The sequence below is a fragment of the Streptomyces sp. NPDC049887 genome (assembly GCF_040656535.1).
Lineage (GTDB): Bacteria > Actinomycetota > Actinomycetes > Streptomycetales > Streptomycetaceae > Streptomyces.
In genome coordinates this window covers 57,672-113,702 of sequence record NZ_JBFAMM010000024.1, presented here as the reverse complement: position 1 = coordinate 113,702, position 56,031 = coordinate 57,672, and the positions used below count along the sequence as shown (strand labels likewise).

Genomic DNA, 56,031 nt, shown 5'->3' with positions numbered 1-56,031 from the left:
CTCTACGTCTCGCTGGTCACCGTGTCGACCCTGGGCCTCGGCGACATCGCGCCCACGGAGGCGTGGCTGCGGATCGTCGCCCCACTCGAAGCCCTCGTCGGCTTCGCTCTCCTCACCGCCACGGTCTCCTGGATCCTGGAGATCTATCCCGCGCTGACCCGCCGGCGGGCCCTGGCCCTGCGGCTGTCCCAACTGCAGCGCAACGACCCGTCAGCGGCCCAGCTGGACTCCGGCCTGGGAGCGGCGATCCTGGACGGCCTCGCGGCGCACGTGGCGGGCATCTCCGTGGATCTGTTCCAGTACGCGGAGTCGTACTACTTCCACGAAGGCCACGACCGGACCTCCCTGGCCGCGAGCATCCCGTACGCCGCCGAACTCGCGGAGCGCGCGCACGGCGCCCGGAACGCGGAGGTACGTCTCGCGGCGGCCCTGCTCACCACCGCGCTGGGAGATCTTGCGGCGGTCCTCGACGAGCGTTTCCTGCACAGCGGCGGCACGACCCGTGACGTCTTCCGGGCGTACGCGGCGGACCACGGCAGAACCGGCCCTCGAAGGCGGGGAGCCGAAGGCTGACACCCACCCGCCCGACCGCCACCGCCGGCCCGGGGAGTCCGCGCCGGAATCAGGACGCCCCGGCTGGTGACCCCGCGCCTCGTTCGCGTTAGTCTCTCACTATTGATAGTGACTAACGCTTGGGGGCGGGCATGTCCAGTGTGGTGATCACCGGGGCCGGGCCGACGGGCCTGGCCCTGGCCTGCGGGCTCGCGGCCGCCGGTGTCCCGGTCCGGATCGTGGAGCAGCGCGACGCGCCGGCGACCACCTCGCGGGCACTCGGACTCCAGCCGCGCGGAGCCGAGGTGCTGGACCGGCTCGGCGCCCTGGCCGACCTGCCGGAGCGGTCCGTACGCATCGCCCGGGTGGTCACCCACGTCGACGGCAGGCCCATGGCCGACCTGCGGGTCGGCCGGCCCACGAAGCTGGTCACCAGACCCGGTCTGCTGATGTCCCAGACGGAGGTCGAAGCGGCCCTGCGGAAGCGGCTGACCGCGCTGGGGATCGAGGTCGAGTGGGGGAAGGAACTGCTCTCCGCCGCCCAGGACGACTCCGGGGTGACGCTGTCGTTCCCGGGGGAACGGATCCGGTCGTCATGGCTGGTCGGATGCGACGGCGCCCACAGCCGGGTGCGCAGGGCCGCGCAGATCGGTTTCCCCGGCGTCTCCGTGATCGAGAACTTCCTGCTGGCCGACGTGCAGGCCGATCTGCCCGTACCGCCCGACACGGTGTCCGTGTGGCTCCGGGCGGACAGCATGCTCGGCGCCTTCCCCCTGCCAGGCGACCGAGTCTGGCGCCTCATAGCCCCGGCGCGCCGGGACGACGCGAGCCCGAAGGACCAGGACGTCGTCGGTGAACTCACCGGGCTGCTCCGCCATCACACCGGCCTCGACCCGTCGGTCGTCGGCAGGGTGCTGTGGTCCTCCAGGTTCCGCATCCATCGCCGTCTCGCCTCCACCTACCGGCGCGGCCGGGTCCTGCTCGCCGGCGACGCCGCCCACATCCACAGCCCTTTCGGCGGGCAGGGGATGAACACCGGGCTCGGGGACGCGGAGAACCTCGCCTGGAAACTCGCTCTGGTCGCCGAGGGCTCGGCCCCGGAATCGCTGCTGGACACCTACGAAGCCGAGCGAAGGCCGCTCGCCCGGGAGGTACTCGCATCGACGAGTTCCCTCACCCGCCTGGTCGTCGGCGACACCCCGCTCGCCCGGGCCGCACGCGACCGCCTCTTCGTCCCGCTGATGAACCGCCCGCTGGTGCAGAGGCTCGTCTGGGAGCAGTCGTCGCAACTGAGGATCCACTACCGGAACGGCCCGCTCGGGACCCGGCTCACGGAGCGACGGCTGCTCGGCGCTCCGCGAGCCGGCGACAGGGTGCCCGATGTTCCCTGCACGCGCCCCGACGGGTCCTCCACACGGCTCCACGCCGAACTCGGAGCCCGCTGGGCCCTGCTGGTCCCGGTGCACGGGGACGCCGGGGCGTACGCGGCGGTGGCCGGGCGGCACGTCGGAACGGCGGTCCCGCTCACCGCCGCGGTGCCCTCCACGGCACGGCGCCGTCACGTCATGCTGGTGAGGCCCGACGGCCACCTGGCCTGGCGCGGCAACTCCCCGGCCGCACTCGACGCCTGGTTCGGCGCCACGCTCGGTACCACGACGAACCACACCCCGGAGAAGCAGGACACATGAACCGTCCGGCGACGCCGCCCACGGGTCTGCGCGCACGCAAGAAGGCACGGACCCGCAGCGCCCTTCAGGAGGAGGCCCTGCGCCTGTTCCTGAGCCAGGGGTACGAGAACACCACGGTCGACCAGATCGCCGACGCAGCCGGCGTCTCGAGCATGACGTTCTTCCGTCACTTCCCCACCAAGGAGTCGGTCGTCGAATCCGACGACTACGACCCACTCATCGTCCGGCTCATCCAGCTGCGGCCGGCCCGGGAGCACCCTCTCGACGCTCTCCGCCACGCCCTCGCCGAAGGGCTCGCCACCGTCTACGCCGGCGACCAGGACACCCTGTTCGTGCGCACCCGTCTCATCCTGCGGACTCCGGCCCTGCGTGCCCGCCTCTGGGAGAACCAGCACGCCACGGAGCGGATGCTCACCGCCGCTCTCGCGGCCCGTTCCGGGCAGGAGCCGGACCTCCCGCTCCGGGTCCTCGCCTCGGCCGCACTCGCGGCGCTCACCACCGCCCTGGACGTCTGGGTGGAGGGGGACGGTGAAGCTCATCTGCCCACCCTCGTCGACGAGGCCTTCCTGGCGCTTCGTCCGTAGGACCCGCGGCCCGGGGCCGAGCGGCGCCAGTGCACGCTCAGGTCCGTCCCGGCTCGTGGGCGACGTTCCTCGACGCGTGGCGAGCACGTGACGTCCCGGTCGGGGGGTGCGGGCCGGCCGCCCGGACGATCGCCGACTCCACCGCGGCGACGCGGTCGGCGAGCAGGCCGAGGGCTTCGACTGCGCGGGCGAGCGGGTCCGCCTCCGGTCCCCCCAGTGCCTGGCGCCGTACCCAGCCGGAAGTGATCTCCGCCCATCGGTCCTTCTGCTCCGGGTCGAGGGTGCCGCGCAGCTCTGCGAGCCTCAGCAGATTGGCCTCCGCGGCCGTCGTCAGGGTCTGGGCCTCGCCGGCGTAGTGGTCGTCGATGACCGAGGCCAGCTCCGCGTCGTTCATCAGGGGCACGATGCGCTGGGCGATCTTGTTCATGTTGCGGTACGAGCCCTGGAGCCGGAACGGCGGCGCGGTACGGGTCTCGTCCGTCTGGGCGGCCGACGCGATGTACGCCGCGTTCACCGCGAGCACGGTCTCCCGGGCGGTCAGCAGATGCCGCAGAACGGCGAGGATCCGGTCGAGTTCGGCCGGCGGGTAGGGGTGGGTCGGCCGGCTGCCCCGGGCTGTGGGGTCGTCACCGGCCAGCCGTACCAGTAGTTCCAGGTCCGCGCGGTCCCGGCCGGCGAGCGGGGCGAGGACGGCGTTGGAGGTCAGCGCGTTCTCGATGAAGCTGAGCGCGAAGGCGTCCTCCTTGCCGGTCAGCACGTCCCCGAGATTCCAGACGTCCGCCCGGTTGGCGAGCATGTCGGGGATCGGGAAGCGCTGCCCGGACTCGGTGTAGGGGTTGCCGGCCATGCAGACGGCGAATCGCTTGCCGCGCAGGTCGTGGCCGTTCAGCGTGCGGGTGGCGTCGCACAGCGGGATGAACTTCTGCAGCAGCTCGGCCGACGTGTGCTGGATGTCGTCGAGGTACAGCAGGACGTTGTTGCCCGCGGACAGGGCGAACTCGATCTTCTCCACCTCGCGCCGGGCGGTGGCGTTCGGCGCATCGGCCGGATCGAGGGACGTCGTCGTGGTGCCCAGCGCGGGACCGTCGACCTTGACCAGGAGCAGGCCCAGGCGGTCGGCGACGTACTCGATGAGCGTCGTCTTGCCGTAGCCGGGCGGGGAGACGAGGAGCAGGAGCCCGTTGTTGTCGGTCCGTCTGTCGTCCCCGGCCTCGCCGAGCTGCTTGGCGAGGTTGTCCCCCACGAGGGGGAGGTAGACGTCGTCGACCAGCCGGTTGCGCACGAAGGCGGACATGACCCTGGGCCGGTGGTCGTCCAGTCGCAGCCGGGTGCGCTCCGCGGCCACGAGGGCGGTACACCGTCTCCGGTACTCGCGGAATCCGGGCACCACGCGGTCGGCGAAGTCCGCGGTGCGGGCGAGGAACTCGTCCACGCGGACCGGGAGCCCGCCCCGGGTGATCCGCGCGTGCGTGCCGAGCAGGCCCGTGACCTCACCGGTCAGCGGGGCGTCGACGTCGTGTCGCGGGAGGTTGGGGCAGAGTTCGATCGCCACGGCTTCGGCGAGGTCCCCCGGGTCGACGTCCGCATCGCGGGCACCGGCGTACGAGGCGAGCCATCCCTCGACGAGCCGGTGCGCGACGGCGGGGTCCCCGGCCGCGAGACGGGTGCGCACGTCCTCGTCGTACGGCGACGAGCCGACCGCGTGACGGAACGTCTCGAGGAGGGCGCGCGCCGACGAGCCGGTGACGAAGGACTCCCCGGTGGCGAGTTCCTCGACCAGGTACGCGGCGGCCCTCGTCCCGCAGCACGCTCGCAGGCCCGGTGTGCCCGCGGCGAAGGCGGCGATCGCGTCCGCCAGTTCGGCCCGCAGCGCGTCCAGCGCCGGGGTGGTGCCGAAGACCTCCCGCGCCCGTACCAGGGATGCCGCCTGACGGAGCCACGCCTCGCGTGCCGACGGTGTCGTTCCGTACGTCCAGAACATCTGGGCCGCGGCACGGTCGGCGGCCGGGTGACGCAGCAGACCCGCCTCGTCGTGCAGCTTCAGCACGACCGCCAGGATCGCGGCCGCGTCGTGGTCGTGGATGCCTCGCTCGTAGCCCTCGTCGTAGGCGGCTTCGGCCGCCCGGCGGGCGAGTGCGGCCAGATCGGATCCGGCGAGCGCGCCGGGACCGTGCTCGGCCAGCAGCCTCGCGGCCAGGTGCTCCGCCCGGTAGACCTGGTCGTTCTCGGACGGGAGGATCTGGCCCCAGTACGGGCGGGTGGCCTGGAATTCCGGGGCGGTGACGGGCGAACGGTAGTCGGTACCGGTCAGGACGAGGGCCATGCCCTCCCCGTGCGGGACGAGGGTGAGTTCGGGGACCTGCCTGCCGACGGCGAAGCGGTGACGCCCCAGTCTGACGGTCGCGCCGTCGTCCCCGAACAGCTCGGTGCGGTCGCGCAGCGCCCGGCCCGCCTCCTGCCGCGCGGCCTTCAGCCGGCCTTCCAGTTCCTCCGCGCGCACGGGGTCGCCGAGCTCGCGCAGTTCCTCGGAGGTGCGGCGCACCTTGGCCGCCAGGGGGTCGGAGGCGAAGTAGGCGTTGACGGCGTCCGGACCGTCGAGGGACGCCACTCGGCGCGCGATCGTCTCCAGGACCCGCGCTGCCGACTCCGCGAGCCGTTCCGCACGCCGGGCGCGGGCCTCCTGGATCGTCTGCCTGCGCGCGGAGAACGCCTCGTAGAGCTCGGTCCGTTTGGCGGCGATGTCATCGAGCAGGTCGTCGTGGTCGGCGAAGCGCGACTCCAGGTTCTCCACATGGAGCAGCAGCCGGGACAGCTGCTCGTCGCAGCCCTCCGGGGAGTCGGCGGCGGCCAGCGCGCCGGTGACCGACTGTCCGAGGAGGGCGAACTCGGCGGTGAACTCGGCCCGGCCCTCGCGTTCGCGCAGCTCCCGGCAGCGGCCGGCCAGAACGGCACGGGCGCGGTTGACACCGCCGAGGACCTCGGTGATCCGCTCCAGGACGGAGGTGCGCACGGTGGCGTCACCCACCTCGAGACCCGTCACCACCTCCGTGAGGGATTGCAGTCCCAGGGCCCGCTCGTCCAGCCGAGCGGCGACGGGCCCGGCGTCGGCGGCCGTGGCGATGGCCTCGGCGTCGGCGCTGAGACTCCCGATCTCCGCTCGGTAGCCGTCGAAGGAGTCCTCACGCTGGAGGAAGGTGACGGTCCGCCGGGCGGCTGCGGCGATGTCGGCCTCGAGGTCCTGGGAGAGCGCCTCGATGCGCTCGGTATCCGCGTACCGCATCTCCTTCAGTGTCAGCAGGCGCCCGTGGGCCCGGCGCAGTTCGGTGATGCGCGCGATCCATTCCTCGGCACTCGCCGGGGCCTCGCCGCGAACGCGCCGGACCAGGCCGGCGATGCGCACGGCGGATTCGGCGAGCGCGTCGGCCGCGTGACGCCTCAGCTCCTGAACGGTCCTGAACTCGTCCAGTACCTGCTCCGCGGTGGCCCGGATCTCGTCGAGCGGGGTCCGCAGATCGCCGGTCTCGGCGGCGCCCAGCCAGTGGTGGGTGTCGGCGGCCCGGGCGCAGGAGGCGACGAGGGCGTCGTACATCTCGGCCGTGGCCGATGCCTCGGTGGCCTGCCGCGCGATGGCCAGGCAGTCGGACAGGCCGCGGACGAGGTCGGCGTTGCCGATCCTGGCGAGCGGTCCGGATCCGGCCGGGGCGGCGGCGAGGGGGTCGGAGACGTACGGGCTCCGCCAGACCTGAACGAGGTGCGCACGGGTGGGCTCGTCCGCGTCGGGTGTGCGCAGGACGACGAGTGTGCCGTCGTCCAGCAGGGCGTACCCCCGGCAGGTCAGGGGGTTGGCGACCTCCTTGCGGAGCAGGTTGTAGGGAAGGAGCAGACTCCCGCCCTCCGTACGGGAATGGAACGCGTACAGCACGTCCTCCCCGTTCGGTGAGCGCACGGCACGCTCGAAGGTCATGTCCTGCGCCGTGGGCATGTCGAACGTCTTCACGGCGCCCGTGGAGAGGCAGTACCCGCCGGGGAAGACGATGCCCTGGTCGTCGGGGAGCCGGCGGCAGGAGTGACCGACGCCGTCCAGCCTGACCACCGTCCTGGTGAGCGTGTTGAACACCAGATAGCGGTCCGCTTCCTCCTTGTAGGGGCGCACGCGCAGCAGGATCAGGGCGCCCACCCGCGCGTAGGCGACGTCCGAGTCCGCGAGCGACTGCAGGGGTTCGTCGACCGGCTCGCTGTGGATGCCGGCCCCGGACTCGGTGTCGTTATCGGTCTTGACGGTGAGACTGCCGCCGACCGTCGTGACGAAGACGTCACCGCCGATGGAGATGTGCGGGTGCCGTCCCGGCACGTGGTCGTCACGGGTGGTCTCCACCCAGGTCAGGTCATGGGCGGGCGGCGTGACGTTGTCGCGCTCCCCGCGGGCGTCCAGGAACCGGGCCCGCCGGTCCGCAGTGAGTGTCCAGCGCAGGACCCGGACGTCCTCGGCCTTCTCGCCGGTCCGGAAGACGGCCAGCAGCGTGCCGTCGACCACTCGCAGCCGGTGCAGCCGGGCACCCTGGTAGTAGCGGCACAGCGCGGCGAACTCGCGTGCGAAGTCCGCGTCGTCGAGGAGGCCCGGAGCGGCACCCGCCTCCAACGGGGCCAGGTCGTGGTCGTACAGCGAGAAGACGTCGCCGACCGTGGTGCGGGGGGTCAACGCCGCGGGCGTGTCGTGGCCGAGGAGCAGTCTGCCGCCGACCGCGACGAGGTCGCGGGCCACGCAGGGCGCTTCGGTACCGATGCGTTCGGTGCCGGTCAGAGTGAGCTCGTCCGCCCCGAACTCCGCGATGCGGGACGAGTTGAGCGCCTCGGCGCGCCGGGCGAGCTCCGTCGCCCGTGCACCGAGCCGGTCGCGCAGCACCTCGTACGTTCCGGCGTCCATGCCGTCCCCGTCGTCCATCCCTTTCACCCTCCCTCGTACGTCCGGTTGAGGCTCCGGAGCCGCTGACCCCCGTCCGGCGGCTCCGGAGCCCTTGACCGCTTCCCTCAGCGGTCAGCTCTTCGCGGTGCCGTTCAGCGCGGTGAGCGGCGTGTCGGCGAGGCCGAGTTCACCGGCCCGCTCCAGCAGTTGCCCCAGCTGCGTGGCGGGCGCCCCGCCCGTCTTCATGAGCCGTGTCAGCAGCGCGGACACGGTCAGGTTCTGCACGTCCGCCGTCGAGACCGACGCCAGCACCTTCGTCAGGTCGTCGGTGAACGACGCGGATCCGTCCAGCCACGATCCGGCCAGGGCCCGCGCGGTCTCGGAGTGGTGGACGAAACCGTCGACGCTCTTGCCGAGGGAGATCGCCGACACCAGCCGGTCGAAGAAGACCGACTCACCGCCGACGATGTTGATGTCGGCGCTCTCCAGGCCGGTGGCGAGCACCGTGGCCTGCGCCTCGGCGACCTGGCGCTGGACGTCGAGCCCGGCGAGACGGATGTCCTTCTCCGCCTCCAGCCGCAGCCGGTACTCCTCGTGTGCACGGGAGGCCTCGTCCAGTGCCGCCATCGCGGCGGCCTTCTCGGTCAGGCCGACGGCCTCGGCCTTGAGCTTCTCGCCGATGGCGGTGGCGTCGGCGAGCGCCTTCTCGCGGGCGCCCTCCGCCTCGGCACGCAACCGGGCGGCGGTGGCCTCGGCCTCGGCGCGGCCGGCCTTCTCGATCGCGCCGGCTTCCTTCTCCCGCACCTGCACGGCTGCCAGGCCCTCGGCGGCCGTCTCGGCCTGGATGCCCTCGGCGAGACGGATCTTGGCGCGGGCGTCCATGTCGGCGGCCTTGTTGCGGGCCTCCGCGAGGGTGAGTTCCTCGGCCGCCCGGTGGACCGCGGCCTGCTCGGCGGCCTCGGCGGCCTTGATGTCCTTGACCAGCTTCTCCTGTGCCTCGGCCTCTGCCGCGATGACCACGGCCTGCCGGTTGCGCTCGGCCTCCTCCACCGCCCGGAGCCGCTTGATGGACTCCTCCTGCTCTGCGACCGTCCGGTCGACCGCGACGCGCTCGCGGATGACCTCGGCGATGTCGCGACGCTCGGCCTCGACCTCCTTCTCGGCGGAGATCCGCGTCAGTTCGGTCTCCCGGTCCCGGGCGATGACCTCCAGCAGCCGGTCCTTCTCGATGCGCTCGTTCTCGACGGCCACGACGCGTTCACGGTTCATCTTGGCGACGGCGACCTCGCGGGCCTGGTTCTCCCGCTGGACGCCGAGCTGCTCCTCGGTCTTCAGGAACGCGCTCTGCGCCCGCAGCCGCTCCTCCTCCACGACCCGTGCCGTCTCGGCCTCCTCGCGGGCCCGCACGGTCTCGATCTCGCGCTTCTGCTTGATCTCCGCGTCGGCCCGTCGGCGCTCGAGCTCCAGGATGGCCTCACGGGCGTCGACGTTCTGCCGCGTGATCTCCTTCTCCTCGTGCCGCTGGTACTCGTTGGTGCGGACGTGCTCGACGGCCGTCAGCTCGGTGATCTTCCGGATGCCCTGGGCGTCGAGGATGTTGGAGGCGTCCAGCTGGGCCAGCGGTGTCTGCTCCAGGTAGTCGATCGCCGCGTCCTCGAGGCTGTAGCCGTTCAGATCCGTCCCGATGACCTGGATGATGCGGTCCCGGAACTCGTCGCGCTTGGTGTAGAGGTCGGTGAAGTCGAGCTGCTTCCCGACCGTCTTGAGCGCCTCTGAGAACTTGGCGTTGAACAGGTCCTGGAGGGTCTCCTTGTCGCTGGCACGCGCCGTGCCGATGGCCTGGGCGACCTTGACGACGTCCTCCACCGTCTTGTTGACCCTGACGAAGAACGAGATCCTGATGTCGGCGCGGATGTTGTCCTTGCAGATGAGCCCGTCCCGGCCGGTCCGGGTGATGTCGATGGTCTTCACCGAGATGTCCATGACCTCGGCCCTGTGCAGCACCGGCAGGACGACCTGCCCGGTGAACGTCACATCCACCTTGCGCATCTTCGACACGATCAGTGCCTTGCCCTGCTCCACCTTGCGGAAGAGCCGGCTGATCGTGAAGAGCATGGCGATGACGATGAGCAGGACAACGGCGATGAGCACGCCGATGCCCACGGTTATGGCATCCATGGGAAATCCCCCGGGTGAGAGACGTGTGCTGAGGAAGAAGGTGCGGCGTCAGCCGCGGGGGTCCAGCGCGTTGTCGTACGGCGAGACCCAGAAGAACCCGCCCGCGTCGTCGTAGGCGTAGAGCAGACCCGTGCTGCCGAGCGCCAGGACGTCGCTGCCGCTCTGCCGGACCTGCACGACCGCAGTGGAGCCGTCCCCGGCGACGACCTCCGCCTGGCCGAAGTCCCCGTCCACCCGCCCCGTGCGGATGGTGCAGGTCAAGCCGATGAAGTCCTGCCGGGACGGACCCGGTTCGTCGGGGAAGAGCTTGGCCAACGGCCGCACGAGCATGCGGGTGACCCACCACGCGAGGACCAGCGAGGCCGCGAGCACGGCGACGCGCGAGAGGTGGAAGGGGAGGCCGGCCAGGCCGGCACGGGCGAGCAGGACCGAGCCGGACAGGCTGCCGAACCAGCCGAGGGCGATCAGGAGCGAGGCCGCCACCGAGACGGGCACGCCGCCCAGTCCCGCTGCGTCGGTGTCCACGTCCGTGTCGAAGCTGTCGGGGTCGGCCGCTCCGGCGAGCACCAGCAACCAGAAGCCGATGACGACCAGAAGTGCCGAGGTGAACAGCACCGCGGGGAAACCGGCGGTGGCTTGCAGGAACTCGGCCATCAGTCATCCCCCTCGTGAACGGACCGGGTGGTCGCTCGCGGCTCCTGAAGCGACAGAAGACCCTGCCTGCTTCCGGCAGCCGGCCGCATGTACTGGGGCCGAATCTCCCTTGGCCCGAAGTGATCCTGACAGTGCGTCCCATCGGTTCGCATTGCCGTACTCCGGCAATCTTTACGCCCCCTTGATGCCGCGCGGCGCACGCTGGTGGCACACAGCCCGGATCTTCGTACGCCGGAGGGTCGCAGCGGCCCCACGCGGAGGACGGGAGGACGCGAAGGGCGGGGATCCGGGAGCACGGCGGCGCGAGTCGTCACCCGCGGTCGATGCGGACCGGCGGCCCGGGGGCCGGGTGCCGTCCGGCGGAGCCCCCTGGACGGACGCTCGACTACCGGTATCCGAGCGTCGTCATCATTCCCGACTCGGAGTGATAGACGTTGTGGCAGTGCAGCATCCACCGACCGGGGTTGTCCGCGTCCAGGTCGCACACCAGCTTGCGGTGCGGCAGCACCACGGAGGTGTCCTTGCGGGCGCCGAGGGAGCCGATGCCGGCCAGGCCGTAGGTGTGGCCGTGCAGATGGACGGGATGCCACATGTCCGTCGCGTTGACGACCACCAGCCGCACCCGCTCGCCGCGTTCGACGCGGTGGATCCGATCCGGCGAGTAGGACCCGTGGTCGATGCCCCAGTCGAACCTCTCCGTACCGCCGGTCAGCGTGATCTTGAGCTGACGGTCGGGCCTGCGACGCTCCAGGGCGACCGACTCGTGAGGGCGCAGCCGTCGGGCCGACACCAGCACGTCCCGGTACAGCTCCGCCGGACGCGCTGACGGCTTCGGCGATGCGGCTCTTCCTGCGCGCAGGACCGCCATCCCCGCTCCGCGCTTGCCCTCGGCGAGCGCGGTGAACGGGAAGACCCCGCCTTTCACGGTGACCAGCGCGTCGTACCGCTCGGCCATGCCCAGGAGCAGTGAGTCCACGGTCTGGTGCTGCACGGGGAAGCCGTCGCTGTGGGTGATCGTGAGCCGATGGCCGCCGAGAGCGACCCGGAACGGCGTCTCGGCCGCCGCGTTGATGATGCGCAGCCGAATCCGTTCTCCGGGCCTGGCCCTGAACTGCGAGGGATCTGCCGAGATCCGGCCGTTGACCAGGTAGTGCGGGTAGTCGATGTCACCCGTGTGACCACCGAGGAGCTCGCTCCCCATCCGCCGGCCGGTGCCGGGGGCCCTGCCGTCGTGCGGCGAGGCGGAGGAGCCCCGGCCGCGCGGCTGCGGGCCACCGTCCCGGGCCGGCCCGTACCCGGCGTCCACACCTCCGCGCGGCGGCGAGGGACGGGAGCTTCCCTCACCCGCACCGTTCTCGTCGCGGTGGTCTTGCCGCACGCCGTGGCCCGGAGCGGGTCGGCCCTTGCGAATCCGGGCGAACACGTCGTCCGGGGACAGGCCGTCGACCCCGTCGATCCAGTCGTCCAGCACGATGACCCACTCACGGTCGTAGGAGAGCGGCTCGTCGGGGTCGTCCACGATCAGCGGTGCGTAGAGACCGCGGTCCAGTTGCAGGCCCAGATGCGGGTGGAACCAGTACGTGCCCGGGTGCGGCACGCGGAAGCGGTAGGTGAACGATCCGCCCGCCCGGATGGGCGGCTGCGTCACGTTCGGCACACCGTCCATGTCGTTGCGCACGGCGATGCCGTGCCAGTGGACCGTGGTGGGGTCCGGCAGATGGTTGTTCAGGGTCAAGCGGAGTGTGTCGCCTGCCGTGACCCGGACCTCACGTCCCGGCAGTTCCTCGTCGTAGGTCCAGGTCCTGACCGTGCGCCCGGCCCCCAGATCGATGGTTCCCGGAGTGGCCGTCAGTGTCAGCCCCCCCGACGGCCGTTCGGCGCCCGTCGCCCGTGGGGACGCGGCCGGGCCGCCGTCCGGATCCCGGGCGGAACGCGTGGGGGCCGGTCCCGGTGCCCCGTCCCGGCGTGCGGGACCGTGTGCGCCGCCCGAGCAGCCGGCGGGCAGTCCGGCTCCCGCAGCCGCGATGCCGACGCGCAGTACGGCACGACGGGACGGGGAGGTCCGGGTCGTCTGTTCCTGCCTGGACATGGCCCTCCGGTCGGTCGAACACGTGCCCAACGCGCCATGGACGGCCCCGGGTGGGGCGCGGCGCGGGAAGCCGGGCGAGCCGGTGCGCGGCCGTCGTCTCACCGCTCCACGCGGTGAGCACAGGGCCTCCTTGCGGCTTGCCGCCCGACGCGAGCGAGCCGGTCCGTGGCCGCTGCTCGGAGGCCGACATCAGCCCGGCTCCGGGAGACGGCGATCTCACCGCTCCTCGGAGGAGCGCCGCCACCCGGGAAGGATTGCATAGTGCAAAGTAATGATCCAGCAGCCTGCGGAGCTCGGGAGACGTGTCGTCCGCCGGGCGGCGGAGCGTCACCTCGACATGGCGGGCGGCCCCCGCCGCAGGGTCGGCACACGACACGGTGCCACCGCCCGCCGTCCGGCTCCCCGACGAGGCACGGGCCGTGCCACGACGTCCCGGCACCGGTTGCCGGTGCACGCCCGCTCCCGTGTGATGGAAGCGAGCCGGACGGGGCACGCGTCAGGCGCTGATCACGGAGATCCGTTCGCTCACCTAGAACGGCCGGGAGAGGAGTCGACGGTGGACGATCGCCAGGCGGCCGGACCGGTGGTGGTCGGTGCGGTCGAGGCACAGGGGCAGGAGCAGGTGGTGCTCCGTGCGGCTGAGGAGGCGGTCCGCGCCGGCACGGGGCTTCGCATCGTGCACGCCGTCGAACCGCCGTTGCCGGCCCGGTCGACCGAAGCCGGCGAGGATGGCGGAACGCATACCGATCGAGCGGAGCGCGTCATCGCCCCACTCACCGAAGCGGTCCACCGGAGGTTCCCGGATCTCGCGGTCGAGCCGGATGTCGCCTCCGGCTCCCCGGCGCCGGCGCTCGTCGACCGGTCGGCCGAGGCATCGATGATCGTCGTGGGTCACCGCGGTACGGGGGGATTCCCGCGACTGCCACTGGGATCCGTGAGTCTGCAGGTGGCCACCCACGCACACTGCCCGGTACTGGTGGTCAGGCCCCGCAGGAGAACCGAACCCGAAGCCGAACGGGTGGTGGTCGGCGTCGACGTCGACGACGTGCAGCCGCACGTGATGGAGTTCGCCCTGCGTGCGGCAGCCGCCCGTGACGCCCCGCTCGACGTCGTTCACGGATCCACTCGGCCCGACCTCCTCGGCACCGGCCCCACCGGTCCCCTTCTCGTCGGCCATGAGACACGACCGAGCGCGGCGAAGGACCTGCTGGAAGAGAGGCTCGGCCCGTACCGGTCCCGCCACCGCGACCTGGACATCCGCACGCACGTCGAGCGGACTCGGCCGGCGCACCTTCTGGTGGACTGCTCGCGCGACGCGACATTGCTGGTCGTGGGCACCCACGGCCGCACCGGCCTGCGGAGACTGATGCTCGGCTCGGTGAGCGGAGAGGTGCTGCACACCGCCCGATGCCCGGTCGTCGTGGTTCCGCCGCCGGCCGGCGGGGAGTGATGTCACCCGGGGCCGGTGTCCGCACTCCGACAGTCCTTTGCATAATGCAACCATGGAGAGCGGGAGACGGCGGGCACGGCCACGGCACAGCTACTCGATCAGCGCAGCACTGTGGGGCTCGGCCGACTACAACGGCCGGCCCCCGAGCTGGCTGGTGGCGGAGGGCATGGCGGTGGGCCTCGTGGGGTCGGCGGTCATCGCCGGGCCGGGGGTGGCGGGAACCCTCCTCGGCTCGACGGTGCTCCAGACGGGCGAGGCGGGGATGCTGGTCGCGCTGGGTCTGGCGGTCTTCCTTCTGTGCCTGCGGGCCGGCAGGGCCTTCGTGGGACCGATCGCCGTCCTCGGTGTGTGCTGGGCGGTCGCCGCACCCAAGGCCACGAACGAAGTGCTGCTGCGCTGGGGCGGCGAGGTCAGCAGCGTCGTCGTGACCTCCGTCGCGCCCGGGACGGGCGGAGTCGCGGAGAGGCACTACTGCGCGGTGCGGCACCTCGACGGCACTCCGGTCCCCGGTCGGATCTGGCGGGGCTGCACGGCGTCGACGCTGCCGGGCGACCGGATCGGGCTCGTCCACGACCCGCACGGCCGGGTGCCGCCGCGCGGAATCACCACTTCAGGTCATGGCGAGGGACCGCTGGCGGAATCGCTGGGCGTCGGCCTGGCGCTGGCGGCGCTCAGCACGGTCGCGGTGGTCCGCTCGTACCACCTGGGCCCGAAGTCTCACGCGCCCTCCTGACGAGAAACCGTGCAGACCGCCAGCCGGCCCGCCGCCGCACGCCGCGACGCGCGGCCCATTCCACTGATTCCGCTGATTCCACTGGTTCCGCCCAGGCGGAGCCGTCACGCTCGCAACCCCCGCCAACCCGAGTCAGTGGTCCGCCCAGCCCAGCGGGTACAGCACGGTGTCCGCGGACGGTACGGTCGGCTCACCGCCCGCCTCGTTGAAGTCGGTGAGCGCGTCGATCAGCGCGGCTCGCTGCGCCGGGGCCATCCGCAGCACGATCCTCTCGATCTCCCTGCGGCGCCTGCTCGTGACGTCCTCGACCAGTGCGCCGCCTTCCGCCGTGAGGCGCAGCACCGTTTCCCGGCGGTTGGCCGGGTTCGTCCGGCGGTCCGCGAGACCGGCGGCGATCAGCCGGTCGATCATGCGCATCGCCGTCGAGGGGTTGACGCCGAGCCGCTCGGCGAGCACCACGAGCTTCGCCGGCCCGTGCATGGACAACACCACCAGCAGACGGAACTGGGGCAGCGTCACCCGGTCCTCGACCGCCGCCAGGGAATGGGCCGATACGGCCACGAGCAGCCTGGACGCCGTCAGTACCGCACGCGTCACCGCGTCGACGTCGTCGACGTGCGGCACTTGCCCTCTCTCGGTCATGGCCCCTTTCTACCCTCTGCGGCCCTCGTGCCGGGGCTCACCCGTTGATCGAAGGCCTCCGGCCGCTCACATCTGCGTCGTGGTGCCGGATCAGCAACATGGCGGCGTCGTCGTGGAGCGGCCCTTCGGCGTGCGAGACCAGATCGGCGCGCAGAGCCTGCAGAGCCGACTCGGAGTCGGGGTCCTTCAGCAGTCCGCCCCGGTCCTCCAGGGGATAGAAGCGTCCCGCTCCGTCGCGCGCCTCCGAGACGCCGTCCGTGTACAGCAGGATCTGGTCGCCCGGAGTGAAGCGCTCCGAGTGGGGCTCGGGCCGGTGGCCCGCGTGCACCCCGAGGCCGAGCGGCAGAGCGGGCAGTGGCGGCTCGGCGAAGCGTACCCGTCCGTCCGGCCTCACGATCATCGGCGCGGGGTGCCCGTAGTTCAGCAGGGTCACCGTCCCTTCGTTCCCGACCTCCGCCAGCACGGCCGTCACGAACTTCTCACCTTGGAGTTCCCTGTCCGCCACCCGCTCCAGCCGGGCGCCGACGCCGGCCAGGTCAGCCTCGTCGTGGGCGGCTTCCCGGAAGGCACCCAGGACCAGCGCCGCCGTCTCGACCGCCTCCAGCCCTTTGCCCTGGACATCCCCCACGATCACGCGCACGCCGGCGGGTGACGCCACCACCTCGTACAGATCGCCGCCGATGCGCGCCTCGGCGACGGCCGAGGTGTAGGAGACCGCCACTCGCAGATGCCCGGCGCTGCGCGGCACCGGCCGCAGCAGCACGCGCTGCGCGACCTCGGCGATCGAACGGACACTGGCGAGTTCGGTTTCCCGTCGTTGCCGCATCACCGCCGCGACCAGACCGGCCACGGTCACGCCCGCCACCGACGCAAGGGCCGTCCAGCCCCGGCGACCGGTGAACATACCGTCGTAGAACCCGAGCCCCAGGCACAGGAGCATCGCCAGACCCCCGATGAGGGCGGTGCGGCGCCAGCCGCCGGCCAGCCCTGCGAACGCCGGGCCCAGGGAGACGAGGGGGAGGAATCCGACCGAGGGGCCCGCCGTCACATCGACGACGGTGACGACGGCCATCACGCCGTACGGGAGGACGGACAGCACCGATGAGCGCTGCGGTGTCACTTCGGGCATGGCTGACCCCGCGGTGTGTGAGGCGGTGCGATCGGGCTACGAGCGGGCGTCCGGCACCACCACGGACCACCGCTTGATTTAGCCTATGCAAAACTTACCCTCCCGAAGCATTTTGGGAGAGTCTCGTTACACAACCGACAGCTGCAAGGGCGGCAGCCGGAACCGGAGGGTGCCTCGTGGATCATTCGAACCCCCCACCACAGCGACCTGCTCCGCCGACGGGCTGGAAGCGGCTGGCCGCCCGGCTCCCCGTACACCTGTTCAGGATCGGGCTCGGCCCCCTGTTCGGCCGGAGGCTCCTGCTCCTCATCCACACGGGAAGGCTGAGCGGCGCCTCGCGCACCGTGGTCCTCGAGGTCGTGGACCACACACGGGCTCCCCGCTCGTGGACCGTGGCGTCCGGGTACGGCCCTTCGGCCCAGTGGTACCGGAACCTCCGGCACACTCCGCAGGCCACCATCCAGGTCGGCCGGCGCTACCACGCGGTCAACGCCCGATTCCTGCCCCCGGAGGACGCTGCCGAGGTGATGGCCAACTACGCCGAGGACCATCCCCGTACGGCCGCCCGGCTGTGCGCGTATCTGGGACTTCCCACGGACGGGACGGCGGCCGGGTACCGCCGCGCAGGGGCACTGATCCCCTTCGTCCGGCTGGAGTGCGCCCCCGCCTGCCACGGCCCACGAGCCGCGACGGGCCGGAGACCGGCGGACGACCCGACTGCCCGATGACGGCGGGCGGGGACATGCCCCCGCCCGCCCTCGCCCGACCGGCCCGGCACGCCCCGCTCACAGGCCCGGGGGATCCCACCCCGCCCTCGGGCGGCAAATCCACCACCCGTCGCGCGCGGCGCGTGGACCCGTCCTTTGCATCGTGCAATTCTTTCGGGCGGCAGCTCTCTGTCGAGGCGCGGAGACCCGCCCGTGAGGCGCGGCGGGGCATCCAGCCGGACGCTCTCGGAGAGCACGCCGCGCCCGGCTCCGGACGATCTCTCCGACTCCTCCCGAGCGAGCAGGAGGAGGTCCGGAGCCGGGCTCCGGCCGCGGACGGTCGCGTCGGCGCAGACACCCTCGACCGCGGCGACCAGGGCCTCCCCGCACTGCGGTACGGCGGCTCAGTCGGCTGACTGCAGCGGTGACTCCGGCCAGCCCAGTAGGCGCGCCCCCAGCACCGCGGTCTGCAGGACGTACCTCTGATCAGGATCGGTCGGGTCGTGCCCGGTCAGCTCCCGGATGCGGGCGATCCGGTAGCCGACGGTGCGGACCCCCACCCCCATGCGTCGCGCCGTGGTGGTGTTCCTGCAGCCTGCCGCGAAGTACGCGGTGAGGGTCTCCAGCAGCGTCTCCGGGCCGCCGCGAGCCTGTGCGAGACCCCCGAGAACGGTGATCACGAGGTCGGAGATGGCGGCGCGATCCCGGCCCAGCACCTGGAACACCAGAAGGTCCGAAGCGTTCACGACCGGGGCGACGAGGCCCAGCTGACCGGCCGTGTCCAGGGCTCGGCGCGCCTCCTGGTACGAGCGGACGATGCCACTCGGTCCCGACCGCGGTCGACTCACGGCGACTCGGCACGGCTCCGTGACCGACTCCCCTGCCTGCGCGGCGAACAACTCGGGCACCTGCGCCGCGGCTCCCGAGGCCACGCAGACGAGCAGCCCGTCCTTGGTGGTGATCAGAACGTGCTCCACCCCGAACCGGGTGGTCAGCCCGTCCTCGACATAACGTGTCGATGCCGCGCCCGCCTCGAAGGCGGTCCGCGCACGGGCGACGGCCACTCTGTGCGGCCCGGCCAGCCGGAGACCGAACCGCTCGGCCCGCTCGGCCAGCTGCCCCAACGGCGTACGGCCCTCGAGCAGGTCGTCGACGAACTCGCGCCGGCCCGCCTCCTCCCTGCGGATGGCGGCCCGGTGCGCGGTCTCGTAGCCCTCACTCAGCGCCACGGCCGAGTCGCCGAGCACACCGAGGACCACGGCCGCTCCGTCGTGGATCCCGGAGGGATCTCCTTCCCGGCCCGAGCCCGCGAGACCGGCCCGAGCGCGGCGGGCGCAGGCGAAGAAGTCGGCGAGCACGACGTGCAGCGAAGTGCCACGTTCGGCCGCGGCGGCCCCCAGCGCCCGCAGGTCCCGAATGTTCGCGTCGGTCAGTCGTCGGGTGCCGCATATCTCGGCAAGCAGCCCCGGAGGCTCTGCCGCAGCGTCACCGCGGGCGCTCTCCGGTGTCGAGGCGGCGGCTCGCTCCGCGGAACGGGAGCCGCGGGGCTCCTCATCCATCGACATACAGACATTTTGCCGAAAGGCGGCAACATGCACAGGCGCAAGACGGCCGTCCTTGTCGCGCACGCGCAGATGCTCGGCGGAGCCGCCGGGTAGGCCCCCCGGTGACGAGGCTCCGGACGGTCGCCCGGGCTCGACGAGCAGCCGAGCCGGCGCTCCCGCTGCGAACGACCGGCCGCGGCCGGGACCTCCGAGCCACGACGCACACGGGAGCAGCGAGGAAGCGAGGCAGCGGAATGAACTGCTACGAGTGCCACTCCAGAGGGCACACGACGCCGGCTGTCGCCGTGTGCCACGAGTGCGGTGTGGCCCTGTGCGGGCGGCACGTGTACCTCGACACCCAGGAAGTGCACAGGGAGGCGGGGCTCGGGAAGACGACCGGGGACGTCCCGGCGCGCTCCGTGATGTGCTCCGTGTGCCGGCAGGCCGAGCAGAGCGTGTGGCCCATGCCTGCTCCGGCACGGGAGCGCGTGACCTGAGGACACCGGTGGTGGCGCTGTCGGCATCGGAGGGGCCGGACGGCCGTCGCGGACCGTCCGACCACCGTGACACCGACTGCGTACCGCCGCGGACCATCCGCTCTCGGACGCCGTCACCGCGGCTGCGGCGTGGCGCGGGCGAGTGTGCGGGCCGTCCCGCACACCGCCGCCTGCGCAGCGCGAACCGCGGCCACGCCCGCCGGGCCGGCCAGGAACCCCCGTCGGCCGGTCGGTACGGAATCGGACCGCGGCGCTTCGGACCGAACCGCGCGCCGGGTCCTCACGACAGGAGGTGCTCCTCATGGACTGGTGGATCTGGGTGGTCATCGGGCTCGCCGTGCTGGCCGCGGCGGCGGTCTCGGTGGTGGCGGTGCAGGCGCGTCGCCGCAGCGGCGACGTCATCGCCGGCGGCACCAGGACGCGCGGTGGAAGGAGAGGCAGGCAGACATGAGCACGTACCTGCGCGCACAGGAGATCCGTGAGGAGCCGGTGGTCACACTCGCGGGTGAGGACATAGCCCAGGTCAAGGACGTCGTCTTCGACCCGATGCGAGGCACCCTCACCTGCTTCACACTCAGTGGCCGCGGACTCCTCGCCGGTCCGCTCAAACGCGCACTGCTGTGGAAGAAGGTGCACGCACTCGGCCCGGACGCGGTGATGGTCCGGGACGGGGACGCCCTGGAGGACGACGACCAGGCCGCGCGGGAGCAGATCGACGCCCCGGGCGGCGGCCGCGTCGTCGGCGCCCGCATGATGACCGAGGACGGCACCGTCCTCGGCACGATCACCGACGTCATCATCGAGACCGGCAAGGCCCCCCGAGTGATCGGGTACGAAGTCGACTCGGCCGCGCAGACGGGACGGACGGTCTTCCTGCCGGTGATCAAGCCAAGTTCCGTGTCGGAGGAATGGATGGTCGTGCCGCCGGGCACGGCCGACTTCACGGCCGGAGACGTCGTCGGCCTGCCGGCCGCCGCCGAGGGCCTTCGGCGCCGGCTCGAACAGGAGACATGATGCTGCTCAGTACCGCTCAAGGACGTACGGTGGTCGCCGTCTCGACCGCTGAGCGACTCGGGACGGTCACCGCTCTCACGCTCGCGCCGTCACCGCCGCACGTCTCGGCCGTCCGTCTCAAGACCCGCGGCCGCCACGGCCACGTCATGGCCTGGAGCAACGTGCACTCCTTCGGCAAGGACGCCTTGACCGTCCGGTCGGCGGAGGCGCTGAAACCCGAGAACGAACTCGGCTCCGAGGAGGAGGCCCACAGCAGTCACGATCCCCTCGGCAAGCCCGTGCTCGTCGAGACCGGCGAACGCATGGGAACCGTCGAGGACCTCGACTTCGACGAGACGGACGGTCGGCTCCGCGCGCTCGTCACCACGGAGGGCGAGATACCGGGCGACCGGCTCATGGGCGTCGGTGGCTACGCCGTCGTCGTCCGGCAGCCCGAATGACCCGGGAACGGGACGCCGGGTCCGTCGGGCACCGGCTCGCCCGCTCGGCCGCCCGCTCCCGGCGTCGCCGACCGACGCCTCACCGGTCCCGTGCCGAGTCCCGCTTCCCTGCCCCCCCGGGGTCGACTCGCCTCCGTACCGCGGGTTGCCCGTCCCTGCGGGGGCCCGGGCTCGGACCGGCCCCCCGCGGCGGTCCGGCCGGCTGTGGCGCGGGAGGCGAGGCCGCGCGCACGGAGGGACCGCCCGGAAGCTCCTCCAGACGCCCCGGCCCCGGCCCCGGTGAGGCAACGTCACTTGGGGGACCACGTCCGCGTGGACAGGTCGGGGCGTACCCCGCGCTGGGTACGGGCGAGCACGACGGCCGTGGACAGCAGGCCCACATGGCTGATCGCCTGCGGGAAGTTGCCGAGGAACGAACCGTCGGAGGGGTCGAGCTGCTCGGGCAGGAGCCCCAAGGGGCCGGCGTAGGAGCAGAGCCGGTCGAAGAGTTCCGTCGCCTCGTCGATGCGCCCCTGGCCGGCCAGGTTGTCGGCCATCCAGAAGCTGCACAGCAGGAAGGCTCCCTCGGGTTCGTCGATGCCGTCCGGTGAGGCCGTGGGCAGGTAGCGGTGGAGCAGACCGCCACCCGCGTCGAGGCGGTCCGCCACCGCCCGGGTGGTGGCGACCATGCGGGGGTGGTCGGCCGGTACGACCCGCCTGAGCGGAAGGGCGAGCAGGGAGGCGTCCAGACCGCCGCCGCCCAGGTGCTCGGTGAGGGCTCCTGCCTCGTCGTCCCATGCCTCGTCCAGGATCCGGGCCGCGAGCCGCCCGGCATCCCGGTTCCAGCCCGCCGCGTCGCCGGGCAGACGCAGCATGCGGGACAGGCGTGCCGCCCGGTCGAGCGCCACCTGGCACATGGCGGCCGAGTACGTGAACGGCCGACCGCGCGTTCGTACCTCCCAGATGCCGTGATCCGGGTGGTTCCACGCGGTGCGGGCCTCCTCGGCGAGGCGTTCGAGCTGTCGCCACAGTCCGGGGTCGAGCACGCCTCCCGTCGCGGCCCACTGGAACGCACAGTCGAGGATCTCGCCGTACACGTCGTGCTGCACCTGACGCGCCGCGGCGTTCCCCCAGCGCACCGGAGCGGATCCGCGATAGCCCTCCAGTGCCGCGTCCTCGACCTCGTGGGGCGGGGCATGCCCGTCCAGGTCGTAGAGGACGAGAGGACGCCCGCTCTCACGGGAGGCGGTCAGTGCCCAGTTCAGGAAGCCTTCGGCCTCCATGGGCAGTCCGATGCGCCGGAGGGCGAAGACCGCGTAGGCGGTGTCCCGGATCCACGCGTACCGGTAGTCCCAGTTCCGCGTCCCGTGAATGCGCTCCGGAAGGGAGGACGTGGGGGCGGCGATGAGCGCCCCGTTCTCCACATGGTCCAGAAGCTTGAGGGTGATCGCGGAGCGCAGTACCAGATCGGGGCGGGGTACGTCCCGCACCACGTGAGCCGCCCACCGCCTCCAGACCCGCGCGGTGTCGTCCAGGCACGGGGCGGGCCGGTCGAGACTTCCGGCGCCGTGGCGGGCCCCGTCGCCCCAGGTCAGGGAGACGGTCAGAGTTTCCCCCGGCCCGAGGGTGATCGTGCCGTCCGTACCGGACACGGGCCGGGAGAGCCGCACGTACACGGCGGGCCGGCCCGGACCTCGGAGGACCCGTGTCGGCCCGTCCGGACCGACCTCGTCGCCCCGGCGAGGGCTGAGGCGGAAACGGAGCTCGACGCTTCCGTGCGTCACGCGCGCATGCCGCAGAAGTTCCGCGCGGCCGGCCCTCGCGTCCTCCTCCAGACGCGCATCCCTCGCGAGCGGGAACGCGTCGGTGATCTCGACCGCCCCCTCCGGCCCCCGCATCTCCGTGACGAGCACACCGGTGCCGGAGACGTACCGCTGGCGGCTCTCGCTCACCCGCGCGGGCGCGAGCAGCAGTTCTCCCCCTCTTCTGTGGTCGAGCAGGGAGGCGAAGAGCGGCACCGAGTCGAAGCGCGGGACGCACATGAAACTCACCGCGCCGTCCCGGCCGACCAGGGCGCAGGTACGGCCGTCGCCGACGAGTCCGTGATCGGCGATCGGCAGGTAGCCCTGGACGCGCCTCAAGGGCCGCCACTCGTCCATGCACGGCACCTACCCAGAATGCGACCGCCAAGCGTGCGGGCCGACGGCGCGAGGAGACGCGGCCCGCAGCCGGACGATGCAGGCCGGAAGGGCCCTGCGTCTCCCGGGGCTGCACGCCGAGCAAGCCCGGACGGTCACGGACCGGGGACCCCTGAGCGTGCCGTGCGGCCCGGCCGGGCGCGAGGGGCACCGGGCCGGACGGCTGCCCGAGCAGTTGCCGCCGCCCCGGTCAGCCGTGCCGGCGCCGCGGCCTCGGCCGAGCCTCTTCGTGGAGGATCCTGCCCGTGAGCGCGCCCCCGTAGAGGACGAAGCCGACGCCGACGAACCAGGATTGGACGACCAGCATCGTTCCCACGGTGCCGTACGCGACGGCGCTCGTCACGATCAGGGGGGAGAAGACGAGGCGGGAGAAAAGGCGGAGACCGAGCAGGCCGACGGTGGTTGCGAGGGCGCCCGGCAGCAGGGCTCTCCACCCGACCCGGCTGCCGAGCAGGACTTTCTGCGAGGCCCACAGGAGCATGAGCGTGGCCAGAACGGCGCCCGCCGTCCCCAGCGGCGTCGTGATGACGTTCTCCTTGCGCAGAGGCGTGTTGGTGAACAGCAGCACGTACGCCACGACCAGGCACAGCCACAGCACGTGTCGTGCCAGCACTGCGGCGTACGAGGTACCGCCTCGTGCCGGTTCCAGCTGCCAGGCCTTCTCGTAGCCGGTCTGCACCGCCGCCGCGAACGTGACGCCGAAGAGCGCGAGAGCGGCCAGGCTGAAGCTCGTCGTCGCCCGCAGAACGCGCCGCGGAGGGGCGAACATCTGCTGGATCTCGGACTGAGCCGCCGTCGACGCGCTCAGGGCCCTGCTGAGCCAGTGCGCGAAACCGGCTGCCTGAGCCGGGTCTGCCGCCGCGAGCACGATCATCAGCGGCACCAGGGTGAGGAAGCCCATCGCGGCGAATCCGAGGGAGCGGTTCATCAGCTCCAGGTCGGAGCCCCGCTCACCCGGCCCGCCCACGACGGACTCGCGGAACCGTCGGCCGAGGCGTCGGGGCAGGGAGGCGTTCGCTCGGCCTTCGGTGGAATCCATGCGACTCGACTACCACGGTCGCCCCGCCGGCCGCCGGATCGACGCGACGCCTCCCGCCGGCAGGACGGGAGTTCCCGCGATCCCCGCGGTCGCGCCTCGGCGTGGTGCTCAGGTCTTCTCGTCAACTCAACCGAGCCGTGGTGCTGTTGTGAGCGGGACCGCCACCGCGGTCGGCCGGGGCGCGTGCGGGGGCCCGTCCACCCGCCCGTCGACCGCCGTCCGTCCGCCCGCACGGAATGCGCCCGTACCCGCTGGTTCCCACGCGGTGACGACCACGGGCACGCGGCGAGGACCACGGGTCCGACGGCCGGTCGGGCAGGTCGACGGCGGCCTGGGCAGGGCCGTTCGAAAGGATCCCCCGCCTTCGGGTGAACGCTGCGGCGGTCAGGCCCGTACTGCTGTCTGCGTGCCGTGCCAGCCGCCTACAACAGCTTCCGGACGACATGAACGAGCAAGTACTCCATGCCGACCGGGAGGCATCATGCGTTCCAACCGACGCGCCGCCGAGTCCACCGTCCCCAGGACCATCGCGGTGATCGTGGCCGTCTGCGCGGTCATCGCCACCGTGCTGTTCATCACGCGGGGAGGTGATGAGGAGGCCTCGGCCTCGCCGACCCCCGCGGGCGCCGCGGCACAGAACGGCTACGGACAGTCCGGCACCGCGGGATACGGGCACTCGTCCGGCGCAGCCCACGGAGCGGACGCGCAGGACGATGCGGCGGAGGACGTCCCGTCCGGGAAGGACGGGCCCCAGCCGGTGACCGAGGTGGACAAGACGTTCCTGGTCAAGGTGCGGCAGGCCGGTCTGTGGGAGATTCCCGCCGGCCGGCTGGCCCAGACGAACGCCTCCAGCGAGGCGGTCAAGCGTGCCGGCCTGCATCTCATGGACGGCCACAGCAAGCTCGACCAGCTGGTACGCGAGGACGCCAAGATCCTGGGCGTCGCGATTCCCGACGAGGCCACGGCCGAACAGCAGGGCTGGGTCAAGCAGATGGAGAACGCCCGGGGAGCCGAGTTCGACCGTCTGTTCGCGAACCTGCTGCGCGCCTCGCACGGAAAGATCTTCGCCACCATCGGCGAGGTCCGGGCCGCCACCCAGAACGACCTCATCCGACGCCACGCGCGGCAGGCCAACCAGACCGTGCTTGACCACCTCGAGGTCCTGGAGGACACCGGCCTGGTCGACAGTGCGACCTTCGCCGACGTGGAGAAGTCCGTCACCCCTCAGTAGTCCGCCCCTCAGTGGACCGGGAAACCGCCCACCCGCCGCGCGAGACCGCAAGGGCCACGCGCGGCGGGTACGGCTGTGCGCCTCCGACGGCCCTGCGGATGCCGGCGCCGCATCCGGAAACGGCCGCTCCGGTCGACCGTCCGGGACGACGCGCAGTTCCGGCCGTCCCACACCTGGAGCTCTCCATTGCACTGTGCAATGATGGGCGGCGAGGAGGGCCCAGCGGCGACGGGCCCACGTCCGGAAGCTGGGCACTGGCACGGTGACGCAGCCGATTCCGGCGCCCGGCCGCGGCTGGCTGCCCTCCTCGCCATCGACCGTGGGCAGTTGCCTCCGCGCGAGCCGACGTGTGGCGCCGGCGCACGCCGTACACCCCGCCGACATGGCTCCTCCGTGCACGCCCGCGCCCCACTTGCTGCGAAGCAGGCCGGGGTCGGCAGCCGGCTCCGTCGCGCTCGCTCACTCTCCCGGGCGGCCGGACCAGCGCGGTTCGACCTCCACCCACTCGGCCTCCCACGCGTCCAGAGTCCGGCGCTCGAGTCGCCGGCCCCGGAGATCGGTCACGGCCACGGCAGCGCTCGCGATCACGGCGAACGCCGAGATCCCCGCCAGCGCCGAGGCGAAGGCCATGTCCGCGTCCGTGGGGGGTTTCCGGGTCGGCCGCCCCTGTTCGTCGACCCAGATCCCGATCACGCTGCCGGCCTCCGTACCGAGCGGCACCTCGACGACACCGCGGTGCGGGTCACTCCCCGGCACGCTCCAGGTCGCCTCCGCCCACACGGCGTCCGGCACGCCGGACCGGGTGTCACCGGCGCCCGCCACCGCCCTGGTCACCGTGGTCGCACTCACCTGTTGCCGCTCCTCGCCCAGAACACGACGGTGCTCGCCGGTCCACGTGGCCCAGGTGGCCGCCACCGCCAGAACGAGCGCCACCAGCACGGCGAAGGCCCTTTCCACCACCAGACGGCTACGGGCCCGGTCCGCAGGGCGGACCAACGGCCTCGTGTCCCTGCCGGCAGCGCACACCAGGTGCCTCCACAGGGTCTCCCCTGCCACCCCGTGGGGCCTGGGCACGGAGAGTTCGTCCACCATGACGGGCCTCCCTCGTGGATCGCCCGGGAGGAGGTGATACCCGCGGGCGTCGCGTCGCTGCTTCCACCATGGCGACGTGCTGCCGTCGCTCGTAGGGGCGACCTTCCCTCCCACCGGGGCCGGTCGACCCAGGACAAACCGTCCGCGGCCGCCGCCACGGCCCGACCGGCGGTTCTCAGGTCACCAGGTGATCGACGACTTCGGCGACGTCGGCAAGACCTTCGACCCGTGCGAGGAACCGCCGCGCTTCGGCCCGTTCCATCCGGCCCCACACGTCCACCGTCCCGTTGCGGACGGTGACCTCGACCGCGGTCCCGGCGCCGGGGAACTCCTCCACGAGGATCCTGGACACGATCTCCTGACGGATTCCCTCGTCGTCCCGCACGAGAGCCGCCAGAAGCGCGTTCCTGCGCACCACACCGACGAGGTGCCCGTCCCTGTCCGTGACAGGCACCCTCTTCAGCCGGGAGAGCGCTGCCAGCCACGCCGCCTCGGCGACGGTGGACTCCGGGAAGACCGTGATGGCGGGAGCGGTCATCAGATCCTCCGCGGTTTCCGCGCGTGCGCTGTCGTTCAGGCGCCGGCGGGCGAGGGCACCCGCCACGCCGGGCCGGTGACCGGTCGCCTCGACCGCCGCCTTGGCCAGCAGGTCCGATTCCGAGACCACACCCATCACCCGGCCCTCCGGGTCGGTCACGGGCAGCGACCCCACTCCGGCGTCGGTGAGTGCACGGGCAACACCCATGAAGACGGAGTCCCCCGGGACTGACGCGGCGGCGACCTCCATGACGTCCCGGACCAGCAGTGGGTCGGCTTCCACATCGGACGCCGACCGTGCCCGGTGGCCCGTGTGGCCGGGCGGGGCCGGTGCTCCGCCGCCCACCGGGCCGCGGGGCTCCCCGGGCCGCGCGGACGCCGCCGCCATCGCGCCGATGTACCGGAGCAGCATGTCCTCCCGCAGGGGTTCGTCGATTCGGCCCGCCCTCCCGGGCACCGCGCGGCGCGCTTCGGCACCGGCGGCAGGGCTCTCGCGATCGGTCATGGCCGGCTCCCTCGTCCGGAGGGTCTCCCCCGCACTCTCATTCTTGCCTTGCGCGGAGCGAGGCGCCCGGGCCGTTCAGCCCTTCCGCCGAGCGTTCGGCGGTTTGCCGCCGCCGCTTCCGAAGGGCATGCCGGGCGTGTCGGGCCCTTCCTCGTATCTCCACACCGGAATGCTTGCATCATGAACACCGCCGTCGCGGTGGCGGCCGCTCTGCTGTCCGCCCTGAGCTTCGGTGTCGGATCGGTACTTCAGCAGCAGGCGGCGCGCGAGGCCCCCGCGTCGGACTCCCTCCGGCTCCGGCTGCTGCTCGAGCTGGCCCGTCGCCCGAAGTGGCTGACGGGGATGGGACTCGTCGTCTCCTCGTACGCACTGCTCGGCCTTGCCCTGGCCGCCGGCCCGCTGGTCCTGGTCCAGCCGCTCGCGGCGACGGACCTCGTCTTCGCCCTGCCGTTCCTCGCCTGGCGACGCGGCATCTCCCTGACGCGTCCGGAGGTCGCGGGAATCGTGTGCACCGCGGGTGGTGTGGCCGTGTTCCTGACGGTCCTGCCGCCGCCTGCCCACGGGACGGTTCCGGACATCGCCGACTGGGTGCCAGTGCTCGCCGCCGTCGGCGGCGCCGTGGTGCTGCTGGCCCCCGCCGGCCTGCGGCGGCGCGGCAGTACGAGGACCGCGATGTTCGCCGTGTGCGCGGCGCTCCTGTTCGCTCTCCTCGACAGCCTGACCAAGAGCACGGCCGACAGGTTCCAGACCCAGGGCGCGGGCGCGTTCCTCGCGTGGGAGCCCTACTCGCTGATCGTCATCGGAGTCCTGGGCCTGACCATGTCGCAGAGCGCGTACCAGTCGGGCTCGCTGGCCATCAGCCTGCCGATCATCGACACCCTCGAGCCGATCAGCGCCGTACTGATCGGAATCGCCGTCTTCGGCGAACGGCTCGCGCAGTCCCCCTCGGGTCTGGCCGTGCAGATGCTGGGAGCGGCCGTGGCCGTGGCGGGCATCCTCCTTCTCGACCGCTCGCCCCTGGCCCGTGCCTGAAAGAGCGTTCCCCGGCCCGTGACGTGCCTCCCGGGGCCGGACGGCCGTTGCCGCCCGCCTCGGCGTCCAGGGACAGGTCCCTGCGGGCCCGAAGGTCCCCGTGCAGGGACGTATGGCCCCTTCTGCCCTGCGGACGCGCTCGGTGACAGTGGACGAGTAGGCGCCGCCCCGCAGAGGGGGCCGGCTCGTCGCCGCGGAAGCAAGCAACCATGACCGACTACGTGTACGACTTCGCCCAGGGCGGCCGTGGCATGGCCGGTCTGCTCGGCAACAAGGGCGCGAATCTCGCGGAGATGACCCGCCTGGGCCTGCCCGTGCCGAGAGGGTTCACCATCACCACAGAGGCCTGCCGGGTCTTCCTGTCCACCGGCGAGCCTCCGCCAGGGCTGGAGCGGCAGGTCGCCGAGCACGTGTCCGCCCTGGAGCGGGCCGCCGGAAAGCGACTCGGTCAGGCTGACGACCCACTGCTCCTCTCGGTCAGGTCCGGAGCCCGGGTCTCGATGCCCGGCATGATGGAGACCGTCCTCGACATCGGGCTCAACGACTACTCGGTGCTCGGACTGGCCAGGTCGTCCGAGAGGGAACGATTCGCTTGGGACTCCTACCGGCGGCTGGTGCAGATGTTCGGTCGGACGGTGATGGGCGTGGACGACTCGCTCTTCGAGGAGACACTCACCCGCATCGAGGAACAGCACCACGTCCCCGACGACAGCCGACTGGACGTCTGCGACCTCATCAGGGCCGTCGAGACGTTCAAGGACCTGATCGCCGAGCGGTCGGGCCGCGTGTTCCCCCAGTCACCCGGCGAACAGCTGAGGCAGGCCGTCCTGGCCGTGTTCGCCTCCTGGGACGGTGAGCGCGCGAGGCTGTACCGGCGCCGCGAGCGCATCCCGGATGACCTGGGTACCGCGGTGACCGTCCAGACCATGGTCTTCGGCAACCTGGGCCGGGACTCGGGGAGCGGTGTGGCCTTCACCCGGGACCCGGCCACGGGCCGCAAGGGGATGTACGGCGACTACCTCCCGGGCGCCCAGGGCGAGGACGTCGTCTCCGGGGTACGCAACGCGGTGCCCCTCCAGGAGCTGGCCGCTCTGGACCCGACGTCGTTCCGGCGGCTTCAGGAGTACCTGACCCGCCTGGAGAGCCACTACCGCGACCTGTGCGACGTGGAGTTCACGATCGAACGGGGCAGGCTCTGGATGCTTCAGACACGCGCCGGCAAACGCACCGCCCGGGCGGCGTTCACCATCGCCTCGGACATGGCCGACGAGGGTCTGATCACGCACCGTCAGGCTCTGTCCCGCGTCGACGGTGAGCAGCTCAACCGCCTCATGTTCCCGCGCTTCGACGCCGCCGGCACGGCCGACGTGATCGCCCGGGGCGTCCCCGCCTCCCCGGGAGCGGCCGTGGGAGCGGTCGTCTTCGACTCGGCCGAGGCCGTGCGCAGGGCGGACGCCGGGGAGAAGGTGGTGCTCGTCCGGAACGAGACCACGGCCGACGACCTGCCCGGCATGATCGCCGCGGAAGCCGTTCTCACCACTCGCGGGGGAAAGACGAGCCACGCGGCGGTGGTGGCGCGGGGCATGGGGAAGGTCTGCGTCTGCGGGGCGGAGGACATGATCGTGGACGTCCGTGCACGCTGCCTCGTCGTCGACGGCCTGACCGTCGGCGAGGGTTCGGTCGTCTCCGTGGACGGCTCCGAGGGGAGCGTCCGCCTCGGAGCCGTCCCCCTGGTCGAGTCCCAGGTCGTGCGGTACTTCGACAGCGGTGCGCCCCCCGACGCCGCCGGGCAGGACCTCGTGCGCCATGTGCACCGGCTCATGCTGCAGGCCGACGCGGTACGGCGCCTGGAGGTCAGGGCGAACGCGGACACCCCCCAGGACGCGGCCCGGGCGCGCCGCTTCGGGGCCGAGGGAATCGGGCTCTGCCGCACCGAGCACATGTTCCTGGGGGACCGCTGCCGGCTCGTCGAGGACCTGATCCTCGCGGAGGGCGACGCGGAACGGGATGCCGCCCTCGCCGCACTCCTGCCCCTGCAGCGTGCGGACTTCACCGGCATCCTGGAGGCCATGGACGGACTGCCGGTGACCATCCGGCTGCTGGACCCGCCCCTGCACGAATTCCTTCCCGACCGCACGGATCTGGCCGTCCGCGTCGCCCGGAGGGACGCGGTCGGGGATTCGCCCGACGAGCACGATTCGGCGCTGCTCGCGGCCGTTTCCCGTATGCACGAGAGGAATCCGATGCTCGGGCTGCGGGGCGTCAGGCTGGGCCTGGTCGTTCCCGGGCTGTTGGCCATGCAGGTGCGTGCGATCGCCGAGGCGGTCGTGGAACGGCTTCGGGCAGGCGGGACTCCACGCGCCGAGATCATGGTTCCGCTGGTGGACACGGTCGAGGAGCTGCGCCTCGTCAGGGAGGAGGCCGAACGAGTCCTGGCCGCCGTCTCCGACGAGGCGGGTGTGGACGTCACATGTCCGGTCGGCACGATGATCGAGCTGCCGAGGGCGGCTCTCACCGCGGGCCGGATCGCCCGGGAGGCCGAATTCTTCTCGTTCGGTACGAACGATCTCACCCAGACGACCTGGGGTTTCTCACGCGACGACGTGGAGGCCGCCTTCTTCTCGGCCTACCTGAGGAAGGGTGTGTTCCCGGCGTCGCCGTTCGAGACCGTCGACCGCGAGGGCGTGGGCCGACTGGTACGGATCGCGGTCGCCGAGGGCCGTGAGGCACGCCCCGGGTTGGAGATCGGTGTGTGCGGCGAGCACGGAGGCGACCCGGCATCGGTGCACTTCTTCCACGAGGTGGGACTGGACTACGTTTCCTGCTCGCCGTTCCGGGTGCCGATCGCACGTCTGGAAGCCGGGAGGGCGGCCGTTTCGCAAGGCACCGCGGACGGCTGACAGCCCGCGGCACCGCGCCGGGGACCGGTACGGCCCCTGGTCAGGGCCGGTGGCACCCGGGATGGGCCGACAGGGACCGCCTCGGGGCCGTCCGGCCCAAGCCCCCCGTGCTCGGTGCGGGCCACCCTGGGGAGGGAGGACCCGGAGCGGGCGACGACGGAACTCCGCGCCGCCGGCACACCGGATGCCGTGCCGGGGAGGTCCGGTGCGGCGCGATGACCCCGACGCCCGACGAGGGGAGGCGGACCCACGATGTCCAGCACGTCCGCACACGGTTCGACCGCCGGACCGTCGCACTCACGCACCGACATGGGCCGCCGGCTCGCGGCCCGGCGCGAGCAACTGGGACTGACCCGGGAGGAGGTGGCGGAGCGCAGTGGGGCGGCCGCCACCTACGTCCAGTACCTGGAGGAGCGGCCCGCGGCGCCCGACACCGCCACGCTGCAGCAGATCGCCGCCGCCCTGGAGACGACGGTGGCCGAACTGGCCGGGGGGACGGCGGACCAGCCGCCCGGGCTGGGCGCGGCCCTGCGGGACGCGGGACTGGCCGAGCTCGACGAAACGGAGTGCCGGTCCCTGATGTCCGGCCATGGCGTCGGGCGGATCGGGGTGCTCACGCCGGAAGGGCCGGCGGTGGTACCGGTGAACTATGTGGTCGACGGCACCGACATCGCCTTCCGTACCGCGCTGGGCAAGGTGCCCGCCTTCGCCGCGGGAAGCGAGGTCGCCTTCGAGGTGGACCGTATCGACGACGCCTTCAGCCGGGGGTGGAGTGTCCTGGCCGTCGGTACGGCGCGCGCCGTCACCGAGGAGGCGGCGGTCCGCCGGCTGACGGAACTGGCTCCGACCTCACCCTGGGCCGGCGGGCAGCGTGATCTGTGGATCGAGCTCACGCCCTCCCGCGTCACCGGGCGCAGGATCGTCGCGGCGGACGGCTGACTCTCGGGGTCCGCGGTGCGGCGGCGACACATCCGCTGTTCCGCCCTGGGGTCGAAGGCGCTTCGCCGGAAGGCGGCTGAGCTTACCCAGGCCGGCGTCCGCCCCGACCCGCCGCGCCGCCCGGTCGCTCGACCTTCTCCGGGTGACCGACGGGACCGCGATGCGGATGAGCGGCCACTCCTCCACGTGCACCGGGCGCAGAGGTGCTTCCCTCGGCACCGCCTCCCTCGCGGCCCGTTCCGCCGCGGCCCGGCCTCCGGGAACCCGTCGACCCCGGTGGGCGCAGCGGGAGTCATGTCCGCACGCTTCCTTCCGCGCCGCCGGGACGGAGCGACCCGTGAGGCCCGAACCCTCACCGACCGGCGCGCAGGGGCCGCTTGAGGGCGGAACGGTACCGTAGGAAGGACCAGGACTTCCCCTGTGTGACGTGGCGGGAGAGCGCATGGGCGAGGACTTCAGCGCGGCGAACCGCGTGCCGCGGCTGCGTCTGGACGAGTTGCTGGACGAGCTCCAGGGCCGTGTCGACGAGGTGCGCGAGACGAGGGACCGCCTGAACGGCCTCCTGGAGGCCGTTCTGTCGGTGGGTCGGGAACTCGATCTCCCCCAGGTGCTGCGGGGGATCGTCGAGGCCGCGGTCTCCCTCGTGGACGCCGAGTACGGAGCGCTCGGGGTCATCGGCGACCAGGGCCGGCTGGCGCAGTTCCTTCCCGTGGGCATCAGCGACCGGCTGCGCGCGCGCATCGGCGACCTGCCCACCGGTCACGGCCTCCTCGGCGAGGTCATCCGGCACCCCGAACCGCTGAGGCTGAACGACATCGCCGCGCACCCGGCGTCGTCGGGCTTCCCCTCCCACCACCCGCCGATGCGGACGTTCCTGGGAGTACCCATCAGGGTGCGCGACGAGGTGTTCGGCAACCTGTACCTGACCGAGAAGCGAGACGGCGCCGAATTCGACGCCGACGACGAAGCCGTCCTGTCCACGCTCGCCGTCGCCGCCGGAATCGCCATCGAGAACGCCCGCCTGTTCGAGGACCTCCGGCTGCGGGGCCAGTGGCTGGAGGCGAGCGCGGAGTGCACGAGTGCCCTTCTCTCCGGGACGCCGCAGACCACGGTGCTCGAGCTGATGATCGAACGGGCTCGTGACATCACGGGTGCGGGCATCGGCATGGTCCACCTGCTCACTTCGGACGGCGAGCTGCGCGGCGTCGTTGCCCTCGGGGACGACGCCGATCGGCACCTGGGGGTGACGCTGCCGTTGGAGGGCACACTCGCTGGCCTCGCCCTGACGGAGGGCGTCCCGGTCAGGAGTCCCGACATGGCCGACGACGCCCGGTTCGCCGTACGGTCCGGGGCGTGGAAGAAGTTCGGTCCCGCTGTCGCCGTGCCGGTGGGGACCAAGGAGAGGAACCGCGGAGTCCTGACGCTCGCGCGACGTGCGGGCCGCCCGCCCTTCTCCGAGGAGGAGACGGCGCCCCTGTCGGGTTTCGCCGGGCAGGCCGCCGTGGCACTCGAACTCGCGGATCACAGGCGGGAGACGGAACAGCTGAGTCTGCTCGCCGATCACGACCGGATCGCCCGGGACCTCCACGACCTGGCGATCCAGCGCCTGTTCGCGACGGGGATGACGCTGCAGAGCACACAGCGCTTCGTCGACCACCCGGTGGCGTCCGAGAGGCTGGGGCGGGCCATCGACGACCTCGACGACACCATCAAGATCATTCGTTCGACGATCTTCGGGCTGCGGCGGCACGAGGGGCCCGGGAGCAGGAGCGGTCTCCGGGCGCGGGCGGCGCGTCTCGTCGAGGAAGAGGCACAGGCGCTCGGCTTCGCACCCGCCTTGCGCACGGAGGGCTTCGTCGACACCGACGTACCGGGCGCCCTCGCGGACGAGGTCGTGGCGGTGCTGGGTGAGGCGCTCACGAACGTCGCACGGCACGCGCGCGCCGACCGCGCGGAGGTCTCGATCGTGGCGGGGTCCGGATCGCTCACGGTGAGTGTCGTCGACGACGGCGTCGGCATCGCGGAGGGCGGACGGCGCAGTGGCCTGCGCAACCTCCGGGAACGGGCGGAAAGGCTGGGTGGGGACCTGACCGTCGCGCCCGCCGCGAACGGCGGAACCCGTCTGGAGTGGCGCGTGCCGTTGCGTGACCGGGGCTGACCGGCGGGACTCGTGGACCGGTCACACCTGGTTCTCGTGCTGTGCCGCGATGACCGCCGCCTGGACCCGGCGTTCGACGCCCAGCTTGGCGAGCAGTCGCGAGATGTGGTTCTTGACTGTCTTCTCGGAGAGGTAGAGCTCCCTGCCGATCTGGCGGTTCGTCAATCCGTGCCCGATCAGGTCCAGGACCGCGCGTTCACGCGGGGACAGCGCGGCGAGCCGCTCGTCCTCGGGGGCCGGGGGTTGGGCCGGGGAGCGCAGCGAGTGCATCAGATGTGCCGTGGTGGTGGGGTCGAGCATCGACTGTCCGGTGGCCACGGTTCGTACGGCGGAGACGAGGTCGGACCCCTTGATCTGCTTCAGGACGTACCCGGCGGCTCCGGCCATGATCGCGTCCAGCAGCGCGTCCTCGTCGTCGAACGACGTCAGCATCAGGCAGGCGAGCTCCGGCATGCGGTTCCGCAGTTCCCGGCAGACGGTGACGCCGTCACCGTCGGGGAGTCGGACGTCCAGCACCGCCACATCCGGCCGCACCGCGGGTCCCCGTGCCAGTGCCTGCTGCGCTGTGCCCGCCTCGCCGACGACCTCGATGTCCGGCTCGGCGTCGAGCAGGTCCCGCAGACCACGCCGGACCACCTCGTGGTCGTCCAGCAGGAACACACGGACGGGTGCCTCGGCCGGGAAGGCCGGTGCCTCGGACATGTCGCCCCCTGACGGTCGGGTCTCCTCGTCGAGGATGCCGCGTGCCGCACCCGGGGCACCAGGGCCGAACGGTCCCGGTCCGCTCCTGCGCCAGTCGTCCCCGGCCGATGATCGGGCCCGCCCTGCTGACCGGCACGAGCGGCGCTCCCGGTCGGATCCACGCGGATGTCCACCATGCCTTCGACGGCGCGGACCGCCTTGGCCGGCGGCGGAACCAGCCGGCGTCCCGGAGTTCCCCGCGAGGGCCCCTTCCTGTGTGGCGGGACTCCCCAGGGGCGGACCCCCGCGGAAGCGGACCGTCTCCCCGCGGACGCGTTCCACGGCACCCCGCACGGGTGACACGGGGTGCCGTCGCACGTGCCCCGGTCCCGCACACCACCTTGACCCCGCCCGGGTGCCGGGCACATGGGCCGACGGCCCCGGAGCAGGGCGGCCCCGCCTGCCCGGCTGCTCCACGCGGTGTGGTCACGAGCCGTGGCGGGTCGTGCGGCGAGCGGCCGAGCGGCCCGGATGCCGCTTCCCCCGGGGCGGGGGCCGGAGGGTGCGTGCGGCCCCGCTCTCCGGTGCGGGGCCGCGGCGCCGGCGGACCTCGGGGTGCCCACGTGTGCGGGCGGGCCCTCGTCGCAGACCGGACGCGGGACGACGCGTCAGCGAAGGCGTAGGTTCTTCCCGTTCATCCGTCATGCTCGGTGCATCACGTCTGATTCGGGGAGACCCGCGCGAAGGACGTTGCCCCGGTACGGGCACGGGGAGTCCTGGCCGGCGCTCCGCTCGCGGTGCTGCCCGACCCCACCGGATCCGCCCCGGCGGGAAGGTGAGCGGCAGCCGGCTCCGGGGCCGGTGGACGCCGCACACGCAGACGCCGCCCGGACGAGGGGACACAGCAGTCATGGAACCGGTCGCCCGCACGGCGGTCATCGGGATCGGCAACGAGTTCCGCCGGGACGACGGGGTCGGCTGGGCCGTCGTCGCCGCGTTGAGGGACCCGGCAGCGCGGCAGCCGCTGTCCCGGGGCACCGTACTGGCGCAGTCCGACGGGGACCCGGGCCGGCTGATCGGCCTCTGGGAGGACACCGCCCTGGCGGTGGTCGTCGACGCCTGCTTCCCCCCGTCGGCGCAGCCCGGGCGGACGCACCGGTGGTCCGGGAACCCCGGCGGCTCCTTCCACCCGGCCGGCCCGGCACGGCACAGCACGCACGGACTCGGCCTCGCCGAGGCGGTCCGGCTCGGGGACGCTCTCGGGCGCGGTCCCGGCCGTCTCGTCGTGTACGCGGTCGAGGGAGCGGACCGTTCGCTGGGCAAGGGACTCACCCCGGCGGTGGCACGCGTGGTGCCGGGTCTGGTCCGACGGATCGAGGCGGACATCCGCCGCCACCGCGAGGCTCCGGGCCACGGCCCGCGGGACGGCTGAGTGCCGGCGGGACGACTCCGAGCCAAGGACACGCCGGACCCATATCGGAGCCGGAGGGACGCGCACCTGACACCCTGTCCACGACCGACAGCACACCCCACGGCCGTGTCCCGACGAATCGTGGCGGAGACGTCTGTGCCTCCCGGGCCGAACGGCCCCCGGACGAGGGCGAACGATGACGGACCCCGAGAACACCGGTGCGGTACCCGGCGCTGCGGCCGAGGCGGTGGTCGACCGCGACGGACTGAGCGAACTCGTCCGCGTCCTGGCGCGCCGCGGCCGCACGGTGATCGGCCCCACCGTCCGCGACGGCGCCATCGTCCTGGACGAGCTGGAGTCGGCCGAGGAGCTGCCCTACGGGTGGGGGGTCGAACTCGAGGCCGGGCAGTACCGGGTCCGCAGGCGTGCCGACGGGGCCGCCTTCGCGCACAGCGCGGGGCCGCAGTCGTGGAAGTCGTTCCTCCATCCGGAGCGCGTGCGCCAGTGGAGCGCCGACCGCGGCCCCGACGGCGGGCTGACCGTGCGCCCGGAGGCACCCGGGAGCGTTGCGTACGCCTTCCTCGGCGTGCGGCCCTGCGATCTGCGGGCCATTCGGATCCTCGACCGGGTGATGGCCGGCGGCCGCTACCGTGACCCCGCCTACCTCTCCCGGCGGACGGGCGCGTTTCTGATCGCGGTCGAGTGCACCGAGCCGGGTGCCACCTGCTTCTGCGTCTCGATGGGCACGGGACCGGCCGCGGACACCGGATACGACCTCGCGCTCACCGAGGTCGTGGACGCCGCCGGCCACCGCTTCCTGTGCCGCAGCGGAAGCCCGGAGGGTGCGGCGGTGCTCGCGGAACTCCCCCGCCGCGACGCCGACGGGCCCACCCGCGCGGCGGCCGCCTCCGCGGTGAGCGAGGCGGCCGAACGCATGGGCCGGTCCATGCCGCCGGTGGACCTGCGCACGCTGATGCGGGACACCCTGGAGGCGGACCGCTGGGACGACGTCACGGCCAGATGCCTGAGCTGCGGCAACTGCACCATGGTCTGCCCCACGTGCTTCTGCACGACCACCGAGGACGTGACCGACCTGACCGGCGACCACGCGGAGCGGTGGCGCCGCTGGGACTCCTGCTACGACCTGGACTTCTCTCTCCTCCACGGCGGCCCGGTCCGGGCCACCCCGCGCAGCCGCTACCGCCAGTGGCTCACCCACAAACTGGGCACGTGGCACGACCAGTTCGACAGCTCCGGCTGCGTCGGCTGCGGCCGGTGCATCGTCTGGTGCCCCACCGGCATCGACCTCACCGAAGAGGCGCATGCCCTCCACCGGGAGGCCACGCGGACGGAGAGCGCACCGTGACCCCGCGGACGAACGGCCCCGCCGGCGAAGGGGCGCTCACCGCCCTGCCCGACGAGCACCGCGGTCGGCTGATGGCCCTCGCCCGCGAAGCGGCCTTCCCGGGCGCCACGCGGATCTTCGAGGAGGGCGAGGAGGCGGACCACTTCTGGATCATCCGCTCGGGCACCGTCGCGCTCGACGTCCAGATTCCCGGGCGCGGTCGGGCCGTCGTCGAGACCATCGGCAGCGGCGCCCTGCTCGGCTGGTCGTGGCTGTGCCCGCCCCGGCGCTGGCACCTCGGCGCCGAGACCCGGGGTCCCGTGCAGGCGTGGGAGTTCGAAGCCGCCGCGGTGCGCGGCCTGTGTGCCGAACGCCCCGAACTGGGGATGGCGTTGATCACCGTCGTCGCCGAGACCATCGGCGAGCGGCTCAGGGCGACCCGCACCCGACTGCTCGACCTGTACGGGCCGCCGGGATCGCCGGGGAACGGGAACGGGCCATGACCCTCACCCCTCTCCCCTACCACGTCGTGGACCGCCGGGACGAGACGCACGACACCGTCACGCTCGTCCTGGAGCCGGCCGGCGAGGGCCTGGAACCTTTCGCCCCGGGCCAGTTCGCGATGCTCTGCGCCTTCGGGGTCGGCGAGGTCCCCGTCTCCGTCTCCCGGACCCCCGACGACCGGCGGTTGACGCACACGGTACGCGCCGTCGGGGCCGTCACCCGAGCCCTGTGCGGCCTGCGGACCGGTGCGTGGGTCGGGGTGCGCGGCCCCTTCGGAACGCGCTGGGACCTGGCGGCCGCCCGTGGGCACGATCTTCTCGTCATCGCCGGCGGCATCGGGCTCGCGCCGTTGCGGCCCCTGGTCGACGCCGTTCTCGCCGACGCCCACGAGTACGGACGGCTGAACGTCCTCGCGGGTGCCCGGAGCCCGCGCGAACTCCTGTACCAGGACGAGTTCCCCGCATGGGGGAGGCACTTCGGCGCCGCGACGGTCGACCGGCCCGACGACGACTGGACCGGCCGGGTCGGAGTCGTCACCACGCTGCTCGGCGAGGCCCGCTTCACGCCGGCGGACACGACCGCCTTCGTCTGCGGCCCCGAGGTCATGATGCGCGTGACCGCCCGCGACCTGGTCCACCGGGGGGTCCGCCCCGACCGCGTCCAGGTCTCCCTCGAACGCAACATGCGCTGCGCCACCGGCCACTGCGGACACTGCCAGCTCGGCCCGCTGCTGCTCTGCCGCGACGGCCCGGTCGTGGGCTACGACCGGGCCGAACCACTGCTCACCGTACGGGAACTGTGACATGAGCGTCCCCACCACGTCCCGACCGCCGTCCCGCCCCCGGCTGGGGGTGTTCAAGTTCGCCTCGTGCGACGGCTGCCAGCTCACCCTCCTCGACTGCGAGGACGAACTGCTCGGCATCGCCGACGCGCTGGAGATCGCCCACTTCCTGGAGGCGTCCGGGGACGTGGCGCCGGGTCCGTACGACCTGTCGCTCGTCGAAGGGTCCGTCAGCACCCCCGAACACGTGGACCGCCTGCGGCGCATCCGCGCCGAGTCCCGCCGCCTCGTCACCATCGGCGCCTGTGCCACGGCCGGCGGCGTCCAGGCACTGCGCAACTACGCGGACGCCGGGGAGTACCTGGCGGCGGTCTACGCCCGGCCCGACTACATCGAGACCCTCGCCACCTCCACACCGATCTCCGCTCACGTACCGGTCGACTTCGAGCTGCGCGGCTGCCCCATCGACCGCGGGCAGCTGGTGGAGGTCATCACGGCCTTCCTCGCCGGGCGGAAGCCCGGCATCCCGAACCACGCCGTCTGCTTCGCCTGCAAGCGGCGCGGCAACGTCTGCGTCACCGTCGCCCACGGCACGCCCTGCCTGGGCCCGGTCACCCACGCCGGGTGCGGCGCCCTGTGCCCTACATACGGACGGGGCTGCTACGGCTGCTTCGGCCCGGCCGGCACGACCAATCTCCCCGCGCTCATCCCCCTGATGCACCGCGACGGGATGGGCGACGAGGACATCGGCAGGCTTCTGCACACGTTCAACGTCACGGCCTTCACCGCCGTGGAGGAGGAAGGACCGGGATGAACGAGCCGGCGACCCGGTCCCAGGTGCTGCGCGTCCCCGCTCTCAGCCGGGTCGAGGGGGAGACCGCACTGCACCTGCGCATCCACGAGGGCACCGTCGAGGAGGCCCGCCTGAACATCTACGAGGCTCCGCGGTTCTTCGAAGCCTTCCTGCGCGGCAGGTCCCACACCGAACCCCCCGACCTCACCTCGCGCATCTGCGGGATCTGCCCCATCGCCTACCAGCTGAGCGCCTGCCGGGCGGTCGAGGACGTCTGCGGCGTCGCGGTCGACGGGCAACTCGCCGCACTGCGCCGCCTGCTGTACTGCGGCGAGTGGATCGAGAGCCAGACGCTGCACATCCATCTGCTGCACGCCCCGGACTTCCTCGGCCACGACGACGTGATCAGCATGTCCCGCTCCCACCTGGCCCATGTCGAGCGCGGACTGCGCCTCAAGCAGACCGGCAACGCCGTCGTCGAACTGCTCGGGGGACGCGCGATCCACCCCGTCAACGTCCGGCTCGGTGGATTCCACCGGACCCCGACCCGCGCCGAACTCCGTCCCCTCGCCGAACGGCTGCGCACCGCCCTCGACGACGCGTTCGACACCCTGCGCTGGGTCGCCGGCTTCGACTTCCCCGACGCGGAGTGCGACGCCGACCTCCTCGCCCTCACCGAGCCGGGCACCTACGCGATCGAGTCCGGGACCCCGGCCGTCCTCCCGTACGACCGTACGCTCCCACCACGCGGCTTCCCGCTGGGCGAGTTCTCCGACCACGTCACCGAGGAACAGGTCCCGCACTCCACGGCCCTCCACTCCCGGCTGGACGGCCGGAGACATCTCACCGGCTCACTCGCCCGCTACGCGCTCAACGGCCACCTGCTCTCCCCGACGGCCCTGGAAGCGGCACGCGAGGCCGGGCTGGGCACCCCCCCGCTGACGTCGGAGACGGAGGGCACCGGGCCGGGCGAGGTCTGCAGGAACCCGTACCGGAGCATCCTCGTCCGCGCCGTGGAGGTCCTGTACGCCGTGGAGGAGGCCCTCCGGATCATCGCGGCGTACGAGCGGCCCGCCCGGCCGTATGTGGAGGTGCCCGCCCGGGCGGGAGTCGGGCACGGCGCGACGGAGGCCCCGCGGGGGCTGCTCTACCACCGCTACGCCCTCGATGGCGAGGGACGCGTCACCGACGCCCGGATCGTGCCGCCGACCGCCCAGAACCAGGGTGCCATCGAAGCGGACCTGCGCAGGCTCGTCCAGGCCGGGCTGGACCGCGGTGAGGACTCCGAGGCCGAGCTCACCCGGCTGTGCGAACGCGCCGTCCGCAATCACGATCCGTGCATCTCGTGCTCGGCGCACTTCCTCGAACTGGACGTCGTACGGACGCCGGGACCCACCTGATCCGCTCGACCGCGCGAGGGCCGAGCGGTTCGGGGCGACGGCCGTTCGCCCCCGGCAGCCCTCGGCGCCACCGCGCATCGCGGCCGACGCGCGTTCACGGCTCGTCGGCCCCGGACGCCGGGAGGTGACCACACCGAGGAGTCCGTCGGGCTCGAGCAGACGTCCGCCGTCGCCCGGCGCCGGGGGCGACGGCAGGACCGGTGCGGCGGGAGGGGCCCATCCGCCTCTCGCGGATCCCGACTGCGCGGTGCGACGGGGTGTCGGGGGGACCATCGGGTCCCGCTACGGGCTGTTCGGCCCCTGCGGGCCGGACGCGGTCCGCGGTTGACTGGTCGTGTCGTAAACGCCAGACCGAGGAGGCCGGATCATGGCTGTACTCGCACGCAAGCAGAGGTTCCCGTTCCCGGATCTGCCGGACTGGTTCGAGGACTTCCCCGCCCGGTTCAGCATGCCGGCCATGGCCGATCTGCACACCATGAGGATCGAGGAGTACACGGAGGACGACAGGTACGTCATCCGCGCGGAACTCCCCGGCATCGAGGTGAAGGACCTGGACGTGACCGTGGAGGACGGCGTCCTCACCATCAAGGCGGAGCGTACCGAGCGCGAGGTGGACAAGCACCGCTGTGAGATCCGGTACGGATCGATCACCCGCGCCCTCGCTCTGCCGAAGAGCGCCGACGAGGGCGACGTCCGCGCCGAGTACACGGACGGCATGCTCACGGTGAGCGTGGGTCTGGGCGAGGAGAAGCCGGAACCCAGGCACATCGAGATCAAGCACGCCGTGTGAACCGTGGACACCGCCGGTGTCGTCCGGCCGGGCCGCAGCGGCCCGCGCCGTACGGCGACCCGCACCGGAGCCCGGTGCACCGGCGTTCCAGCGCTCTGCCCGGACCCGGGCAGAGCATCCCTTCGCAGCCTCCGCGCGTCCCGCGGATCGCAGCCCCGAGAAAGACCCACCGGGAGAGGCGATGACGAAGCACAGCAAGGTCGGGGGCCTGATGACCGGGGAGGTCGTCTCCGTCGTGCCGTCAACACCGTTCAAGGAGGTCGCCAAGCGGCTCGCGGAGCACGACATCAGCGGTCTGCCGGTCCTCGACGAGGACGACCGGGTGGTGGGGGTGGTGTCCGAGACCGACCTCCTGGTGCGCCAGGCCCTGGCCGCGGAGGCGGTGTGCGCACCGCGGCGGTCCGGACCGTCGATCGGCGCACCGGGCCGCGACGAGGGGGACGCGATCACGGCAGGCCGGCTGATGTCGGCACCGGCGGTCACCGTCCACGCGGACGAGACCGTCGCAGCGGCCGCCCGCACCATGCTGCGGCGCTGTGTCGACCGACTGCCGGTGGTCGACGACGAGGACCGGCTCGTCGGCATCGTCACTCGGCGCGATCTCCTTCTCGTCTTCCTCCGTCCGGATCCGGAGATCCGCCGCCGAGTGGTCGAGGAGGTGCTGGTGGACACGATGGGTCTGGCACCGGACGCGGTCGACGTCCATGTCGTCGACGGACGGGTCACCCTGGAGGGCACGTTGGAGACGCCGGCCCAGATCCTCGTCCTGAAGAAGCTCACGGAGCAGATGGACGGAGTGGTCTCCGTGTCCGACCGCCTCACGCCCTCTGGCGGCGCCTCCCACTGAGCCGGGGCGCAGGCGAGAGGTCCGGTGCGTCGGGCCCCGGAGGCGCACGGCGTCCGGCGGCCGGGTCCGCCGGGCGTTGGCGGAAAACCGGCCGTGCGGTCGCCGGGCGCGGAGAGGACGGGCCGGTACGGAGGTCTCCGTGGCACGGAACGCACCGCCGATCACACGATGGCCACCGACCGCCCCGCGCACATGGCCACGCGGACCGTCGACGTCGACGTGCCCGAGCTGCCTCCGGCCAGGGCCAGGGCCCTGGAAGCGGTGGCCTCCCACTGCGCGGTCAGGAACACACTCGAGCACCCTACCGCGATCACGGTCCGGCTCCGGGACGACGGCACGACCCGCCTCAGCCGGGCGTCATGTACGGGCGCCGGAACGGCGGCCTCGGTCCGGCTCCCTCGGGGTGGATCGCCGCCAGCACCTGTTCGACCGCCGTGGCGAGGGATCCGCCCGTGTCCACCCGCACCGCCTCGGGCCACGGATCCGCCGCCCTCGCCATCGCCTGCGCGACGTCGGCGTCGGCGTCGGACGGGCCCGGGCGCCGCACGGTCAGTCTGCGGTCGGCGACCTCCTTCGGCGCGGAGCAGACCAGCGGAACCGGATCGGCGCTGCACAGGCGTGCCGCGTCGGTGGCGCTGTCGCGCAACTCGCGCGACGTCCAGGTGGCGTCGACGACGACCGACTCACCGGCGGACAGCAGTGCCGTGGCCCGTGCGACCAGTTCGCCGTAGGTCCGCCGCGTCCACGCCGGGGAGTAGATGCCTCCGCCGTACTCCGCTCCCGCCGGCGCCTCCGGCGGCCTGCCGGAGAGCTCTTTGCGGACCCGGTCGCTGCTGAGCAGAGTGAGACCCAGCCGGTCCGCGAGCGCGGCGGACAGGGTGGACTTGCCGGTGCCGGGGAGCCCGCCGACCATGATCATGCGCACCGCTGAGGTGCGCAGGTGCCCGACGGTGATCCCGGCCAGTCGTGCCGCCTGCGAACGGGCCTCGGGTGCTCCCTGGCCTGCGCGGATGACGGCCACCTTCTCCCTGACGAAGGCCCGGTAGGCGACGTAGTGGTGCCACAGGGACGTGGGGGCCGGGTCGCCGGCGTACTCGCTGTAGCAGGAAAGAAAGTACGCCGCTGCGTCCGGGGCACCGAGGCGCTCCAGGTCCATGGCGAGGAATGCGGCGTCGTCGAGGCCGTCGACGTGGCGCAGGGTGTCGTCGAACTCGAGACAGTCCAGCAGCCTCGGTCCGTCGTCCAGGCAGAAGACGTCCTCGGCCAGCAGATCCCCGTGCCCGTCCACCACCCGGCACTCTCGGATGCGGCGGTCGAACAGGCCCTCACGTCCTGCGAGGTAGCGCCGCACCCGTCCCTCGGTCTCCTCCAGGCTGTGCATCGGGGCGATGCCCTCTCCCTTTTCGCGCACCTGGGCGAAGCTGGATTCCCAGCGCGCGAGGAGGGCGTCCCTGGTGCCGTCCCGCGAGATGTCCGTGCTGCGGGACGAACGGGCGTGGCAGGTCGCCAGCAGCCGCGCCACCTGGCGCACCTGCTGCGTGACGGGGGCCCCGACGGCCACGAGGTGGGAGAGCCGGCGGGAGTCGGGCATCCGTCGCATCACGACGACCGGTTCCGGCGTCAGGCACCCCGGCCCACGGAAGTCGCCCACTCCCTCGTACACGTCCGGGGAGAAGCGCCGGTTCAGCTCGACCTCCCGGGCGCACGCCCGCTGACGAGCGGCGGCGCTGCTGAAGTCGAGGAACCCCATGTCGACGGGTTTCTTGGCCTTGTACGCCCGGTCTCCGACGAAGACCACGACCGCCGTATGGGTCTCGGCGACGGCCGGGTGGAGGCCCATGCCGTCGCCTGGCGGTGTCGCGGGGTTTCTCGCCGCGGCAGTGCCCGTGTGCGGAAGAGTCACGTCCGTCTCCCCGTCCTTCGCCCCGAGTGGTGGGCACTTCCAGCATCCTCGCCGCACGGCCTGCCGCCCATGGGCTTCCCGGGCCCACCCCAGGACCGAGTGGCCCTTCCGGCCGTCCGTCACCCACCGGGGGCGGGACGGGCCGCTACCGTGCGGCACCACCGCGCGGGCACCCGCGTGGGCGAGGACGGCATGCTCCGGTCGCTCCGGGGAAGCCGGGAGGGGACCCCGACGAGAGGAGCGCGTCATGATGGCTGCCGGAATCGTCGCCGTGTGCGCGGTGGTGCTTGTTCTGGCCTTTGTTCTGCCGCGCCTGTCCAGGCACCCGCAGAACGGCACACAGCGAGTGCTGGGCACGGGTGCCCGTGCGGGCGGGAAGGCCCCCGGATTCCTGGGACGCATGTTCAGCAAGTCGTTCCACAGCAGTTCGCGGGCTGTCGGGCGGTCCGGATCGGCTGGGCGCCGGGCGAGGAGCCGACTGCCGTTCTGATGTCGCACAGGTGACGGACTCGCCCAGGGTCCCGGGGCCCGAGCCCGGGGCATGCCCGGCTCCCCGGCCCGGCGCATGAACGCTGGGGCCTTGGCGACCTCGGCCACGATCGCACCGGACGCGGCGAGCTGCGCGGACGACCCGCCCACGCAGCTCGCCGAACCACTTCCCGCTGCGGGCACCGGCCTGTCTTCTCCGGTCGGACCTCCCGCAGCGTCACCACGTCACATTCTCACCGTCAGTCGGGCGGCGTGAGGAGCCCGTCGATGAGGTAGACGGTGGCGTTGGCTGTGGCGATGTTGCCGCAGACGATGTCCGCCGTGCCGTTGACCTTGAAGGAGGTACCGGACCCGGAGGTGGTGAGCTGCGAGCCTTCCAGCGTCTTGAACGAGCCGTTCGGCAGCTCGCTCGGGGTGATGTCGGCGTCCACGACATGGTAGGTCAGTACCTTCTTCAACTGCTCCGGGTCGTTGAACAGGGATTCGCGCTGTGCCTGGGTCAGGCTGTTGAAGGCGTGGTTGGTGGGCGCGAAGAGGGTGATGTCCTTCGACTCGTTGAGGGTTTCGCCGAGTCCGGCCTTCGCCAGCGCCGACGCCAGCTGTGCCAGCTGGCGGCTTCCGGCCGCGGCGTCCGCCACCTTCTGCTCGGCCATGACCGCGGCACTGCCCGCCCCGCTCCTGGGCAGTTCCGAGCAGTCGGGCCCGAATGTGCCCGTCGGGCCGGGAGTCGGCGCCTGTGCGAAGGCGTTCGGGGCGAATGCGCCGAACGCGAGCGGGACGGCGACCACCGGGGCGATGGCCGCCCGTGCCACGCGAGTTGCCTTGAACCTCATGCCGACCTCCTCGGGGACGAGCTTCCGAGCGTGCCGCCGGGACCGCCCGCCCGGAGTGCCCCGGCACGGGAAGGGAACCGCATCCGGCCCCCGCGCCTCTCCCGGTGCGGAGCCGAGGGATCTCCCCCGGTCACTTCCCGGCGCAGACGGCCTCGACGAAGTGCCCCACCTGCTCATCCGGCAGGCGGCGTGCGAGGTCCGCTTCACTGATCATGCCGACCAGACGATGGTTCTCGACGACCGGCAGCCGTCGGATCCTGTGGTGCTCCATGGCCCGCAGGACCTCGTCCGAGTCGGCGCCGGCGTCGATCGTCACCGGCTTTCCCTGCTCGAGCATGCCCGCGGTCATGGTCTTCGGGTCCTTGCCCCTGGCGATGCACTTCACCACGATGTCGCGGTCGGTGATGATCCCGTGGAGCCGGTCGTCCGGCCCGCAGATCGGGAGAGCTCCGATGCCCAGCTCACCCATCCGGCGCGCCGCGTCCACCAGGGTCTCGCTCTCCTGGATGCACGTGGCGCCGATGTGCATGATCTCCCGTGCAGTGGTCATGGCCGCCTCCTTCGGTCCTCGCGGTCTGCGAGGAGTCAGCGCCGCCGTCCCGACCGGCCCCCCATGCCAGTGTGGGTCGTCCGCATCCCGTACGCATGCCAGGGCCCGTTCCGTTCCCGGCAGCGCCGGGAACGGAACGGGCGGCTCGTGGTGTCGACGGCGCTCGAGTGCAGGTCAACGTGTTGGCAGCACGAGCGTGCAGCTCTCCCCGGGTGCGACGGTGACGGCCCTGTCGGTCAGCACCACCCGGATCGGTGGCTCCCCCGAGGCCGGTACGGTGATCCGCAACCGACCTCGCCGCAGACGTACTCCCACGCCCCAGTGTCCGCGGTACCGCAGCGAGAAGCCGTACTCGGACAGCGCGGGAAGAGGCACCGGATCCAGCCACAACGCCTCCTCGCGGGTCTCCATTCCGGTCAGGCCGCGCTGGACCAGGTCGAGGGTTCCGGCCATGGCGCCGAGGTGGACGCCTTCGCCGGTGGTGCCGCCCTGGACATCGGCGATGTCCGCTTCCAGGGCGTCCCGGCAGTACTTCCACGCGTCGGCCCTTCTGACCCGGGCGAGGACCCAGCCGTGGACGAGGCCGCTGAGGGTGGAGCCGTGGCTGGTGCGCCGGAGGTAGTAGTCGACCGTCCTGCGCCACAGCTCGTCGTCGAGGCCGTAACCGAGACGGCCGAACAGGTGCCGCAGCTCGGCCGGCGAGAAGAGGTAGCCGAGCATCAGTACGTCTGCCTGCTTGGACGCCTGGTAGCGGTTGACGTCGTCCCCCTCGGCCTCGAGTATCCGGTCGAGGCGCCGGATGTCGTCGTACCGCTCCCGGTAGAGGTCCCAGTCCAGCTCGTCCAGGTCGCCGTAGCCGTCGAACTGGCTGATGACACCGTTGTGGTGAGGCACCGTCAGCAATCGTGACACCTCGTCCCACCTGGGGAGTTCGTCGACGTCCAGTTCCACGCGTTCGAACAGTTCCCGGCGGCGCCATTCCGGAAGGCGCCGCACGAGGTCCAGGGCGCGGCCGAGTACCCAGGCCGCGGTGACGTTGGTGTACGCGTTGTCGTCCAGTCCGGGCCGGTCGGCACCCGGGTAGCCGTCGTGGTACTCGTCGGGGCCGACGACCCCGAGGATGCGGTAACGGCCCGACCCGGGGTCGAAGGCGGCCGTGTCCACCCAGAAGCGGGCGATGTGCAGCAGCATCTCCGCTCCCTTGGTGTGCAGGAACTCCGTGTCGCCCGTGGCCTCGCAGTACCGCCAGACGTTGTACGCGATCGCCGAGCCGACGTGGTGCTGCAGCCGGGAGTGGTCCGGCAGCCACCGGCCCGAGCGGGGATTGAGATGCAGCCGCGGAGCCTCCTCACGGCCGTCGCTGCCGCTCTGCCACGGATACATCGCCCCGGCCCGGCCCGCCTCCCGGGCGGCGCGGCACGCCTGCGGAAGGCGACGGTGCCGGTAGTTCAGCAGCGCGCGGGACACCTCCGGGAAGTGCAGGTTCAGGTACGGCAGCACGAACAGTTCGTCCCAGAAGACATGTCCGCGGTACGCCTCGCCGTGCAGACCCCGGGCCGGCACGCCCACGTCGAGGTCCGCGGTGTGCGGGGAAACCGTTTGCAGAACGTGGAAGAGGTGCAGGCGCAGGACGCGACCGGCCTGGCCGGGCACCTGGACGTCGGCGTGCCGCCACAGCTGGGCCCAGGCGGTGACGTGGGATTCCATCAGGGTCGGGAAGTCCCCGGCGGTGGACGCCCGGTCGACGGCCGCCTCGAGCGGATCGCCGATCGCCGGGTCGCGTGAGGTGTGCAGCGCCACGGTCTTGTCCACGACGACGGGAACGCCGGGAGCGACGGGGACCACGAGACGGCGGACGGCTCGGTGCCGAGCGGGACGGAGCAGCGACGAAGTCGGCTCCCGGCCGTGGACGACCGTCCGGGCCGCCATGGCGACGCCGACGTCGGAGCTGTTGGTGCGGCAGCGCAGCCACACGGTCCCGGACTCCTCCGCACCGGTCCGCACCTGCGCCAGGTGACTCCGGCTGAGGGAACGGTACCGGTGCACGTTGGCGTTGACCACGTCTCCGTCGATCGCCGACTCGACTTCGATCTCTCCCGACCAGCCCTCGGCGGTGAAAACGGTGCGCAGCACTGCCAGATGGGGGTCCGCCATGTGCACCGCGCGGATCTGCTCCACGCTCAGCCCGCCGACCTGCTCGTCCCGGTAGCGGAAGGTCCGGGTGAGTGTGGCACGCCGCAGGTCCAGGGTGTGCCGGTACTGCAGGAACGGGCGGGTGTCCGGGGTGAACCACCGGCCCGGCGGCGCGCCGGCGGGGCGGAGGCGGAACCTCAGCGGCAGCCAGTTCGGGAGGTTGACCAGGTCCTCGTTCACCACCGTGCGCCCGGCCACGGTGGACTCCAGGCGGTTGTAGCATCCGGCCACGTAGGTCCCCGGGTAGTGCACCGGGCCCGCCCTGCTCTCGGGGACGGCCCCACGGGTGGCGAAGTAGCCGTTGCCGAGGGTGCAGAGCGACTCACGCAGCCGTTCGGCCGCGGGTTCCCAGCCCTCGTACTGCCAGGTCCACTCCGCCATACGCCGTCCTCACCCCTTCCTTCCCGAGGTGCACGGGAGCGCGGTCGACGCGGACGTCAGGTGCGCTCGGGGACGACGGCGACCGGGCACTCGGAGTGATGGAGCAGGGAGTGGGCGACCCTGCCGAGTTGGAGACCGAAGTGGCCGTGCGGTCTCAGGGCGCCGACGACCAGGAGGTCGGCGCCGGCCGAAGCGCTCAGCAGGACCTTGTGGGCGGGCCCTTCGACGGCCCGGCCCTCCACCTCGGCCCGGCCCCGTACGAGATCGCGCAGTGCCTCGTCCAGGATCGCCGAAGCCCGCTCCTCGTGCGTGCGGCCGGCATCGTCCGCGAGGAGAGGATGCTCCGCATGTGCGTGCGCGGGGCACCGCCAGGCCCTCACGGCCTCCAGGAGGCAGCCGCGGGCCTCGGCCTCGCGGAGGGCGAACCGTACGGCTCCCATGTCCTCCTCCGATTCACCGACGCCGACCACCACCCGCCCGTAGGCTCCCTGCCGGTTCCGCTCGGAACCTCGCACCACGACGACCGGGCACGTCGCGCGGGCCGCCACCGTGAGACCGACCGATCCCAGCAGCATCCCTCCCAGATCGCTGCGGCCTCGGGATCCCGTGACCACGGCGGAGGCGTCGTGCCCCTCCCGCAGCAGCGCGGACACGGCATCGTCGGGCAGTACCTCGCCGGACACCTTCACCTCCGCGTCACGCAGCCGGGCCCGCTCCACGGCGGACGCGACGATGTGCTCCCCCATGACCTCCTCGGCCGGACGATCGGTACTGAAGGACGGCCGCCTGCCCTCGTAGCGCTCCCACAAGGAGGCGTAGACCAGGCGCAGAGGGAGCCCGTGCCGTGCCGCTGCGCCGACGGCCCAGTCGACCGCCGCCAGGCTGGAGTCCGACCCGTCCACGCCCACGACCAGCGGGAGTTCCACCGTCCCCACCGCCTTCCTGTGCGGCCTCGTCGAGCACCCCCTGTGAATACCGTCGCACCACCCGGACACCTCCGCGACACACGCGGTACCGGTTCGCGGACCTCACGCGGCCGGTGGCTCCGGCCCCGGCGCCGGGCGGGTCCGTGCGTCCGGAAGGCCCCGCCCGCCTCACGCCGCCTCACGCCGCCTCGGGAGTCACCCGGCGGTTCCGGCACCGGGTCAGCCGCCCGGTCCGCTCACCGAGGGGCAGGACCGATACGGCGGCCGGTGAGGCGCTGGGGCCGGATCGACACCCACATCTCTCGCTCACCACCCGCCCACGGGCGGGTGTGCGCGCCGTCCGCCAGCCGTCGCACCGCATCGGGGTCCGTGACGTGACGCGCCGGGCCGACGGCGAGAACACTCCAGCCCTGGCCCGCGGTCTCGTCCAGCTGATCGACCTCGAAGGCGGCCTCGGACCCCACCGCGGCCGCGGGCACCGAGCCGGGTGCGGTGCGAAAGGCGATCCCGTCGTCGATGACCTCGTAGTTCACCGGAACGACCGCCGGGCCGTCGGGGGTCGTCAGGGCGACACGGCCCACACCATGGGTGGAGAGCAGGGCACGGCACTCCTCCTCGCCGAGTTCCCGCAGCTCGGGGTGGAGGAGTGCCTGGCCCTGCCCGGGCGGCAGATCGACGCCGCCCCCACGGAGGGCTTCCACACTCGTTCCCAGCGCGCCGGCCAGCCTGGTCAGCGTGCCCGGACCGGGGTCGGCCGGGCGTTCTTCCAGGTACGCGAGGTACTGCGGAGCCATTGCGGCGCGCCCGGCCACGGTGGCCCGGGTGAGCCCCTGCCGCTCCCGCTCGGCGGCCACCCGCCGGCCGATGTCGCCGGGGCTGGGGGCCCGGTCCGGTCCGGTCCGGGCGGGCGTCGTGCCCGCCCGCTCCGCGTCAGGCCCGGAAGGCGCGGGCGTCGCCCCGGACGGGTGCTCCAGGTGACGGACATGGGCGTCGGGACCGGGGAACACCAGGGTCACCTGGTCCGTGTCCGACCAGCGCACGTCGTAGGGGGGTGTTCCATCCTCGTGGTGGAGTCCGACGATCTCGCCGTCGCGCCTGGTACCGCCGGTCGCCGGGCTGTCGATGACGAGTTGGTCGCCGAGGTGCGCTCGCATGACCGCCGCCCTTTCCTCAGAATGTTGCTGTAACCCAACGTGCCACGCGCCTCGTGCCGCCGCACGGGCCGGAAAGCCCCGATCCTGGGCCGACCGGTCCCCTTCTCCGGACGGGGCCGACGCGGGCCTGAGCCGCACCCCGTCGGAGTGCCGGTTCCGACAGCTCGACATGACCACGTACGCCGGCACGGGCCTCGAAGGGACAGGCGCCATGCATCACCGAACGGTCGCAGAGCTCATGACCCGACAGGTCGTCCGGGCACGGCGTGACCTGCCGTTCAAGGAGATCGTCAAGCTGTTGGCCGAGAACGACGTCACCGCCGTACCGGTGGTGGACGAGCACGACCGCCCGATGGGTGTGGTGTCCGAGGCGGACCTGCTGCGCAAGTGCGCGGACCAGGCCGACCCGTCCGGCAGGGCGGCGGTTCCGCATCCGGAGGCGTGGGAGAGGGCCAAGGCCGAGGGAGTCAGGGCCGAGGAACTGATGTCGGCTCCCGCGGTGTGCGCGCGACCGGAGTGGAATGTCGTCGAGGCGGCCCGTCTCATGGAGGTCCACGGCATCAAGCGGCTGCCCGTGGTGGACGAGACGGACAGGCTCCGGGGCATCGTGAGCCGCGGCGATCTGCTGCGGATCTTCCTCCGCCGCGACGACGCCATTCGCGAGGAGATCACCCGGGAGGTGCTGGAACAGACCCTGGGGCTCGCACCGTCGGAGGTGTCGGTCGACGTCCGAGAGGGGCGGGTCACCCTGGACGGATCCGTGGAGTTCCGCAGCCTGACCCCCATCGTCGAACGCCTGTGCAGGAGTGTGGACGGGGTCGTCTCGGTCGCCACGCACCTCACCTACCGGACCGACGACGCCGGAGGACCCGGCGCTCGCCCGTGACGGGGGCGGAGCCGAGCGCGTACCCCCACCCGGTCGGGGCCGGTCGCGGCGAGGCGTCCGTACGCGACGGCGGTCACGGCGGCCGACGGCGAACCGGTCGCCCGCGCTCCGATCCGTCACATCTGCGGGACGACGGCGATCGGGCACGGCGCGTGATGCAGCAGCGCATGATTGACCAGGCCCAGCTGTAGCCCGAGGTGCCCACGTCGCCTGCGGGCGCCGACCACGAGCAGGTCGGCCTCGGACGCGGCCTCAAGGAGCGCCTGACGTGCGGGGCATTCGACCACCCGACGGCCCACCGGGGCGTTCGGGTACCTCTCCACGGGGCCCCTCAGCGCGTCGTCGAGCACCTGCGCGGGCGGGCGGCGCGGGGTCAGGGCCCCGTACTCGGCCGGGGGCGGTGGCTCGGCCAGGCCCCCGAGCGGGACGCTCCAGGCGTGCACCGCGACCAGCCGGCAGCGCCGCACATGGGCTTCGCGCACGGCGAACTCGACCGCGGTGCCGCTTCCCTCGCCGTCCTCGACGCCGACGACGACGCTGCGGAACCGGACGCCGCGGTGCTCCGGCCGGCCGCGCACGACGACGACCGGGCAGTCGGCGCGCGCCGCCACGGCAAGACTGACCGATCCCAGGAGGAGCCCCGCGAGGTCTCCGAGCCCTCTGGGGCCGAGGACCAGGGCGAAGGCGTTGCGCCCCTTGCCCAGCAGGGCTGTTGCAGGGTCCTCGTGCAGCACCTCGACGGACAGCCGCGCCGAGGGGGCGTTCTTCCGGGCCCGTTCCGCGGCAACGCCGATCGGATCGGCCGCCCGGTGGCCCGGCGCGGCGGCGTGCACGAGGAGGAGCGGCACATCATGCCGGACCGCCTCACCGGCGGCCCAGTCCACCGCCTCCAGGCTCTCCTCGGACCCGTCGACGCCCACCACCAGCGGGATCGCCACCGATGTCACCTCCGCCGCATGCCTGACTTCGTCCTCCCCCCGGCCCCGCAGCCAACGGGAAGGGCCCGCCGCTCGGTGCGCCCCCCACCGGGACACCGTGCCTCCAGCTTCTTATGCCGCGAAAACGCCCGCAACGGAGACGGTGGGGCAGCGCACCGCCCGCCGCCGTTGGCACGGCGGTCCTGCCCACCCGCCGGTTCCCAGGCGGCCGTCCGGGAACCCCACCGGGAACGCAGCCCACGCGCCCGTGTCGCGCCAAGCCCTCCGGCGGGGGCGGTCACCCGGCCCGCCGAGTCGCCGAGCCGTTCCGGGGTTCGCGGGTGTCAAGGAAGCGTCAGCGATCGGGACGGGCCGCGGGGAACCGCGGAGCGGGCTGCATACTGCTCGTGTGATGCCTGACTGGCTGCCCGACCAAGGAATACGCCGGGCCACTCTCGCCCTGGCGGGAGCGGCGGTGGTCCTGATCGCCGCCGGCGCCTTCCTCGACGCCATGTGGGTGCTCGGCATCGGCGTCTGGGCCGTCATCGCGGCCGCGGCGATCGAACTCGTGTACCGACCTTGAGAACGCCTCTCCGGTGGGTGTGCACCGGTTGCCCGGGGCGTGCGTCCGGGTGCCGTGCCAGGACGCCCACGGGTACGTCCGCCGTCCTGCCGACACCTCCGTGGCGGGCACGCGGTCGCACACGGCCGGCATGGCCATCACCGCCGAACCGTCCGGCGGTTCGGCCCCACCGGCAGGCCCCGTCCCCGTGGTCGTGACACACCGGTCGTGGCACACCGGCCCGACGGCACCTGGCGGCGGCCGTGCATGACGACCCGCTTGCGGGGCACACGGCAGGGACCGCGAGCGGCTGCGTCCGGTGCCACCGGCACACAGGCCCGGCCCTGTCCCGAGGGGGTATTCGACGTGAGAGCGACACAGTTCACCTATGCCGGCCCGGCAGTCGTCGGAGGAGTGCGGTTCGCCCGTGTCCGGCTGTCCGAGAATCCCCCCGACGAGGACGGCGCCCCCTGGGCGGGGGCCACCTCGTTCAGGCAGGAGGACGAGCCGGAGGGGTTCACGCCCGACATGGCGGACGACTCGCCCGTGACGGTGGAACTGCCCGACGGCCGCACCGCTCAGGCTCTCGTCGTCAACGTGCACTTCAACGGCCAGGGCTGGACGATGGAGTTGATCGGAACCGGACCGCTGCCCCGGTGACCCGGGCGGACGCGGGGTCCACGCGCCGCGGCGCTCCGTCCGGTGACTCCCCCGCGGCGCCCGGGCCGGGCGCCGCCGCCCCCGCCCTGCGGGCGGACGGCACCCTTCTCGGAACACGCCCTACGCCACCGCCACCATGCTCGCGAACACCACGACGTTGTTGGGGTAGTAGTGGCGGTCGGCGTCGAACTGACCTCCGCAGGTGACCAGTCGCAGGCCCGCGTGGTCGAGGTTCTTGTAGACCTCCAGGGTGGGGAACTCCTTCTTCGGGTACTCGGCGATGCGGTCCACCGCGAACTCGGCCGTCTTCCCGTCCTCGCGCGTCACCTTGATCGTGTCGCCGGCCTTCAGCGTCTTCAGCTTCTCGAAGACCGCGGCCTTGCCGTTCCAGGTCACATGCCCGGCGATCACCGCCGGCCCCTGGGAGCCCGGAGTGGGGCCGGGTTCGTACCAGCCCGCAAGGTCGGGGTTCTTCGGGGTCGTCATCGTGCCGTCCTTGTTCTGCCCGAGCGACTCGAGTTCGCTCTGCACTCCCAGGGACGGGATGGACACCACACGCGGCGCGGACCGGGCGAGTGCCCCCGCGGCCTTGCCCGCTCCCGCGCCCGCCCCCGCTTCCTGACCGCCCGCCGGGTCCTGTGCCGCGCTCCGGTCCGAGCCGGCCGGGGGTGCCGCCGTGTCCTGGCCGCCGCAGGACGTGAGCAGCAGCGTCGCCGCGAGTGCGATCACCGACACGGTCGCACGCAGGGCACCGGGCCCTGCGCCGCTGCCCGGGGAGCGGTTCATGCGGCACCCGCCGTCTTCGCCGCCGCGGAGCGGGTGGTCGTCCTCCGGCGGACGACGACCAGCGCACCGGCCGCCGCCGCCACGACGGCGCCGCCGGTCACCGCGCCCGGGGAGAGCCCGGCGGCACCGGGTCCGCTGCCGGTCTCGATCCCGCCGACCGGAATGGACCCGACCGCGGCGCCCTTGACGACCCCGCAGTTGGCCGGTGCGGTCGCCTCCTGGGGGAGCTTGGGGTCGAGTTCGCTCTTGCCGGCTCCCTCGACGTCGTACTCGCCGTTGTCGTTGCGGTCGATGCCGTGCTGCACGATGTGCAGGTCCTTGATGTTGTCGACCACGTCCTGCGAGACCGTGATGGTCCGCTTGTAGGTGATCCTGCCCTCCTTGTCGGCGACGGGCATCCGGTCGACGGCCAGGCCGCTGCCCGCGTCCGTCCCGCCCTCCGTGGTGAGGGAGATGTTGATGTCGCCGTAGTCCTTCGTGGCCTCGGTGTTGTTGAGGATCCCGTCGCCGTCGGTGTCGTCGCTCGCGTCCGGGCAGTGGAAGTCGTGCCCGTCGGTCGACCCGTGCAGGTGCTGCGCCGAGGGCTGTCCCGGGACCATGCCCTCCGACTTGATCCACACCGTCAGTTCCCTGCCGCGAAGACTCAGCATGGCCGTCCCCCGGGAACCGGAGTCGTTGAGCTGCTCGAGGTCGATCTGGAACGCCGGGTTCTCCGCCGCGAACGCCGTGGACGCGACGCAGGTGGTCAGGAGGGCGGCGGGAAGCGCGGCGAGCACCGCGATCCGGCCGGTTCGCTTGGACATCACGTTCGTTCCTGTTCCGCAG

The 56,031-nt window shown here is 72.5% G+C and carries 49 protein-coding genes (1 of these 49 cut by a window edge); 27 read left to right on the top strand and 22 right to left on the bottom strand.

Going from position 1 to position 56,031, the window contains the following annotated elements; all coding sequences use genetic code 11:
- From AB0J10_RS26000 to AB0J10_RS25990, 3 genes are all read left to right on the top strand, one after another.
- Positions 1-573, top strand: the 3' portion of a protein-coding gene (locus AB0J10_RS26000; RefSeq protein WP_363064876.1) for a potassium channel family protein. The gene continues 321 nt to the left of window position 1, outside the view; the window shows 573 of its 894 coding nt (coding positions 322-894); the start codon falls outside the window, past its left edge; the stop codon is at positions 571-573.
- Between the two features lie 131 nt (positions 574-704).
- Positions 705-2,240, top strand: a complete 1,536-nt coding sequence (locus AB0J10_RS25995) for an FAD-dependent monooxygenase (protein ID WP_363064875.1) — start codon at positions 705-707, stop codon at positions 2,238-2,240.
- Entirely contained in the window at positions 2,237-2,824 is a 588-nt protein-coding gene (locus AB0J10_RS25990) for a TetR family transcriptional regulator (RefSeq protein ID WP_363064874.1), read from the top strand. The genes AB0J10_RS25995 and AB0J10_RS25990 overlap by 4 nt, the downstream gene beginning before the upstream one ends.
- A gap of 37 nt (positions 2,825-2,861) precedes the next feature.
- On the opposite strand, the gene AB0J10_RS25985 is transcribed toward AB0J10_RS25990, so the two are convergent.
- The 4 genes from AB0J10_RS25985 to AB0J10_RS25970 form a co-directional block, all read right to left on the bottom strand.
- Positions 2,862-7,766, bottom strand: a complete 4,905-nt coding sequence (locus AB0J10_RS25985) for a DNA repair ATPase (protein WP_363064873.1) — start codon at positions 7,764-7,766, stop codon at positions 2,862-2,864.
- 93 nt (positions 7,767-7,859) lie between these two features.
- Positions 7,860-9,905 carry a flotillin family protein gene (locus AB0J10_RS25980; protein ID WP_363064872.1) on the bottom strand — a complete coding sequence of 682 codons (2,046 nt, stop codon included), beginning with the start codon at positions 9,903-9,905 and terminating at the stop codon, positions 7,860-7,862.
- 48 nt (positions 9,906-9,953) lie between these two features.
- Positions 9,954-10,559, bottom strand: a complete 606-nt coding sequence (locus AB0J10_RS25975) for a hypothetical protein (protein WP_363064871.1) — start codon at positions 10,557-10,559, stop codon at positions 9,954-9,956.
- A 385-nt stretch (positions 10,560-10,944) separates the two neighbouring features.
- Positions 10,945-12,648 (bottom strand): multicopper oxidase family protein, encoded by a 1,704-nt coding sequence (locus AB0J10_RS25970; RefSeq protein ID WP_363064870.1) that lies wholly within the window; start codon positions 12,646-12,648, stop codon positions 10,945-10,947.
- 556 nt (positions 12,649-13,204) lie between these two features.
- On the opposite strand from AB0J10_RS25970, the gene AB0J10_RS25965 reads away from it, so the two are divergent.
- Both AB0J10_RS25965 and AB0J10_RS25960 read left to right on the top strand, forming a co-directional pair.
- Complete coding sequence (locus AB0J10_RS25965) at positions 13,205-14,098, top strand: universal stress protein (RefSeq protein ID WP_363064869.1); 894 nt, start codon at positions 13,205-13,207, stop codon at positions 14,096-14,098.
- A gap of 52 nt (positions 14,099-14,150) precedes the next feature.
- Entirely contained in the window at positions 14,151-14,831 is a 681-nt protein-coding gene (locus AB0J10_RS25960; protein WP_363064868.1) for a hypothetical protein, read from the top strand.
- Positions 14,832-14,963: 132 nt separating this feature from the next.
- Here the strand turns inward: AB0J10_RS25960 and AB0J10_RS25955 are convergent, their stop codons facing one another.
- The gene (locus tag AB0J10_RS25955) at positions 14,964-15,473 is read right to left on the bottom strand and encodes a MarR family transcriptional regulator (protein ID WP_363064867.1); all 510 of its coding nucleotides are present in this window, start codon (positions 15,471-15,473) and stop codon (positions 14,964-14,966) included.
- A 37-nt stretch (positions 15,474-15,510) separates the two neighbouring features.
- Positions 15,511-16,602, bottom strand: a complete 1,092-nt coding sequence (locus AB0J10_RS25950) for a PP2C family protein-serine/threonine phosphatase (protein WP_363064866.1) — start codon at positions 16,600-16,602, stop codon at positions 15,511-15,513.
- 176 nt (positions 16,603-16,778) lie between these two features.
- On the opposite strand from AB0J10_RS25950, the gene AB0J10_RS25945 reads away from it, so the two are divergent.
- Positions 16,779-17,330 carry a nitroreductase family deazaflavin-dependent oxidoreductase gene (locus AB0J10_RS25945; protein WP_363064865.1) on the top strand — a complete coding sequence of 184 codons (552 nt, stop codon included), beginning with the start codon at positions 16,779-16,781 and terminating at the stop codon, positions 17,328-17,330.
- 383 nt (positions 17,331-17,713) lie between these two features.
- Here the strand turns inward: AB0J10_RS25945 and AB0J10_RS25940 are convergent, their stop codons facing one another.
- On the bottom strand, positions 17,714-18,874 hold the full coding sequence (locus AB0J10_RS25940) for a helix-turn-helix domain-containing protein (RefSeq protein WP_363064864.1): 1,161 nt from the start codon (positions 18,872-18,874) through the stop codon (positions 17,714-17,716).
- Positions 18,875-19,107: 233 nt separating this feature from the next.
- On the opposite strand from AB0J10_RS25940, the gene AB0J10_RS25935 reads away from it, so the two are divergent.
- The 4 genes from AB0J10_RS25935 to AB0J10_RS25920 all read left to right on the top strand — a co-directional run bounded on the left by AB0J10_RS25935 (position 19,108) and on the right by AB0J10_RS25920 (position 20,804).
- Positions 19,108-19,350 carry a DUF2180 family protein gene (locus AB0J10_RS25935; protein WP_363064863.1) on the top strand — a complete coding sequence of 81 codons (243 nt, stop codon included), beginning with the start codon at positions 19,108-19,110 and terminating at the stop codon, positions 19,348-19,350.
- Between the two features lie 301 nt (positions 19,351-19,651).
- Positions 19,652-19,801: a hypothetical protein gene (locus AB0J10_RS25930; RefSeq protein ID WP_363064862.1), complete on the top strand. Its 150-nt coding sequence runs from the start codon at positions 19,652-19,654 to the stop codon at positions 19,799-19,801.
- The gene (locus AB0J10_RS25925) at positions 19,798-20,364 is read left to right on the top strand and encodes a PRC-barrel domain-containing protein (RefSeq protein WP_363064861.1); all 567 of its coding nucleotides are present in this window, start codon (positions 19,798-19,800) and stop codon (positions 20,362-20,364) included. Before AB0J10_RS25930 ends, AB0J10_RS25925 begins: the two co-directional genes overlap by 4 nt.
- Complete coding sequence (locus AB0J10_RS25920) at positions 20,361-20,804, top strand: PRC-barrel domain-containing protein (protein WP_363064860.1); 444 nt, start codon at positions 20,361-20,363, stop codon at positions 20,802-20,804. Before AB0J10_RS25925 ends, AB0J10_RS25920 begins: the two co-directional genes overlap by 4 nt.
- 290 nt (positions 20,805-21,094) lie before the next feature.
- On the opposite strand, the gene AB0J10_RS25915 is transcribed toward AB0J10_RS25920, so the two are convergent.
- Both AB0J10_RS25915 and AB0J10_RS25910 read right to left on the bottom strand, forming a co-directional pair.
- Positions 21,095-22,942, bottom strand: a complete 1,848-nt coding sequence (locus AB0J10_RS25915; RefSeq protein ID WP_363064859.1) for a glycoside hydrolase family 15 protein — start codon at positions 22,940-22,942, stop codon at positions 21,095-21,097.
- Positions 22,943-23,171: 229 nt separating this feature from the next.
- Complete coding sequence (locus tag AB0J10_RS25910) at positions 23,172-24,020, bottom strand: ribonuclease BN (protein ID WP_363064858.1); 849 nt, start codon at positions 24,018-24,020, stop codon at positions 23,172-23,174.
- Between the two features lie 481 nt (positions 24,021-24,501).
- Here AB0J10_RS25910 and AB0J10_RS25905 point away from each other — a divergent pair, with 481 nt between their 5' ends.
- Entirely contained in the window at positions 24,502-25,251 is a 750-nt protein-coding gene (locus AB0J10_RS25905) for a DUF4142 domain-containing protein (protein WP_363064857.1), read from the top strand.
- Between the two features lie 459 nt (positions 25,252-25,710).
- Here the strand turns inward: AB0J10_RS25905 and AB0J10_RS25900 are convergent, their stop codons facing one another.
- Positions 25,711-26,343: a hypothetical protein gene (locus AB0J10_RS25900; RefSeq protein ID WP_363064856.1), complete on the bottom strand. Its 633-nt coding sequence runs from the start codon at positions 26,341-26,343 to the stop codon at positions 25,711-25,713.
- Between the two features lie 175 nt (positions 26,344-26,518).
- Positions 26,519-27,385, bottom strand: a complete 867-nt coding sequence (locus AB0J10_RS25895; RefSeq protein WP_363064855.1) for a CBS domain-containing protein — start codon at positions 27,383-27,385, stop codon at positions 26,519-26,521.
- 180 nt (positions 27,386-27,565) lie between these two features.
- Here AB0J10_RS25895 and AB0J10_RS25890 point away from each other — a divergent pair, with 180 nt between their 5' ends.
- The 4 genes from AB0J10_RS25890 to AB0J10_RS25875 all read left to right on the top strand — a co-directional run bounded on the left by AB0J10_RS25890 (position 27,566) and on the right by AB0J10_RS25875 (position 34,414).
- Entirely contained in the window at positions 27,566-28,417 is an 852-nt protein-coding gene (locus AB0J10_RS25890) for a DMT family transporter (protein ID WP_363064854.1), read from the top strand.
- A 209-nt stretch (positions 28,418-28,626) separates the two neighbouring features.
- Positions 28,627-31,317 carry a pyruvate, phosphate dikinase gene (ppdK, locus tag AB0J10_RS25885; RefSeq protein WP_363064853.1) on the top strand — a complete coding sequence of 897 codons (2,691 nt, stop codon included), beginning with the start codon at positions 28,627-28,629 and terminating at the stop codon, positions 31,315-31,317.
- Positions 31,318-31,569: 252 nt separating this feature from the next.
- Positions 31,570-32,256 carry a pyridoxamine 5'-phosphate oxidase family protein gene (locus AB0J10_RS25880; RefSeq protein ID WP_363064852.1) on the top strand — a complete coding sequence of 229 codons (687 nt, stop codon included), beginning with the start codon at positions 31,570-31,572 and terminating at the stop codon, positions 32,254-32,256.
- Positions 32,257-32,698: 442 nt separating this feature from the next.
- Positions 32,699-34,414 carry a GAF domain-containing protein gene (locus AB0J10_RS25875; RefSeq protein WP_363064890.1) on the top strand — a complete coding sequence of 572 codons (1,716 nt, stop codon included), beginning with the start codon at positions 32,699-32,701 and terminating at the stop codon, positions 34,412-34,414.
- Positions 34,415-34,435: 21 nt separating this feature from the next.
- On the opposite strand, the gene AB0J10_RS25870 is transcribed toward AB0J10_RS25875, so the two are convergent.
- On the bottom strand, positions 34,436-35,116 hold the full coding sequence (locus tag AB0J10_RS25870; protein ID WP_363064851.1) for a response regulator transcription factor: 681 nt from the start codon (positions 35,114-35,116) through the stop codon (positions 34,436-34,438).
- Between the two features lie 889 nt (positions 35,117-36,005).
- On the opposite strand from AB0J10_RS25870, the gene AB0J10_RS25865 reads away from it, so the two are divergent.
- The 8 genes from AB0J10_RS25865 to AB0J10_RS25830 all read left to right on the top strand — a co-directional run bounded on the left by AB0J10_RS25865 (position 36,006) and on the right by AB0J10_RS25830 (position 42,966).
- Positions 36,006-36,527 (top strand): hydrogenase maturation protease, encoded by a 522-nt coding sequence (locus AB0J10_RS25865; protein WP_363064850.1) that lies wholly within the window; start codon positions 36,006-36,008, stop codon positions 36,525-36,527.
- Positions 36,528-36,702: 175 nt separating this feature from the next.
- Positions 36,703-37,872 carry a 4Fe-4S dicluster domain-containing protein gene (locus AB0J10_RS25860; RefSeq protein ID WP_363064849.1) on the top strand — a complete coding sequence of 390 codons (1,170 nt, stop codon included), beginning with the start codon at positions 36,703-36,705 and terminating at the stop codon, positions 37,870-37,872.
- Positions 37,869-38,354, top strand: coding sequence for a cyclic nucleotide-binding domain-containing protein (locus AB0J10_RS25855; RefSeq protein WP_363064848.1), 486 nt, complete (start codon positions 37,869-37,871; stop codon positions 38,352-38,354). The genes AB0J10_RS25860 and AB0J10_RS25855 overlap by 4 nt, the downstream gene beginning before the upstream one ends.
- Positions 38,351-39,157, top strand: coding sequence for an FAD/NAD(P)-binding protein (locus tag AB0J10_RS25850; protein ID WP_363064847.1), 807 nt, complete (start codon positions 38,351-38,353; stop codon positions 39,155-39,157). Before AB0J10_RS25855 ends, AB0J10_RS25850 begins: the two co-directional genes overlap by 4 nt.
- A gap of 1 nt (position 39,158) precedes the next feature.
- A complete protein-coding gene (locus AB0J10_RS25845) occupies positions 39,159-39,950 on the top strand; it encodes an oxidoreductase (protein ID WP_363064846.1) in 792 nt (263 codons plus the stop codon).
- A complete protein-coding gene (locus AB0J10_RS25840) occupies positions 39,947-41,329 on the top strand; it encodes a nickel-dependent hydrogenase large subunit (RefSeq protein ID WP_363064845.1) in 1,383 nt (460 codons plus the stop codon). The genes AB0J10_RS25845 and AB0J10_RS25840 overlap by 4 nt, the downstream gene beginning before the upstream one ends.
- A 367-nt stretch (positions 41,330-41,696) precedes the next feature.
- A complete protein-coding gene (locus AB0J10_RS25835) occupies positions 41,697-42,119 on the top strand; it encodes an Hsp20/alpha crystallin family protein (protein WP_363064844.1) in 423 nt (140 codons plus the stop codon).
- A gap of 181 nt (positions 42,120-42,300) precedes the next feature.
- A complete protein-coding gene (locus tag AB0J10_RS25830; RefSeq protein ID WP_363064843.1) occupies positions 42,301-42,966 on the top strand; it encodes a CBS domain-containing protein in 666 nt (221 codons plus the stop codon).
- A 161-nt stretch (positions 42,967-43,127) separates the two neighbouring features.
- Here the strand turns inward: AB0J10_RS25830 and AB0J10_RS25825 are convergent, their stop codons facing one another.
- Together AB0J10_RS25825 and AB0J10_RS25820 are read right to left on the bottom strand one after the other, a co-directional pair.
- Entirely contained in the window at positions 43,128-43,256 is a 129-nt protein-coding gene (locus tag AB0J10_RS25825) for a hypothetical protein (protein ID WP_363064842.1), read from the bottom strand.
- Positions 43,257-43,312: 56 nt separating this feature from the next.
- The gene (locus AB0J10_RS25820; protein WP_363064889.1) at positions 43,313-44,806 is read right to left on the bottom strand and encodes an AAA family ATPase; all 1,494 of its coding nucleotides are present in this window, start codon (positions 44,804-44,806) and stop codon (positions 43,313-43,315) included.
- 310 nt (positions 44,807-45,116) lie between these two features.
- Here AB0J10_RS25820 and AB0J10_RS25815 point away from each other — a divergent pair, with 310 nt between their 5' ends.
- Positions 45,117-45,359, top strand: coding sequence for a DUF6411 family protein (locus AB0J10_RS25815; protein ID WP_363064841.1), 243 nt, complete (start codon positions 45,117-45,119; stop codon positions 45,357-45,359).
- Positions 45,360-45,597: 238 nt separating this feature from the next.
- Here AB0J10_RS25815 and AB0J10_RS25810 read toward each other — a convergent pair whose 3' ends face one another.
- The 5 genes from AB0J10_RS25810 to AB0J10_RS25790 all read right to left on the bottom strand — a co-directional run bounded on the left by AB0J10_RS25810 (position 45,598) and on the right by AB0J10_RS25790 (position 51,395).
- Positions 45,598-46,191 (bottom strand): fasciclin domain-containing protein, encoded by a 594-nt coding sequence (locus AB0J10_RS25810; RefSeq protein WP_363064840.1) that lies wholly within the window; start codon positions 46,189-46,191, stop codon positions 45,598-45,600.
- Positions 46,192-46,321: 130 nt separating this feature from the next.
- Entirely contained in the window at positions 46,322-46,741 is a 420-nt protein-coding gene (locus AB0J10_RS25805; RefSeq protein WP_363064839.1) for a CBS domain-containing protein, read from the bottom strand.
- A gap of 174 nt (positions 46,742-46,915) precedes the next feature.
- Complete coding sequence (locus AB0J10_RS25800) at positions 46,916-49,315, bottom strand: glycosyl hydrolase family 65 protein (protein ID WP_363064838.1); 2,400 nt, start codon at positions 49,313-49,315, stop codon at positions 46,916-46,918.
- Between the two features lie 56 nt (positions 49,316-49,371).
- Positions 49,372-50,241 (bottom strand): universal stress protein, encoded by an 870-nt coding sequence (locus tag AB0J10_RS25795; RefSeq protein WP_363064837.1) that lies wholly within the window; start codon positions 50,239-50,241, stop codon positions 49,372-49,374.
- A 236-nt stretch (positions 50,242-50,477) separates the two neighbouring features.
- Positions 50,478-51,395 (bottom strand): pyridoxamine 5'-phosphate oxidase family protein, encoded by a 918-nt coding sequence (locus AB0J10_RS25790; protein ID WP_363064836.1) that lies wholly within the window; start codon positions 51,393-51,395, stop codon positions 50,478-50,480.
- A gap of 211 nt (positions 51,396-51,606) precedes the next feature.
- Between AB0J10_RS25790 and AB0J10_RS25785 the strand changes: the two genes are divergently transcribed.
- Positions 51,607-52,281, top strand: coding sequence for a CBS domain-containing protein (locus tag AB0J10_RS25785; protein WP_363064835.1), 675 nt, complete (start codon positions 51,607-51,609; stop codon positions 52,279-52,281).
- A gap of 116 nt (positions 52,282-52,397) precedes the next feature.
- Here AB0J10_RS25785 and AB0J10_RS25780 read toward each other — a convergent pair whose 3' ends face one another.
- Positions 52,398-53,219, bottom strand: coding sequence for a universal stress protein (locus tag AB0J10_RS25780; RefSeq protein ID WP_363064834.1), 822 nt, complete (start codon positions 53,217-53,219; stop codon positions 52,398-52,400).
- Positions 53,220-53,610: 391 nt separating this feature from the next.
- On the opposite strand from AB0J10_RS25780, the gene AB0J10_RS25775 reads away from it, so the two are divergent.
- Complete coding sequence (locus AB0J10_RS25775) at positions 53,611-53,781, top strand: hypothetical protein (protein ID WP_269732687.1); 171 nt, start codon at positions 53,611-53,613, stop codon at positions 53,779-53,781.
- Between the two features lie 345 nt (positions 53,782-54,126).
- Positions 54,127-54,420, top strand: coding sequence for a hypothetical protein (locus AB0J10_RS25770; RefSeq protein ID WP_363064833.1), 294 nt, complete (start codon positions 54,127-54,129; stop codon positions 54,418-54,420).
- A 120-nt stretch (positions 54,421-54,540) separates the two neighbouring features.
- On the opposite strand, the gene AB0J10_RS25765 is transcribed toward AB0J10_RS25770, so the two are convergent.
- Both AB0J10_RS25765 and AB0J10_RS25760 read right to left on the bottom strand, forming a co-directional pair.
- On the bottom strand, positions 54,541-55,206 hold the full coding sequence (locus AB0J10_RS25765; RefSeq protein ID WP_363064832.1) for a class F sortase: 666 nt from the start codon (positions 55,204-55,206) through the stop codon (positions 54,541-54,543).
- Complete coding sequence (locus AB0J10_RS25760) at positions 55,203-56,012, bottom strand: hypothetical protein (RefSeq protein ID WP_363064831.1); 810 nt, start codon at positions 56,010-56,012, stop codon at positions 55,203-55,205. The genes AB0J10_RS25765 and AB0J10_RS25760 overlap by 4 nt, the downstream gene beginning before the upstream one ends.
- Positions 56,013-56,031 lie beyond the last annotated feature (19 nt).

Coding starts and splice junctions, on each gene's coding strand:
- AB0J10_RS25875 (WP_363064890.1), top strand. CDS start 32,699: ATGGGCGAGGACTTCAGCGCGGCGAACCGCGTGCCGCGGCTGCGTCTG.
- AB0J10_RS25905 (WP_363064857.1), top strand. CDS start 24,502: ATGCGTTCCAACCGACGCGCCGCCGAGTCCACCGTCCCCAGGACCATC.
- AB0J10_RS25890 (WP_363064854.1), top strand. CDS start 27,566: ATGAACACCGCCGTCGCGGTGGCGGCCGCTCTGCTGTCCGCCCTGAGC.
- AB0J10_RS25940 (WP_363064864.1), bottom strand. CDS start 18,874: ATGTCGATGGATGAGGAGCCCCGCGGCTCCCGTTCCGCGGAGCGAGCC.
- AB0J10_RS25980 (WP_363064872.1), bottom strand. CDS start 9,905: ATGGATGCCATAACCGTGGGCATCGGCGTGCTCATCGCCGTTGTCCTG.
- AB0J10_RS25930 (WP_363064862.1), top strand. CDS start 19,652: ATGGACTGGTGGATCTGGGTGGTCATCGGGCTCGCCGTGCTGGCCGCG.
- AB0J10_RS25975 (WP_363064871.1), bottom strand. CDS start 10,559: ATGGCCGAGTTCCTGCAAGCCACCGCCGGTTTCCCCGCGGTGCTGTTC.
- AB0J10_RS25915 (WP_363064859.1), bottom strand. CDS start 22,942: ATGGACGAGTGGCGGCCCTTGAGGCGCGTCCAGGGCTACCTGCCGATC.
- AB0J10_RS25900 (WP_363064856.1), bottom strand. CDS start 26,343: ATGGTGGACGAACTCTCCGTGCCCAGGCCCCACGGGGTGGCAGGGGAG.
- AB0J10_RS25765 (WP_363064832.1), bottom strand. CDS start 55,206: ATGAACCGCTCCCCGGGCAGCGGCGCAGGGCCCGGTGCCCTGCGTGCG.
- AB0J10_RS25860 (WP_363064849.1), top strand. CDS start 36,703: ATGACGGACCCCGAGAACACCGGTGCGGTACCCGGCGCTGCGGCCGAG.
- AB0J10_RS25805 (WP_363064839.1), bottom strand. CDS start 46,741: ATGACCACTGCACGGGAGATCATGCACATCGGCGCCACGTGCATCCAG.
- AB0J10_RS25865 (WP_363064850.1), top strand. CDS start 36,006: ATGGAACCGGTCGCCCGCACGGCGGTCATCGGGATCGGCAACGAGTTC.
- AB0J10_RS25960 (WP_363064868.1), top strand. CDS start 14,151: ATGGAGAGCGGGAGACGGCGGGCACGGCCACGGCACAGCTACTCGATC.
- AB0J10_RS25775 (WP_269732687.1), top strand. CDS start 53,611: ATGCCTGACTGGCTGCCCGACCAAGGAATACGCCGGGCCACTCTCGCC.
- AB0J10_RS25810 (WP_363064840.1), bottom strand. CDS start 46,191: ATGAGGTTCAAGGCAACTCGCGTGGCACGGGCGGCCATCGCCCCGGTG.
- AB0J10_RS25880 (WP_363064852.1), top strand. CDS start 31,570: ATGTCCAGCACGTCCGCACACGGTTCGACCGCCGGACCGTCGCACTCA.
- AB0J10_RS25910 (WP_363064858.1), bottom strand. CDS start 24,020: ATGGATTCCACCGAAGGCCGAGCGAACGCCTCCCTGCCCCGACGCCTC.
- AB0J10_RS25815 (WP_363064841.1), top strand. CDS start 45,117: ATGATGGCTGCCGGAATCGTCGCCGTGTGCGCGGTGGTGCTTGTTCTG.
- AB0J10_RS25835 (WP_363064844.1), top strand. CDS start 41,697: ATGGCTGTACTCGCACGCAAGCAGAGGTTCCCGTTCCCGGATCTGCCG.
- ppdK (WP_363064853.1), top strand. CDS start 28,627: ATGACCGACTACGTGTACGACTTCGCCCAGGGCGGCCGTGGCATGGCC.
- AB0J10_RS25985 (WP_363064873.1), bottom strand. CDS start 7,766: ATGGACGACGGGGACGGCATGGACGCCGGAACGTACGAGGTGCTGCGC.
- AB0J10_RS25955 (WP_363064867.1), bottom strand. CDS start 15,473: ATGACCGAGAGAGGGCAAGTGCCGCACGTCGACGACGTCGACGCGGTG.
- AB0J10_RS25820 (WP_363064889.1), bottom strand. CDS start 44,806: ATGGGCCTCCACCCGGCCGTCGCCGAGACCCATACGGCGGTCGTGGTC.
- AB0J10_RS25840 (WP_363064845.1), top strand. CDS start 39,947: ATGAACGAGCCGGCGACCCGGTCCCAGGTGCTGCGCGTCCCCGCTCTC.
- AB0J10_RS25790 (WP_363064836.1), bottom strand. CDS start 51,395: ATGCGAGCGCACCTCGGCGACCAACTCGTCATCGACAGCCCGGCGACC.
- AB0J10_RS25970 (WP_363064870.1), bottom strand. CDS start 12,648: ATGTCCAGGCAGGAACAGACGACCCGGACCTCCCCGTCCCGTCGTGCC.
- AB0J10_RS25895 (WP_363064855.1), bottom strand. CDS start 27,385: ATGACCGATCGCGAGAGCCCTGCCGCCGGTGCCGAAGCGCGCCGCGCG.
- AB0J10_RS25920 (WP_363064860.1), top strand. CDS start 20,361: ATGATGCTGCTCAGTACCGCTCAAGGACGTACGGTGGTCGCCGTCTCG.
- AB0J10_RS25870 (WP_363064851.1), bottom strand. CDS start 35,116: ATGTCCGAGGCACCGGCCTTCCCGGCCGAGGCACCCGTCCGTGTGTTC.
- AB0J10_RS25995 (WP_363064875.1), top strand. CDS start 705: ATGTCCAGTGTGGTGATCACCGGGGCCGGGCCGACGGGCCTGGCCCTG.
- AB0J10_RS25950 (WP_363064866.1), bottom strand. CDS start 16,602: ATGCCCGAAGTGACACCGCAGCGCTCATCGGTGCTGTCCGTCCTCCCG.
- AB0J10_RS25800 (WP_363064838.1), bottom strand. CDS start 49,315: ATGGCGGAGTGGACCTGGCAGTACGAGGGCTGGGAACCCGCGGCCGAA.
- AB0J10_RS25830 (WP_363064843.1), top strand. CDS start 42,301: ATGACGAAGCACAGCAAGGTCGGGGGCCTGATGACCGGGGAGGTCGTC.
- AB0J10_RS25925 (WP_363064861.1), top strand. CDS start 19,798: ATGAGCACGTACCTGCGCGCACAGGAGATCCGTGAGGAGCCGGTGGTC.
- AB0J10_RS25935 (WP_363064863.1), top strand. CDS start 19,108: ATGAACTGCTACGAGTGCCACTCCAGAGGGCACACGACGCCGGCTGTC.
- AB0J10_RS25845 (WP_363064846.1), top strand. CDS start 39,159: ATGAGCGTCCCCACCACGTCCCGACCGCCGTCCCGCCCCCGGCTGGGG.
- AB0J10_RS25850 (WP_363064847.1), top strand. CDS start 38,351: ATGACCCTCACCCCTCTCCCCTACCACGTCGTGGACCGCCGGGACGAG.
- AB0J10_RS25990 (WP_363064874.1), top strand. CDS start 2,237: ATGAACCGTCCGGCGACGCCGCCCACGGGTCTGCGCGCACGCAAGAAG.
- AB0J10_RS25785 (WP_363064835.1), top strand. CDS start 51,607: ATGCATCACCGAACGGTCGCAGAGCTCATGACCCGACAGGTCGTCCGG.